We start from the raw sequence: 44,267 nt of genomic DNA, 5'->3' as shown, positions 1-44,267 counted from the left end.
GCTGGGTGCGGTGAAAGTCGCACGCCCAGATCTAACCGAGAGGGGCGGGGAATAATATCCCCCCTCGACTCAACCTAACTTATTTTAAAAATATTCATTAACTCTGCTTTTTTTACTCCTTGCGAAGCTAATATGAGGCAATGTGCACGCGTGACGTACCTGATGATGTCGGCTTTGGCGATGAATTCGCTGTAGCAATTTAGACGAAAGAGGATTTATTTCCCTGATCAACATCATATGAAATTCTAATTAACTCATAATTTTGCCTGGAATACCATTCTACTATGTATTTGTGTAATTAATTCTGTCTAACTACTTACAAGAGTTATTTGGTACTTCCATTACCAATTTGCCACCATCCACGAGCAATTGCATGGCATTGCGGAGTGCAAGTAAAGGATCTCTGGTATGTTCGAGTACGTGGTTCATCACAATTATGTCGTACTGTCTAGACTTGACTTCCGGGGGCAAAGATTCAGCAGTACCATAAAATACATCAAGACCTCGCTGTTGGGCCAAAACCAAAGCTTGTCGATCGGGTTCTACACCCCAGACTTTGTGATCATCTGCTTGCAATTCTTGCAGCAGGTGCCCGTTGGCGCAACCGATTTCTAATATCGAGCAGGAAGCAGTCCCGAACTGTTGCTTCCACCATTTACTTGTGACATCTACTCCGCGATCAAAACGCCAAGCTAGATGGGTACGCAATTTATCGAAGAAGGAAATAGAAGAGGCAGATACGAAGCCTGTAAAGTCTATATGATGAGTATAATACTCATCGATGTCGTAGAAGCTGGCAATTTTGTTGAAATCGGGTAGAGGATGAATGCCTCCAAGTTGTGACTTTTCGCACCAATACAATTGAAATGACTCTTTGTTTGCAGGTCTGCGCCAATCACCGGGTATGAATAGCCACGGTTTCATACTCTCTCCCGATATCGGGCAGACGACGGTAGGGCTTAAGGACGTTTGACTTTGCATTGGAGTTTTCATTATTTAGGTACTTGACGTACTCATAACCACTCGTGTTGGATGTCAAATCCAGAAATCAATTATGTGCCATTAAGAATTGCAGAATCCGAAATACAGCAGATGACTGCCCAAAAAATATTAGGTTTCGGAAACACGATTGCTGCGGCGTGGTTTTCAGCTTACATCGAATTTAAGCTAACGCATTTAACTTGCTTTGTCACTTTGCATAAAAAAACTTCACATTCTGCGATCGGGATGTGAGTAAGTTTTCATATATTTACGAATTCAGCAATACTACAAGTATAAATTAAGTTATAAAACTGGGGAGCGATGTAGGCTGCGAGCGAGACCCATAAAAGCTTTGTTGCATTTGTACCTCAATAATATTGCTGAAATCTTTTGCGAAAGCGAAGTATGAAATTTGCCATTTCATATATCGGTGGGCGCAAATGTTGCGCCCGCTACTGTTCCCTGATCTGAAAATTTAGCTCCCAATTGAGTTGGGAAGCCAAACTTTTCTTGAATCTTCAGCACAAGAGCTGATTGACAAACGTGCATTTTTATGTATTTGTAGCGAATGCCTCCTATCGATCGGCGTAAGCCCCCATCCGTTCTTTGATAAACCGGATATAAAAATGCCTGAAAGTAGACTTAATCACGCGGGGCATACCAAAGTCTATCGGCATCATGTTTTCCGGCAACTTCCAATCCAAAACCTTGAGATTTTCCGGCTGCAACAGCGGAAAATCAAGATCCTCTAAATTCGAGCACAGTCCTAATCTCATCGCCGCAGCTACAGTGGGAACCGCCGCCGGATCAGCATTAATAATTTCAACTAAAGTTCTGTCCAAAGCAAACACATCATCAGATGCGGCTAAAATTCCCAAAAACTTAGGTTCACCGCCACTTGGCCCGTTACCTTCGTGGCCGATAATGCCATCCAAAATCGTCAAATTTGGGTTAATTGCCCGGGCAGTTTCTACCAGCATTTCACCGAATCTGGCGCTATCTTTGCCAGCTTCCATGTGCCACCAAGCCTTCATTTTGCCGGGGACGCAGCCGAACAAGTTTTTCACGCCCATTGTCACGGTTAATTGAACGTGAGATTTGAGTTTGGGCAAATTAATCACTACATCCGCTTCCATTGCTTCTTTGCAAATTCGCAGATGATTGAAATCTTCGCTGACAGTTTCGTAGCGTTTTCCTTGAAACTCAACTACTGGCAAATTCAGTTCTTCCAAAAGTGGCAAATAACCGTTTGCTTTGGCTACACCCATAGCGCTACCAAAAGCTGGACTATCGCCTAAAAATGGTTTTCCTCGCGCTTCAATGACCATTTTAGCGACGCAGTAAACCAATTCTGGGCGGGTGACGCATTCTTTTGTAGGGCGAGAACCGGTGAGGAGATTGGGTTTGAGTAAAACCCGATCGCCCGCTTTGACAAAAGCCGAGATTCCGCCCAAGGGTTCCAGCAAACTTTCTAAAGATGCTTGCAAGATTTGGCGATCGTATGAATTGGCACGAATTAAACTAACAGCAGACATAATTATGAATTAATGTGTAATTGGTTATCGATGGGGAATAATCTCAATGTAACGCACGCACGGATCACCCTAAGCAGGGTGATCCGCGCGCACCTTACCAAGAATAATCTCAATACAAATGAGTCCTAAGTATCCATCGCCAATCTACCAGCAGCAGCCCGCTGCATGGTACTAACTCGCAACGAGTTAGAGAATACTCCTTGACCTTGCAGTTCAGGGATAGCAGGTTTAACTTCAACTTTCACCAACCGGGCAGTGCAGATAAAAACCGTTTGATCGGCTAAATGGAAAGTCAACCAAGGTTGATTTAACAAAGTCAGCACTTCCTCTTGGAATTCTTGTGCAGGCATCGGAATAGTGAAAGTTTCAGCATGACCTTCCACATAATGAAATGTCACTTGAGTTGTGTTCTCTTTATCTTGAGTTAATTTGGCAAAAGAACCTGCGCGCATAAATTTTGCTCCCCAACTTTAGACTATAAAAAAATCAGAATTAAATCTAAAAAAAATTAACTCTGAATTGTTTAACTTTAACCGGTGACAGCGATCGGGCAGAACTCAGAAGGCAGAAGGCAGAATTAAATCGAGTTCAGCCTTCTAGTTTCTAGCTGATTCCTGCGATCGCCTATACGTTAGCAGAAGATGTTGGCATCGCACTCATTTTCTTTAAATCTAGAACTTTTGCCAAGTCTTCTGCACTCATTAAACCCTGTTCTAACACAATTTGCCGCAGAGATTTGCCAGTTTCTAGGGATGCTTTGGCGACGGCGGCGGCGTTGAGATAGCCGATGTGAGTGTTGAGGGCGGTAACGAGGGCGAGACTACCTTCAGCATAAGCGAGACACCGATCGCCCTTAGCTTCAATTTTTTCGAGGCATTGTGTAGTCAGCGCGCTGATGGTATTGCCTAAAATTTCGATGCTGTGAATGAGATTGTAGGCAATCAGGGGCATCATCACGTTCAATTCTAATTGTCCCGCTTGGGCTGCCAGGGCGATCGCGCTATCGTAACCCATAACTTGAAAACAAACCATCGATGTCATTTCTGCCATCACAGGATTGTATTTTCCCGGCATAATGGACGAACCAGGTTGCACAGGAGGCAGTTGAATTTCTTTCAAACCCGTTTTCGGCCCGGAGTCCATCAAACGCAAGTCATGGGAGATTTTAACGCAATCCTGAGCGAGATTTCGCAGTGCACCAGACACATTTACAAACGGTGCCATACTCTGCATAGCAGCCATTAAATGCTTTGCTGGTTTCAGGGGGTGGTCAATTAATTCGGAGAGAATTTCAGCAACTTTTTGACAATATTCAGGGTGAGTATTTAACCCTGTTCCGGCCGCACTTCCCCCCAATCCCAGAGATGTCAAATCATCGGATGCCCTGTCAATTCTCAATGTATGTTCTCTGAGAATTTGCGCCCAAGCGCCGAAGGTATCGCCGAGTCGAACCGGTACGGCATCTTGCATATGAGTGCGGCCGGATTTAACAATATCTTTGAATTCTTCGGCTTTGTTTTCTAGGGCGACTACGGCATCCGATAATGCTGGAAAAAGAGTTTTTTCTAACGCCAACAATCCGCCGACCCGAATCGCCGTCGGAATCACATCATTTGTCGATTGACCGTAGTTTACATGATCGTTAGGACTGATGCGCTTGTAATTGCCTTTTTCCTCGCCCATAATTTCCAAAGCGCGATTTGAAAGAACTTCATTAACATTCATGTGGTGAGAAGTTCCGGCGCCGGCTTGGTAGACATCAACTACAAATTGATCGCGCAATTTGCCAGCTAGGATTTCATCTGCTGCTTGGACAATTGCTTGACTGATGTCTTGGGGAATGCAGCCGAGTTCGCCATTGGCGATCGCCGTTGCTTTTTTAATTAAAACACAAGCCTCAACGTATGTTGATAAAGGCTTAATGCCGCTAATCGGGAAATTTTCAACTGCGCGCAGGGTTTGGATGCCGTAGTAGACATTAGATGGGATTTGTTTGTCTCCCATCGAGTCGCTTTCGGTGCGGTAGCTGATGGTTTGGTGTTCGCTCATATCGCCTTGTTTGTGATAATTGGGAATTGGGATTTTTTTTAAACGCTGCTGACTGTCACTGCTGTTTTACCGCGTCGGCGGACTCAGTAAAATACAAGTCACGATTGTAAATAATTATCTCACACTCTGAGTTCAATCTCAAAACTCAAATTTTAAATTAAGATTTTTCCCTAAATCTGTGAAGAGTAGTTGTGTAATTAGGAGTTTTTTATTCTGCCTATTTTTGTACTTTATTAGATAAGATTAGGCTGTTTAACAATAAATATTAAACCAGGCTTCTGATTTTTGTAACAAAAATTCAAATTACAAATCGGGGAAAATTGTTATATTTGGTAGCACAAACAATTTTGCAGCAGGCGAATTGCCAAAAATTATGCCGCGTTACCAAACCCTAGATGATGTTACTACCCTCCAAGAGGCACTCGAAGGAATAATTGTTGAAGATTTAAAAAAGCTGAATGCACTGTTGTCGGGCGATCGCAAATTAACCCGCAAAGCTGACCTGGTTGCTGGGATTAAACAGCAAATGCAGGGAGAAAAACTTAAGCAAGTTTGGGCGCAATTAGACGATTTGCAAAAAGCGGCCGTAGCGGAAGTTATACATGGGTCAGGTGGTGGCTATGATGCCGATGTATTTGTGGCGAAATACAGACAACAACCAAACTGGGGAACAAGCGATCGCTATGGATACAACCGAGAACCATCCCTACTATGCTTGTTCTTCTACGGCACTGCGATACCCTACGATCTTGAACAAAAATTGCTGAAGTTTGTGCCAAAACCTCAAGCAACTCCCTTAAATCTGGTTGGCGATGTACTGCCAGATAATTTTATTGTTCGTGTAGAAAAACAGAACTTTCGTACATCTCAAAGAGAGGTATCCGAGTACGAAGTTCCTTTGACAATTTTTGAAATGGAACGGTCAGCCCCAAAGGATTTGGAAGCAGTTTTGCGTCTGATTCAGTCGGGCAAAGTGGCCGTTAGTGAGAAAACCGCATTACCTGGTGCCGCAACTCTGAAAGCGATCGCCGCTGTATTGCAAGGGGGTGATTTTTATAACGACGAACAGCGCCAAGCTACCTTGGAAAAGGGCGATATATTCTACGAGGTTGGTAACATCAAATCCTTTGCTTGGGCCACGATCGCCCAAGCGAGCAAATTCGCCGAACTATCGGGCAAAAAGCTAGTTTTGACGAAAGCGGGACAGAAAGCCTTGCAAGAATCACCTGCCAAAGGATTGCAGACAGCATGGAAGCGCTGGTTAAAAACAAACTCTTTTGATGAATTTCGCCGCATTGATGCGATTAAAGGACAAACCGGCAAGGGGGCGCGCGGCATGACAGCGGTGGCGGGGCGGAGAGAGGCGATCGCCTCAATTCTAGCAGAATGTCCTGTCGGTAAATGGGTTCTGTTTAGCGAATTTAGCAGATATATGTTGGCAACGGGCAATCGGTTTGAAGTAACGCGCGATCCTGACAATCTCTATATTTCTGAATTTGGGTATGGTAACTTAGGATATTCGGGCAGTCACGATTGGCATATTCTGCAAGAAAGATATATGCGCTGCCTGTTGTTTGAGTATGTTGCTACCCTGGGAATAATTGATGTTGCCTATGCCGATCCGTCCCTCCTACCCAGCGATTTTGACGATCTTTGGGGTACGGACGATTTGAGATTTCTCAGCCGCTACGACGGCTTAATATCTTTTCGCATGACAGCTTTGGGGGCTTACTGTTTGGGATTGACTCAGAATTACACTCCGCCAGCAATTGAGTTCCGTCAAACACTCCGCGTACTGCCCAACTTAGATATTGTTGTAGCAGGAGAAGGCATCGCGACATCAGATGCGATCGTTCTCGATCTCTATGCTAAAAAAGTTTCAGATGTCGTCTGGCAACTCGATCGACAAAAGCTATTTACCGCCATTGAAGCCGGATACCCGCTAGCAGAATTTAAAGAAGTTTTAGAGACAAGAAGTATCGAACCGCTACCCGAAACCGTACAGCGATTTCTGACGGATGTTACAGAACGAGCGAATAGTTTGCAAGATATAGGAACTGTCAAGTTAATCGAATGCACAAACGCCCATTTAGCAGTGTTGATTGCCAATGATTCCCGTACCAAAAAATTCTGTCAGCTAGCGGGCGATCGCACTTTGACGGTTCCATTATCCCAGGAAACTAAATTTCGCAACGCCCTGCGGCAAGTCGGCTACGTCTTACCCCAGCGGGATAAATAGTACACCTGATACTATTAGTGTCAAAAATCACCCAAAAACCTTTTTATTGTTCGTTTATAGCTGAGTCCAGATCCCCCTAAATCACCCTTAAAAAGGGGGACTTTGAGTATTTGTAGGGTGCATCGCTGGCGATAAATCCTAAAAAAAGATCGACAATCTCAATCGCGACGCACCTTATAACATGGACTGGAGCAAATCAACCAAACTTTTCTGTTCTAACAAACTTATTCCTTCTTCCGTCTTCCTTCTTCCGTCTTCCTTCTTCCTTCTTCCTTCTTCCTATGAATTATGTTCCCGAAAATGCTTTAATCGTACAAAGCGATCGATCGATCTTACTAGAAGTTCACGCTCCCACAGCACAACAGGCGCGAGAAGCGATCGCCCCCTTTGCCGAATTAATCAAAAGTCCCGAACACATCCACACCTATCGCATCACGCCCCTCAGCGTGTGGAATGCGCGGGCGGCGGGAATGTTAGTTAAATTGATGATCGCAGCTTTGCGAAAGTATGCTAAATATGACATTCCTGAGTCGGTAGCGCAGGAAATCGAACTGCTTGGTACGCGCTACGGATTGACGGTAATTGAAAGGATTGATGCGGAAAATTCCGATTTACAACTGCGGATTGCCGATCGCCCGCTGACGGAGTTGCTAGTGCGGGACGAGCGCGTAAAACCGCTGTTAGGTAAGCGGATTTCGGATCTTTGCTTTCAAGTCGATGCGGGGAATCGCGGTGTACTCAAACAAGCTTTGCTAGCCGTGGGTTATCCGGCGGAAGATTTGGCTGGATATGTCGAGGGTGCCGAGTTAGCAATTGCATTGCGCGATCGCACTTTAGGAAGCGATTTACCCTTTAATTTGCGTGCCTATCAAAAAGAAGCAGTAGAAGCATTCTATCAGAGCGGAGAGGTAAAAGGTGGCAGCGGTACGATCGTCCTACCGTGCGGCGCTGGTAAGACGATTGTGGGGATGATTGCGATGAGTTTGGTGCAGCAAAAAACATTGATTCTCACCAGCAGTTTGACTTCGGTACACCAGTGGCGCAGGGAAATATTAGACAAGACGAGTTTAACTGAAGATGCGATCGCCGAGTACAGCAGCAACAGCAAAAAAACGGCTTCTGTAACTCTCTCGACTTACCAAATGCTCAGTTATCGATCGAATAAAGATGATGAATTCCCGCATTTCGAGTTGTTTAACGCCCAATCGTGGGGACTGATTATTTATGATGAAGTCCATCTATTACCTGCACCGATATTTCGGATCACTGCTGAATTACAAGCACGACGCAGGTTAGGTTTAACTGCGACATTAATTCGCGAAGACGGGAAAGAAGGCGATGTATTCACGTTGATTGGGCCCAAGCGCTATGACGTACCTTGGCGCGAATTGGAAGGACAGGGATTTATTGCCACTGCGAATTGTACGGAAATCCGCGTCGCGCAAAATGAGGCGGAAAAAATGGAATATGCCCTAGCGCCCCGCCGCAGCCAGTTTCGGATTGCTGCGGAAAATCCGGGTAAGTTGGATGTGGTACAAAGTTTATTGCAAAAGGAGGCGGGACACCGTATTTTAATTATTGGTGAGTATCTCGAACAGTTGGATGCGATCGCCAAAATTACCGAATTGCCTCTGATTACGGGGAAGACAAAACAGGCTGAGCGCGATCGGTTATACGAAGCATTCCGTCATAAAGAAATTCCCGGATTAATTCTATCTCGCGTGGGCAATTTTGCCGTCGATTTACCTGATGCCGATGTGTTGATTCAAGTATCGGGAAAGTATGGTTCTCGCCAAGAAGAAGCGCAGCGCCTCGGACGAATTCTCCGCCCCAAACCCGACGGACACAATGCCAGCTTTTATACATTAGTCTCGCTACAAACTTGCGAGGAAGATTTTGCCCGACACCGCCAACTATTCCTCACCGAACAGGGCTACAACTATCGCATAGAAGTTCAAGGCGATGGTTAGTCAGCGATCGATAAACTCTTGGTAAAACTGCTCATGCGAACCTGAGAAATTATCCATCCCCTCCTTTGTCAGACACCCTCTCTTACCAGTGTGCGGGTTTTCTACGTAGCTATCAATTACTTTTGAAACATTAGGATTCTCGCTCCACCTAATGTTGAACGCTGCATACTTTGGGAAAAAGGTCATTTCTGCATAAGCATCTATGTGGTCATGTATCCACCATGCCAATGCTGTCCAATCGTGAGTGCGTTCATAGTAAGGGATGAAGGATGTAACAATAATACATACTGTTGCTCCCATATACCCACCTGAATCTTTTACGTCCCAGATATGTTGTGCATAGTTGGACTCATTACTGGCACAACTGTACTGATTGTTATTCTCTGCTCCTTTGGCGTTCACCGCACAAGAACGATAGGCTGAACGGATACTAATCCGACCAAGCGCATCTTGAATTGGTTCAAGTACCCTCTCACACAAATTCTTTCCGGCTGCGATCGCCAAATCTGGGTCACTAGGAATGTTAGGGATACCTTCAATTTGAGAGATTTCTGAATAAAGAAACTCGCGCATGAAAAAACTCTTAGAGAGTTGAACCCGTCCTAGCTTTTCCAAAGCTTTAACAGTTTGTGGTTGTCTCATAGAATGAACTACAGCAATTAGAGGTGAATACCTTAATGTTAAATACTGGCAGATAATTTAGAAGCATTGTTGCAGCCAAAAGCGAAGCCAGCTAACTGATAATTGTACCGTATATTCGGTACTTTACATGATAAAGCCTAAAAATATTGTTATGCAGTATGTCGTAAAAAACCTGGTTTCTGCGTCCAGGAGTATCAATGATGAAATTAAATCTAAAAATCAACAAGTGCAGAATATCTGGCAACCATCCGAATTATACCTCCTAACATCCTGCTACACTATTAATAACCGCATCCTCACCCAGATTTATGCTTCCAACAATTATCGCCGCTATCGCTCCCTACATATCGGGAGTGCTCTCACCCATCGCCAGAAATATCGGCCACAAACTAGGAGAAGCCTTCGGCAATAACTCTCAAAAGTACCGAGATTTTCTGATTCCCGCTCCCAATAACTCATCTGATTCGACTGAGATAGAGCGAGCAAAACAGCGTTATTCTCAAGAAATGCTGGAATACGCGAAGGCGAAAGATACCAGAGATCGGGAATTGTTAAAGCTAACAGTAGCACAAACAGCGCGTCGCATTGAGTTGCAGGAACAGGAACAGCGAGACAGACTGAAGCTGGCCGCCTTGCAGCGGGATTTGATGCGGGAATTGCAAGCAAAGGATATTCAGGTCAAGCTGGCTGAAATTCAAACAATTTGGGATAAAGATACTTGGTTTTCTAAGTTAAATCGAGAGGAAACTAAACAGATTTTACTTCAGCAGCAACATCGCCTCTTAATCTTACTATCACCGCCCAAAATTAGCAAGCAATGCCCGGAAACCTTCTGTGAAGATTTGCCAATTGAGATGAGAAGTGTGGGAGATTTTCTCAGACAGCATTATCCTCAACAGGATGTCTTACGCCCCGTTAAGTTTTATAGCGATTATTTCACTGAGTCGATTGGTGATATTGATGTGGAACGCTTGCAGCGAATTTTATCTCCGGTTCCTACTACAATTTTATATAGCGACATCAGCGATTATGCGGTAACTTTTCGCGTCGGCTTTTGGGGATTCCTGAATAATCAGGAAGTCTCCCTGTTTTCTACAAAAGTTTTTGAGTGGGAAGAGGCAAAAGATGCACTTTTAGCATCGGGAGTAAGTGAGAAAAAAGCCCTCCGCATGATTCGGCAGTTGATTGTGGCGATTCACAAGTTACTGGCGGGATTTTTAGCCGATTTGTATTATCTCAATATTGACCCTGGCTATGAACCTTTGTTATTTAATTTAAAGGATGAATTGGCTGAGTATGGATTAGCAGAAGAGTTGGTGAAACCTTATTTTGATATTCTTCAGGATATTCAGCGGCGACAGCGAGAAGTGTATGAAAAGGAGTTAAAAAAGCTGGCTGATGCTGAACTAAAAGCTTTAGAAGAATTCAGGCAGCGAGAAGTGTATAAACAAGAGTTGAAAAAGTTGGCTGAAGCAGAAGCAGCAAAGGTATTCAGGATTAAAGAGCCGAAATGGAGATGTGTACGCACTCTCAAGGGACATTTAGGTTGCGTTACTTCTGTTGCCATCAGCTCGAATGGAGAAACTATTGCAAGTGGCAGTTATGACCGAAAAATAAAACTATGGAATCTGCAAAAGGGATGGGAAATTTTTACTTTTACTGGGCATTCAGACTACGTTACTTCTGTTATTTTTAGCCCTAATGGAGAAACTATTGCAAGCGGTAGTGATGATGAAAAAATTAAACTGTGGAATCTGAAAAATGGACGGGAAATTCTTACTTTTAATGGGCATTCAAAGGGCGTCAACTCTGTGGTTTTCAGCCCGGATGGAGAAACTATTGCAAGTGGCAGTGAAGATGAAAAAATTAAACTGTGGAATCTGAAAAATGGACGGGAAATTCTTACTTTTAATGGGCATTCAAAGGGTGTAAACTCTGTGGCTTTCAGCCGGGATGGAGAAACTATTGCGAGTGGTAGTGAGGACGATATCAAACTGTGGAACATAAAAAATGGACGGGAAGTTTGCACTCTCACTGGGCATTCAGATTGCATTACTTCTGTTGCTTTCAGCCCGAATGGAGAAACCATTGTGAGTGGCAGTGATGACGGAAAAATAAAACTGTGGAATCTAAAAAATGGACGAGAAATTATTACTTTTACTGGTCATTCAAAGTGTGTTAATTCTGTGGCTTTTAGCCCGGATGGAGAAACTATTGCAAGTGGCAGCATGGATAATACAATCAAATTGTGGAATCTGAAAACAGGACAGGAAATTTGTACTCTTGCTCGACATGGACACTGGGTTATTTCTGTCACCTTTAGCCCAGATGGAAACACTCTAGTTAGTGGCAGTTGTGATGAGACTATCAAGATTTGGCGGTGTGATGGGTGAAGTAAGAGGGCAAGATGAAAATTATGGCGGGATTGGCAAACAGGGAACTACAAAACTTGACGGCGTGAGAAATAAACCGACAAACACTTAGGGAAGGTAATTGAGATGTCAGAAACAATTAATTTTGAGCAAGCAGTGTTAGAGAATCTGCGACAGTTGCCAACAGAAAAACAACAAGAAGTGCTCGAATTTGCAGAATTCCTCGTGCAAAAAGCGGAACAGAAAAAGCAGTTACCCAGCGAAAGTTCTGAGTCTAATAGTTCGTCAACAACCGAACCTAGTCTCAAGCTATCACTTAGAGAAATTGCTAGCCTGCCAATAGCAGAACGCCATAAAATACTAGCACCATTTATACCTGCTACAGCCGAAGATTTTTTGATATATCCTGAATTAACCGAGTTTTCGGTACTCGATGGCGAAGACTGGGAGACTGAGTATGACTACTAACCCAAAACGAGGAGAGGTTTGGCTGGTACAACTCGATCCAACGCGAGGGCAAGAAATTCAGAAAACACGTCCTGCGGTTGTGATTAGTTCGGAAATGTTTAGTTCTATCCCCATGCGGATTATAATTCCTGTGACTACATGGCAACCTAAATTTCAAAATCGCCCCTTCATGATTCTCATTCAGCGAACTGAAGAAAACTGTTTAGACGCAGACTCAGCAGGCAATGTTTTGCAAGTTCGGAGTGTAACTACTGAGCGATTTGTCAGGTGTATCGGAAAAGTTTCTGAAACGGTTGTGCAAGAATTAGTAATAGGCTTAATTATCTGTGTTGATTATAGTCCATAAAATCAGGAATGTCGATCGCCCGAATTAGCTTTCTGAACCTAAAACACACGAGAGGGTAGTCAGTAGCTTGGCTTGCACTGGATTCAGGCCAACAGTCGCAAACCCTCATCTAGTGGCGTTTCCTCCCTCAACCCAAACCTACCAAACTTACCCAACTATCAGCCCACTTCCAGCTTCAAAATTTACTATCCCGCAGGATGTTGATTTATTGCCACGGATCGGATTTCTTTGTGACACAATAGATTCTAGTATCGATCTATGTGAGGATTGTTCATGGCTCGTTTTAATCAAATCCTTGTCCTTAGCGCCATCAGCCTTATAGCTTTGGCTGGTTGCGACAGCGCTAAAGAAGCTTCCACTCCCCCAACTTCACCCGCCCCGGTTCCTGCTGCTACTGCTGTAAAAACTGATAAACCAGCATCGCAGGGAAACTATGCAGAATTGAGTGGTGTGGTTTCCAGTACCACAGCAGCAGTTCAGGCTGGAAACTTTGCCAAAGCGAAAACCGAATTTGACAAATTTGAGAATGCCTGGAAAAAAGTAGAAGACGGTATCAAAGCTAAAGCTCCTAAAAGCTACGATGCAGTTGAGGATACCACAGAAAAAGTGATGACTTCGCTCAAAAAGTCTCAGCCAAGTAAAGACCAAGTGCTGACTCAATTGCAGTCGCTAGAAAAGACGATCAGTAGCATTCCTAAGTCCTAAATTTCAGTGGTGAGTGCTTGATTCTAAAGTCTCAGACGCAGAAACCGAGTTTTTTAACTCCGGTAATTGGTTCAAACCTTGAATAAAAGTTAAAATACCCGGTTTCTGTGCGTCGGACTGCGTAAGTCCTGTGAGAGTTATGCGATCGCAGTTACTCAGAAACAAGCACTCAACACTCCCTCCTTATATAACCTCAGTATTCCCAAACTTTCAACCACTATGAAGAAAGCATTTCGCAAATACCACCGCATTCTAGGCCTTATTGTTGCTTTGCCGATCGCGCTGACTGTCTTGACTGGAATGTTCATAACCATTCTCCGAGAGTGGCCGCTGGGTATAGAAATTTCATCGAGATTTTTATTGAAAATTCATACAGGTGAAATCTTTCACCTGCAAGCCATTTACCCGATTTTGAACGGATTGGGAATGCTCGGCTTGCTCGTGACAGGTTTAAGTATGTCTGGTTTGTTTGGAAGAAGAAAGCAGCCAACTTCCAAAGATTTACACTAAAAAAGTAGTGAGTCCCGCTAACAAAGCTGAAGGGAAAAAATAATGATACAAAGCATGAATATCAACTAAACCCTATTAGAAAATCTGCGGCTGCTTCCGACTGAGCAACAACAGGAAGTGGTCAATTTCGTGCAATTTGTCTTGTACAAAGCCCAACAGACAAAGCAGTTACCGAAGGCAAGTTATGAGTAGAATATTTCGCCAACAGTAGTTATGAGTCAAACATTGAATTTTTCAAAATAGCCTAACTCGGTACTTTTTTCCGTTCCATTGTATTGAGTAGTTGCGAGATATTCTGGTTGAGAATCGCATACCCCTGTGCGTTCAAGTGTAGTTCATCTGCTCTATATTTCGGCAATATCATGCCCTGACTATCGCCAAGAATAGGGAATGTATCAAACACTATAATTTTATCTCCAGCTAAGGTCGCAATGTAGGCATTGACTTCTTTAATTGCCCGACTGATGTCATCAGACCAAAAAGGCTTGCGCTGTAGTGGCACTTCTCCTACTGGGAAAATAGTAGTCACGATTACTACTGCACCCAGATTCCTAGATTCTTCGACAATTCGCTTAATATTTGCTTGACAATTGGCAACGATCGCATTTCTGCGTTCAGGAAACAAGGGAATGGTTTTCAGATCGTTAACACCAACTTGGATGATGACTATATTGGGTTTTAATGAACTCACATGATAGGCAAATCTCTCGATAGCCTGAACTGAGGTTTGAGAACTAATTCCCCGGTTGATGAACTCATATTCACTGATATTAGGCGATGTCCAACTAGCTGCTCTAGAGTCACCAAAGAAAACCACACGAGTTGGATTGGTATTAGTAAGTTGCTTGAGATTTGTAGGATAGTTGTTTAATCCCAGAGGATCTAAACGAGTTTGATTAAGCTCTAAATAAAACTGTTTAGCTCGACGGAAAAGAAGAATATTTACAAAAATTGAACTTCCCAGCACTACTAATAGAAGAGCGGTTAACAAAATACTATGTTTGCTCAATGTCATATTTTATTTATTTTTGTGGTTTGGGCCTAAGTTTTGCCGATCGCCTCGTAAACTGCGATCCTGCCTCATCAATGCTTTGCTGTAAATTTATTATACCGATCGCCCTTCACCCTCCCCAGCCCATGCCCAACCACAATACTTAATAAAAACTTTACAAAACTTACCCGATCGCCCAACATGAGTTAGAGTTATCCTATAAAATCCAGCAATCCTGCAAAGCGTCAACCTTCTCGTCACTTATCCAGTGGTTCGATGACTCAAACCCAAAGCACTAAAACCGCCACCGCACCAGCAATTTATTCCTTGACAATTGCTCCCGCCTGTGTATTGCGGGGTCGATCGGCGATCGCACAAGCCGGAGATGCGATCGCCCGTTTCGGAAAGCGGCCGCTAATCGTCGGCGGCAGCAACTCCCTCGCCGCCGTCCAACCCTACCTGCAACCAATCCTCGAACAGCAGCAGTTAAAATCCGCCGAAACAGCATACGGCAAGGATTGCAGCGAAACCAGCCTCGAAACCCTCCGCGAAGCAGCCCAAACCCATCAAGCCGACTTCATCATCGGTGTCGGCGGCGGCAAAGCCTTAGACGCAGCCAAACTCGTCGCCTATCAATCCAAAATCCCGATCGTCACAATACCCACATCAGCAGCCACCTGTGCCGCTTGGACAGCCCTTTCTAACATTTATTCAGAACAAGGTGCATTCCAATACGATGTCACATTAGCCAGATGTCCCGACTTATTAATACTCGACTACGGCTTAATTCAAACCGCACCACAGCGGACATTAGTAGCAGGAATTGGAGATGCGATCGCCAAATGGTACGAAGCATCAGTCAGCAGCGGACACTCCGAACAAACCCTGATAATTTCCGCCGTTCAACAAGCTAGAATACTGCGCGATATATTATTCCAAAAATCAGCCGCCGCCCTCAAAGAACCCGGTAGCGAAACCTGGCAAGAAGTCACAGATGCAGCCGTATTGCTAGCAGGAGTAATCGGCGGAATTGGCGGCGCCCAATGCCGCACCGTCGCCGCCCACGCCGTCCACAACGGCCTAACTCATCTATTAGCAAGTCACGGCACATTGCACGGCGAAAAAGTTGCCTACGGCATTTTAGTACAACTGCGACTAGAAGAAATGCTGCAAAACAATCAACTTGCCGCTAGCGCCAGACAGCAATTGCTAAAATTCTATAGCGAGATTGGATTACCCCAAACTTTAGACAACCTCGGACTCGGAGACATTACCATAGCAGAATTGCAGCGCGCCGCCGACATAGCCTGCAATCCCAATTCCGACATTCACCGACTGCCTTTTAAAGTTGTTCCCCAACAATTAATGGCAGCGATGGTTTCTACCACCGCACCTGTGGGAGAATTAAAGATTAAGAATTAAAACAGTTTGTAGTAAGGACTTTAGTCCTGAAAAGGCTGTGCTAGCAAGGACGGGAGTCCTTACTACAAACCAGGAAAACTGACAACAGACAAAAAATAAATGACCTTGGATTGGATTAGCCCTGCTGACAGGTTGCAAAAACTACCGCCCTACGTATTTGCCCGTCTCGACGAACTCAAAGCCCGCGCCCGCGAACAAGGACTCGATTTAATAGACTTAGGAATGGGAAACCCCGACGGTGCCACTCCTCAACCAGTAGTAGAAGCCGCCGTCGCAGCCATCCAAAATTCTGCAAATCACGGCTATCCACCTTTTGAAGGAACTGCCAGTTTCCGCCGTACTATTACTAAATGGTACAGCCGCCGCTACAACGTTGAACTCGATCCAGAAAGCGAAGCATTGCCTTTGTTGGGTTCTAAAGAAGGTTTAGCACATTTTGCGATCGCCTATATCAATCCAGGGGACGTAATATTAGTACCAAGTCCTGCTTATCCCGTATTATTTCGCGGGCCAATCATCGCTGGTGCAAAAGTTCACAACATCATCCTCAAACCAGAAAACGACTGGGTAATTGACTTAGCCGACATTCCCGACAGCGTAGCCGAACAAGCCAAAATACTTTATTTCAATTATCCCAGTAATCCGACTGGAGCAACTGCACCCCGGGAATTTTACAAAGATATTGTTGCTTTTGCACACAAACATCAAATCTTGCTGGTTCACGATTTGTGTTATGCGGAATTAGCCTTTGACGGCTATCAACCGACAAGTTTATTAGAAATTCCCGGCGGTAAAGAAATCGGTGTCGAATTTCACACCATGTCCAAAACCTACAATATGGCCGGCTGGCGCGTCGGTTTTGTAGTAGGAAATAGCAAGATTATTCAAGGTTTGCGGACATTAAAAACTAACCTAGATTACGGTATATTTTCCGCATTGCAAACAGCAGCAGAAACAGCACTGCAATTGCCGGACAGTTACTTGCACGAAGTGCAGAATCGTTACAGGACTCGCCGTGATTTCATGGTGGAAGGATTGGCAGAATTAGGGTGGAATATTCCTAAACCTCTGGCTGCAATGTATCTTTGGGTTCCCTGCACTCCGGGCATGAGTTCGACTGATTTTGCCCTGAATGTTTTGCAGCAAACGGGTGTTGTGGTGACTCCTGGCAATGCTTTTGGGCCGGGCGGCGAAGGATATGTGAGAATTAGTTTAATTGCAGATTGCGATCGACTGGGAGAAGCCCTGCGGCGCTTAAAACAAGCAAACATTCGCTATCAATAGTCATTGGTTATTGGTTATTGGCGATCGGTCGCTCACTCTGCATCAGCTCATTATTATGTTGAAGGTGACACCCATTATCCCCTAAACATAATAATGAGATTAACAAGCTCAGGCGCATATAAATTGTACAGTCAAGTTTGATGAAATTATTGTGGGGTGTCCCGCCCGCCCGAAAAATACAACGCAAGATGTGGCACAGCTTAGTGCGTAGGGTGCGCCGAAGCAGAAAAACCTGTTGAAATCGAAATAATCAATCTCCGAGGCACTCTACAAGTTGATTTAAGAGTGACTCTTTATTTTGTGGGAAGGTTTAAAACATCCGTGGATGTACGAGTTGCGATGCCGTGTCTCGTTAGTTATACTTAACAAAGATCATTAAGGAAGCATTTTTGCCATGCCTGTAATTGAATCTAAGTTAAACAACACGCGCAACCTTTTACAAGAATTAGGCAACTCAGTCTCTAGCTTAGTCAAATCGTCCCCGGATGTTTTTGCTGATCCGGGGATTCAATCTTGCCTACAGGATTTTTTAACTGTTTATCAAGAAGCCGTCCAACGCCTAGAAAATCCTAGTTTTCGGATTGCTACTCTGGGCACAACTTCCTCTGGAAAGTCAACGATTGTTAACGCGCTGATTGGTCGAAAAATCGCACCGATTGAAGCCGGAGAAATGAGTGGGGGTGTATTAAGCATCAAACATTCTCAAGAACCGAGATTAATGATTGCAGAAACGGAAGATGCTGCTTGGGATGCTGGTGAATGGACGGGATTAAGCGATGAGGATTTATACCAGCGAATTAGCGCCGTGATGCACTCCTATCACGCGGCGCGGAAAAAGCGTGAGTATGTTGCGCCACAAATAACCGCTCATGTTCCTCTTTTACCTGCTTGTGATGCTTCTTTACTGGGTTTACCCAACGGAATCGGAGTTGAATTGATTGATTTACCGGGATTGAAATCAGTTCAAGACCGGGCTAACTTAGCAACTATCCAAAAGCAAGTTAATAAAGCTTTTAGTTTAGTGGCTTTGGACTATATGCAGGTAGATGATGAGCACAGAAAACGCTTATTAGAAGAATTAAAGAAAGTTGTCGAATATCTACAAGGTCGCACAGATTCGATGATTTTTATCTTAAATCGGGTCGATCAGCGAGGAACCGATGATTTACCCCTATCAGTGCGGATTGATAAGTTAAGAGAGGAAATTAAAGAGGTCTTATCGCTTCCAGAACTTCCTGATGTTCTGCCTTTCAATGCTCGTCTTTTATATTATGCTCAGTGTGCTTGGGGTTCAGGAGCTTTTAACGAACCGTCAACAGTTGATCAGGCGACAAGATCAAAATTCATAAAAGCACTTTTTGAAGACTGTTTTGGTACAATTTTTCAGTGTATTGGAAATAATCTGGAGTTAGCACAATGGTTTTTTAACCTCAAACTGCAAATCATGTCAGGTCAAAATGTTGATGATGAAATTATGCGAAAAATTCTCCACTATTCTTTAGAATGGAGTGGCGGTAAAGAACTGTGGGATTGCTTCCGTAGACGGGTTCAAAAATCATTTGCTGAACTGGTAATACTTCCTGCGTTGTTGGAAGTATTCAATAACTATGAGTCTTTGTCAGATAATCTAGATATTCTGATTAAAACACGAAAGATTAATAATCAAGAACAGGTTGAACAAGAAAGAGAAAAGATTGCTCAAATTCGTCAAGACTTACAAAAAAACATCAAAAAACTTGGGAAAGAATTTAAGATCGAGATTGAGCAATTAAGAGAAGGATTGAAAAACGACGATCCTAAAAGTCGGATTAAGATTAGACAAGATGTTGACAAAGAAGGACGTAAGGGGTTTTCTATAATTTTGGATGCTGTCGCGGAGGTGGAAGGAGACTTAACCAAAGTTCTAATTGTTCCAGTTCGCGATTCTCTTAAGAAGAACCAAGGAGCTTTTGAACTGAGAGATCAACTACGAGAAGTCACATTACCTTCATTAGCGGATAAGATTTCAAAAGCTTATGATAATGTTAGTCGAAGACTCAGCAAATTTTCTCAACAGTCAGAATATTTAGTTAAGCGTGTAAGAGCTGATGATGATAAAGGGAAAAAAGAACTTGAACATGATGAGCGTTATGTTCGTCTCCTGTATCACAATATGAGAGAAGCTATCACCAAAAGAGCAGAGTTTGTTTTACAAGGAAAAGCTCAACAATTTGAACAAGCTTTAGAATCATTAGTTGATGAGCAAGTTAAGAGATTAAAAGTTTGTTTGTCAGATGAAAATTTTTCTTCGATTAACATTGAAAAAGCTGCCCTCAGTAATTTACGCAAAAAGTTAGCTCAAAACTTGCCAACTTTACCGGAGGAGTTTTTTGAAGTTCCAGACGCTATTAAGCAAAATCGCTCCCAACAAAGAGAAGTAGTTGGTACGAAAACAGAATATGAAACTCGCACAAAAACAGTAAATGAGAACTATACAGAATATTATGAAGATGGTTCTTGTTTCTCTAGCACGAAAACGAGAACAAAAACACGACCTGTAACCCGTGAATACCAAGAAGCGGTAACTCGGAATATTTACGAAGATATCGAGTATGTTGAACTTTTTCTTCCTTCTCCAGACTTAATGGCAAAACAATGGTCAAGTGGAATTGCGAAAAAAAAAGCAAGTTTATGGGATATTTTATGTGACTGGATTCTCAAACGGTTAGATTATGTTAGCAGTATCTTTGAAGAATCAGTTGATGAGATTACCAATCTAGCTGAACGTGCTTTGCAGCAACAATTAAGTTTTATTGAGGATAACTTTGAACAGGAAAAACAGTTGTGGCGCGATTTTGAAGTGCAAAAAGATAATGCAACAGCAATTTGTCAAATGTTAGCAGAAGATTGTCGTCAATAAAATACGTTTTAAACAGAGTAAAATTCAGGAGTTAAAAAATGGAGCCTAGTGATTTTGTAGAAGGAGCAGTAGTAGCAGCACTAGCAGGAGCAGTAGTAGCAGCAGTAGCAGGAGCAGTAGTAGGAGGAACAGCAGGAGCAGTAGTAGGAGCAACAGCAGGAGCAGTAGTAGGAGGATCAACAGTATATAATAATTTCAAAAAGCAACAAGAGGAACAATCACTACTGACAAATGGTAGCGAAGAATCTAGAGAATATAACCCCGATCATCCTTCATATTCTACAGTTCAAGAGCGCACATTACAAAGACAACAACAGACACAGACTCCGAGAGAAGAACTTAGACAGCCTTATCCTAATCCTCCATCTCCTACAGTTCAAGCTCCTCCAACTCAAAGAATTACTAAACAGTATTTAGTTTTAGTAGTTTCTGCGTCACAAGCAGATTTACTTGAATCACTCCAAACAAAAAGACGAATTGATATTACTGATGGAGAAGCACTGTACGAAATCACGAAATATTTATGGCTAGGTTCTGAAACTGATTTCAATCAAAGAATAGCTAGTATCGATCAGTATTCAGTATCAAAAGGAGAAGAATCAGAATATGATATTTACTTAGTCTATATTGAACTAAATCAAGCTGACGAAAGATTTAAGTCAAATGTAGATCAAGTCGATAGATATGACGCTTTTCGTAACTTAGCTGATGCTGATTTAGAAGTTAAGTTTGAAAGATCGCTTAGATTGCAAATGGAAGCCTACGGAAACTTTGACGTTTATAATCGCTAAACATAGTAATTCAAATGTTAATTGATACCACTCTTTTAGTTAACAATCCCGAAATCATCCAAGGTTTGTTAAATGGCTCAATGCAACGCTACGGAAGCGTTATTAGATGGGCTGCGGGTACAGAAAATGCTGGTCAAATTGTCCGCCATTTAGCCGAAACGCCCGGACTGACTAGCAAGCTGATGACAGTTCCATTTTCTCCCATCTTGGGAGGAGTTGATGTTATTGGTCATGGGCTTAGCTATCATAAATTAATGGGTATTGAAAAAACCCTGTCCTCAGTGATGGGGTTAACTCAAATTACTGCCGCCGCAAGTGTTTTAAACCTTGGTGTTAGTATTGCTGGCTTTGCCTATATGGGCTATAAACTGCACCAAATACAAGAAAATTTAGGTCACATTCAACAGTCAATGGAAGAAGGATTTAACCGAGTTGAAGCGGGCTTAAATCGGATTGAAAATAACTTAATAGCAGGTTTTAATCATATTGATAATCGCTTAAATCGTGTTGACGAGGGCTTAGATATTATTTCTGGACAATTGGCATATCTGTATTTATTGGTAGAAGATAGCCGCCAAAAGCAAAAAAGCCTTGCTAAAGCTATTTCCCATGTTCATCAAGCCATGCTAATTAAAGAAATTGCAGCTTTAAAAGCTGAAATTGACGAGCGCTCTCGTTTTCCTGATGAATCACCGAGATCGGCCATTAAAACAGCTTCCCGTGTGGGATTATTTCTCAGTAATCAAGCAATGCAAGCTACCCCAGAATTAGATGCTGAAATTATGCTTAATGCTGATGTTTCTATTCAAGGTTGGGCTGTAGCCGTAGCAACAGAAGCCAATCTTCTCTTAGAAATAGGGAAACATCAAGAAGCTAAAGAATTACTGGCCTTACAAATCCCCCAATTTAAACAAGTCGCGGAAAGATGGGGTAAGGCACTAATCAATGATGAAAACCCTTATCTATCTACTGCTTATCGCTTTACTAATTCTCGGTTTAAAAACCATATTACCTCAGAACGAGTAGAACGAATTACGGAAATATCACCAAGCGATCGCACTTTATCTCCTGACCAAATCCGAGGCAAAAAAAATTATGTTGATGTAGAGTTTGAAATGTCCTATAGTTCTGCTAAATTTGATCAAACATGGACACATCGCCAAATTGCTGTAGCTGAATATTTGGATGGGTTGAGTGAACTTTTAGCAAGATTAGAGGGTTTAGAATCGTTTGCAAATCTGTGCGAAAGTAAAGGTGTTAAAAGCAGCCGTGAAATTCTGCCTGGGCCAGACACTGAACCGGGCATATACATACTACCCAGCACATAGGGTAGGGTGCGTCAGAAGCCCAAACCCTTATTTTATCAATCTATAACTTGCTCTGACGCACCCTACAAATGACTGATAACTATAACGTTTTAATTTTCTCAATCACCCAATCAAAAGTTTGCATAACTTGCTGGAGGGCAGATTCGTCTTGCAAAGTAAACAAAGCCAGACTCGGTGACCTTCTCTCACCCGGTTCTATAGGCAGCGACAGACCTATCGAACTCAGCTTACTTCTCAATTCCAGCCAATTTTGTTCCGCATTAAAAGGCGGCTGGGAACCATAATTATCAGCAGAAATCTCCATTCTGCCAGCAATATCTACAGTGAATAACTGATAGGGTTTTCTTCCCTTTTGAGGCAATTGAGCGGCGAAACCGCCGTAGGCGTCCCCCGTTCCCCAGTGGATTTGAACTTCGGGTTCTTGACTTTTTGCCCACAAGTAAATTGCTTTTGCCATTTGCGCCTCGTCCGCGCCTCGTCTAGCTTTGATTTCCGCAAAAAATGAAGATTCATCCCAGCGCCTTCTTTCGCGCGTTGCGCTGGATTTTTTCTGCTGTGCTTCCGCTGTCTGACCGATCACTCTGGGAACCAGCGTTTTCAAACCGTCTTCACTTACATACTGCTTAATTTCCAGGGCCAAAACTTCAACCGGGTCCATTTGTTCGTTGAGAAATTCCACAACTCGGCGCATTTCAGCGGAAATCTCGTCAGCTACAAACACTAAGCGAACTTTACCCGCTTGCAAATTAGTTTTAACCTTCTGCCAAAATCTTTCTTCATTACCATTTGCACCGAGAAACTCTTCAAAAATCTGTTCGGGATCGCGACCCCGATCGCGACAATTAGCTTCAAACAGAGCAATAATTGAATCGACAGGCCAGTAAACCAACGCATTAGCAGCATAGTCGATCGACTGACCCAAAACTTTTTGCCGCAGTTCGGCATTAGGAGTTCGCCTGACATCCACCAAAGTAGGAACTGCATTTTGGTCGAGAAACAAATGATCCAGCGACCACTGCACCGCTGTTTCCTCATCGCTGGGTGCAGCTTCCCGCGAAATTAACAGCCACCTCCGCGCCGTCGCCCGATCGATTTGGTCTCCCGCGATCAAATTGGGATAAGTTACTAGCAAGTCTTGTAACTGGTCTTCCGAGTCGTAGGGCTGTTCCATCATTTCTACCAGCCTGTCGTCGTCCTGAATCAGATAAATACCTCCAGCCATGCAAGCCCACCTACTTAATTTTAGATTTTAGATTTTAGATTTTAGATTTTAGATTTCAGGCTTAGTTATTAGTCTTCAGTCTTCAGTCCGCAGCCAATGACTTCTGAAGGCGGAAGGTATTGGTCAGACTTCAATAAAAGTTTTGAATTCAATAATTTTTATTGTTTGTTGATTCAACAAAAAATCCCTTCTGACTAATGACTGATGACTAATAACTAATGACTAATGACTAATGACTAATACAACCAGTAAATACTCGCTGTGCCGGCCCGGTCATGTAAATTCGCCCAGAAACTTCTGCCCATTCGATTTCCAAAACGCCGCCGGGGAGTTCAACTGCAGTTGCCCGATCGCACTTCCCTACCAATACCCCAGCTACCACAGCAGCACAAGCACCAGTCCCACAAGCTAGAGTAACACCCGCGCCTCTTTCCCACACCCGCATTTTTACATAGTCCGAACGTACCACTTGAATAAATTCCGTATTTGTACGCTGCGGGAATGCTTTGTTGTGCTCGAATTGAGGCCCGACAGTTTCTAAAGCAACAGCCACAACATCCTCTACAAAAGTAATGCAGTGAGGATTGCCCATGCTGACGCAGGTAACAGACCAAGATTTATCAGCAACTTCGATCGGCACATCTATAACTTTGGCATCCGGTGCAGCCAAAGTTGTTGGAATTTCCGCCGCCAGCAGCCGGGGCACTCCCATATCCACCTTCACCTGACCGTCCGATCGCAATTCCGGGGTAATCACACCAGCCAGAGTGTGGATTCGGTACTGAGTTTTCGCCTCTGACCCTTCCAAATCGGCGATAAACTTAGCCAAACAGCGAATTCCGTTGCCGCACATTTCCGGTTCCGAACCGTCGGAGTTAAAAATCCGCATCGTATAGTCAGTGTCGTTTTGACCCGGAAGAGCAAATATCACACCGTCTGCGCCAATCCCGAAATGTCGATCGCACAAATCCACAGCTTGTTCTGGCGTGATCACCGGTTCTGACGAGTGGCGGTTGTCAATCAGAATAAAATCATTTCCCAGTCCCTGATACTTCGCAAACTCGATCGGCATAAAAACAAACCTCTTTTGGTTAAAACTGATTAGACAATTTGATTACCAAATTACCCAGTTCCCAGTATTATAAAACTTTATGCAATTTATAGTCCTTTCTACTGAAATATAAACAAATATAATTTTTCTAAATCTACAGAGATATCTAATTAATGCTGATGTCAATGGCTCAATTAAGATCGGTATAAAACTAGCTGCCAAGCGGTTTCTCTCTCATCGTGTAGACGCGCTTGTAGTTGGGGGACTAAGGGTTAAACGGTATAAACAGAAGAATATGGTTTAAGGTAATATTTGACTATATTTTTCTGAACTATGTCTGAATTTGAAACCGGATTGCCCAGCGTTCGCTTAATACAAAGCTACATCAAAGACAAACAACAGGTGGAGATCAAACTCCTGACCGGCGACTTACTAGCGGGCAGAATTTTTTGGCAGGATAATAGCTGCATTTGCGTCCTCGATCCCTCAGAAACACAAATTCTGATCTCGCGGCCAGCAATTGCTTATCTCAAACCCAACGGCTGAGGAGGCGGGGAGAGTGGGAGAGTGGGAGAGTGGGAGAGGGGAAAAATCTTCCCTCTTCCCTCGAACCTCTTCCCTCGAACCTCTTCCAAATTCGGTCTTCCTGACCTCCGTTACATCCGTTACAGAATCCGTTGCCGAACTTCCCTAATCGCTAAACAGCTTTTCGCTGACTTGGGCCTTGACCAAAGGCAGCTTTAAAGCAGGTTGCGGCACAGGCGGTGAGGCCGTCCGCTGCATCAAGCCGAGCTCGTAGAAGCCGCCGCACAGCAGCAAACGATCGCCTTCTTGCAAATTGCTAGTTCCGTCGGGCCAGCGAGTAAATTTCCCTTCCCGGCGGATCGCCCGCACCTGCACCCCGTACTGGGTCAGCCAATCTACCTCTGACAGTTTTTTGCCCGCCCAAGGGCTCTTTGCTGGTAGCCTCAGCCACTGGCAAGAACTGTCGCCCTGCGGTACTGCAACTTCCCCCTTCGCCAGCAACTCAAAACTGATGAGTTCTTCCGGTTCTCCTACTACAAAAAGTCGATCGCCCGGCTGCAAAGCTGTCTTCCCGTTGGGATAATCAATTTCCTCGCCATTCTCGCGGACGATCGCCATTACGCTGACGCCTGTCAACTGCCGCAAGTTAGTTTCTTCCAGAGTCATGCTGGCAATGGGAGAACCTGACGGCAAGCTGTACCACTCGCTGTTCATATCTCGAACCGCCACTTTCAAATCCCGCGAAACCGCCAAAGGTTCGCGCGGTGGCCGCAATTCCAGATAGCGGCTGCTGCGAATTTGCTGCACATCCCGCGCGATCGCCATTGCCGAGAGTCCCATGCCAGCCAGCAAGTGGGAAGACAGTTCTAAACTGGCTTCAAACTCCGGCTGCACGACTTCCCAGGCCCCCAGTTGGTAAAGCAGTTCGATGTCTTTATCTTGGTTCGCGCACACCACAATATCCAAATCCGGGACTAATTCTAAAGCCCGCTTCAGACATAAGCGAGTGCTCATGGGATCGGGAAGGGCGATCGCCATTGCTTTTGCCCGTTCCACCCGCGCGGCTTCCAATACGTGCAAGCTGGCAGCATTTCCGTAAATGTAAGGAATTCCTTGCATTCTGCAATCTTGAATTCTACTTTCTGACTCATCGATTACCACCACTGAACAGTTGCGGCTTTGCAGCATTTTGACTAAAATTCTGCCAACTCGCCCATAGCCGCAAACCACAACATAATTTTGTTCCGGCAAAGTTTCAGCTATTGCCACAGGTTGAGATGTTTCGTCAAAATAGCGCTGCAAAGGCCCGAATTTTTCCGCCCATTTCAATAACTGCGGCACGCTTCTCAACACAAACGGAGTCAGCACGAGGGTGACGGCTGTCGTTCCTAAAATTAACAGGTAAACGTTCCGCGAAACCAGCCCCATAGCTTGGCCGGAACTAGCGAGTACAAAGGAGAATTCTCCTATTTGAGCTAAGCCCAAACCTGCGATTAATGCTGTTTTTAGCGGATACCCAAATAGTCGGACGATCGGCGTTATAATCAAGAATTTGCCGACAAATACTATAAATACCAGTCCCAGAATTACTTCTAGATGGTTCCACAGAAACATCGGGTCAATTAACATTCCGATGGTGACAAAAAATAAGGATGCAAAAATATCTCGCAAAGGCTCGACATAAGTTAGAGTTTGGTCGGCATATTCCACCTCCGAAATCATTAAGCCCGCCACAAATGCGCCCATCTCGATCGAAAAACCCAAATATTCTGTCAGTAGCGCAATCCCTAAAGCCAAAACCACAACTCCCAGCAAAAACAGTTCCCGGCTTTCTGTTTGCGCGAGGTATCGCAGCAACTGCGGTACCATCCAAATGCCGGCGACTACAGCACCTATAGCAAATAACCCGATCCGCAGCAGGGCCCACGCTACCGTCATGCCGATCTCTTCTGCTGGCTGATTGAGGGCCGGCAAAACTGCTAGCATTAGCCCCAAAGCCAAATCTTGAACTACTAATATTCCCAGCATGACTTGACCGTGCGAAGTACCGGATTCATTGCGCTCCATCAAGCACTTGAGTACAACTGCAGTCGAAGAAAGCGACAGAATCGCTCCTAAAAACACGCCTTGGGCGGGCGATTCTACCCAGCCTACAGCCAAGGAAATTGCAGTAGTAATGGCGATCGTCAGCACAATTTGCAAGCTCCCTCCGCCCAAACTAATGGCTTTTACTTTCTGGAGTTCGGCGAAAGAAAATTCCACTCCCAAGGCAAACAACAGAAAGGCAACCCCAAATTCAGCCAGGGTGTCTACCTGAATTAATTCTTTAATCAGCCCCAAACCGGCAGGCCCAACTACGATCCCTCCCAGCAGGTAGCCGAGAATTACCGGCTGTCGCAAGAGCGATGCAAAGAGTCCTCCTGCTGCGGCAGCAGCGAGAACTAGAACTAAGTCAACGATCAGTCGGAAGTCTTCTTGCACAAGTTTATGAAAAAAGTATAAAGTTATATTATAGTGTCTAATGTGTTGACTCTGTTTAGTGGGTTGACTGTAGTTGGGGAGCTAGGACAACTGCAACTATAGAACCAGGTATTTTCTGATACCAAAGAGTTTCACTGCTCAAAAAAACCTTAACCTCTTGCAATTTGAGCGAGAGATTGCGCCTTTATTGGGGGTAATGTTTCACCTCAACGAGAGGAGCGCGGTGAGATTAAATCAAGTTACTTTTTTTAATCTATTTCTGACGGGGTGGAGTGATTTTAATTACCTTTTTGTAGTGAGTGGTTTTCTCAGGGTGTACGTTCACAGATCGGCGATCGGTAAAAAGGATTAGTTAAAATCGTTTTTATTTATTCAAGCCCTGCTTGCGGATTTACTCGATATACTGCATAATTACTCAGGCACTTTGGTGTTTTTTTCTAGTAATCCCCCGTTTTGCTAACAATAAAAATTTAGGTTTTAGACAAGTAATTTTGTCGTGGCTCTTGATACCTCAAAATGACAAGCCCATTCGAGATGTAGGTTGGACAAAGCTGCTGTCGCACCTGTAAAGACTGCGCTAGAGGCGATCGACTCCCTAACTGTAGGACACCCGTATTTGCTCGGTCACGAACTGAGCATTGTCGATTTCTACCTAATTCCAGTCTTCACCTACCTATCCCAGACCGCAGAGTACGAAGCAACGATCACGCCAACTTCAAAGCTGCGGACTTGGTGGAATAAAGTCAGTCAACTTCCCAGTGTGAAGGAAGTCTGTGCTTGACATCTGTACACTTTATAAATCAGGGCTTTACAACCATGTCGCATTTATTTGAGCCATTGGATCAACGTGGCGTTAGCTTCCGAAATCGCATTGCAGTTTCTCCCATGTGTCAATATTCAAGCGTTGATGGGTTCGCGAATGATTGGCATCTGGTTCATCTCGTCAGTCGAGCCGTAGGAGGGGCAGGGCTGGTTATGACTGAAGCAGCGGCAGTCGAGCCTGAAGGACGAATTACGCCGCAAGATTTGGGAATCTGGCAAGATGCTCACATTGAAATGTTGGCGCGAATCGTCGAGTTAATTCACCGCAATGGTGCGGTTGCTGGAATTCAACTTGCTCATGCAGGTCGAAAAGCCAGTACAGCAGCTCCGTGGGATGGCGGCGATGTGCTATCGGAATCTCAAGGAGGATGGACTTCGATCGCCCCTAGCGCCATTCCATTTGAACCCGGTACCCCCGCCCCGATCGCTCTGAGTATCGAAGACATTCAGAAGCAGACGACACTCTTTGTCAGCGCAGCCCAACGCGCCCTCGAAGCCGGATTTGATCTAATAGAAATTCATGCGGCTCACGGCTACCTACTGCATGAATTTATGTCTCCCTTGAGCAATCAACGGACAGATGACTATGGTGGCAGTTTTGAGAATCGCATCCGGTTTTTATGTGAAGTCGTAGAAGCGGTGCGAAATGTTTTGCCCGATCGAACACCGCTTTGGGTTCGTATCTCTGCAACCGATTGGCTTCCAAATGGTTGGGACATTGAACAAAGTATTGTACTCAGCTATAAATTAAAGTCACTGGGCGTTGATTTAATCGATTGTTCCTCAGGCGCAATTGTACCGGGTGAAAAAATTCCGACGGGTGCAGGTTATCAAACTACCTTTGCCGATCGCATTCGACGCTCCGCCAACATCGCCACCGGAGCCGTTGGTATGATTACTGCACCCGCGCAGGCTGACCACATCATCCGTACAGGTCAAGCAGATATGGTATTACTTGCCAGAGAAATGCTGCGCGATCCTTATTGGCCGATGCGGGCTGCGAAGCAACTACGTCAATCCGTGCCTGCTCCCGTTCAATACGCTCGCGCTTGGTAATTAAGCGGATTTGCGATCGGTTTTACACAGATCCACTAGGAGTCCCTTTTTTAGTGTTTCTGTAAACCAGTCGCTCAATAAAGGCTTGTTTGATTCTGCGATCGTCTCCTGTACAAGGCACGTTCTCATCGCCGTGACATCAGCCGATTTAATCAACTAACAGGAGTGAATATGTCTGAGATTCAAAACAAGGTTGTCATCATTACTGGAGCAAGTAGCGGTTTAGGTGAAGCCACCGCTCATCGTCTAGCTGCCAGCGGAGCCAAACTGATGCTTGCTGCCCGTCGCGAAGATAGACTCAAGGACTTGGTGGCTGCAATCGAAAAAACAGGTGGCACCGTTGCCTATCGAGTCACCGATGTTGCCGATCGCTCCCAGGTGCAAGCATTGGCGGACGCAACGCTGGAAACCTATGGACGCATTGATGTGCTGGTTAACAATGCGGGTTTAATGCCACTGTCTCCCCTTGACCAAATTAAGGTGGAGGAGTGGGATCAAATGATTGATGTCAACATTAAAGGCGTACTTTACGGCATCGCAGCAGTGCTGCCGACTATGCGCCAACAGAAGTCTGGGCACGTAATCAACTTGTCGTCTGTTGCAGGACATAAAGTATTTCCGGCGGGGGCAGTTTACTGTGCTACCAAGTATGCAGTGCGAGCCATTTCCGAAGGGCTGCGGCTGGAGTCAAACGGTGAAATTCGTTCTACCAACATTTCACCCGGTGCAGTTGCGACTGAGTTGACCAGTACCATCACCCATGGTGATACGGCATCAGGGGTGAATCAGTTGTATTCAGTCGCCATTGATGCCGATGCGATCGCCCGGGCGATTGCCTATGCCATTGAGCAGCCCGGTGATGTGGATGTCAACGAAATGATCATCCGTCCGACTCGTCAGGAGTTGTGAAGTGGGGCGCATGAAAGTCGATCGACTCAACTGAATTTAACCCAATGGCTCAACGGGAGAGCGAATGGCTGGTGAAATGCACTACATTCGAGGTTGCACAGGTAAGCCGTTGCTGCTAATTCATAGTTGGGTCCGAAGCTGGCGATCGGGGTATCCCATCCTCAACGATCTTCCGACTAAACGCGATCAGCTTGCTTACGAATAACTCAGCAAGGTGCGTCGGTGGGTTCGATCGCACATCCCCTCGCGATCGGTTGGCACTCCCAATTCGTTCCTCTGAGTGCATCGTGGTGTCGATCGCACCTTCCCCCCTCCAATCCAACAATCTAATCAATCTAGCAACCATAATATCGGATAATTGTAAAGCAATTCACCAAGCCAACAGCATGAGTATTGACCAATTAAACACAGACTACGGCATTGCCGGGAACCTCACCTTCGCCACGGGAAACGGTGGTTTCCCGATGATTCACATCGACAACGGTCAAGCCAAAGCCTTAATTTCTGTGTATTCCGGTCAAGTGCTCTCCTTTCAACCAGCCACCGAAACCACAGACTTGATGTTCCTCAGCGACAAAGCCTACTATGCCGAAGGGAAAGCCATCAAAGGCGGTATACCCATCTGTTGGCCTTGGTTTGGCCCAGATCCCGAAGCCTTGGGGCGTCCGAGTCATGGGTTTGTGCGGAATCGCCTCTGGAATGTGCTAGAAACCGCCACAACCCCAGACGGCGCAACCAAAGTCACTATCGGGCTCAAGGATAACGATGAAACTAGAGCAATTTGGCCCCAAGCTTTTGAACTGGCGATCGAGATTACGATCGGCACCAGCCTCACTGTAGAATTAATCACCCGTAATCTAGGCGACAAAGCATTTCCCCTCACCCAAGCTTTCCACACCTATTTTCAAGTGGGCGATATCAACCGCGTGCAGGTTTTAGGCTTAGAAAATAGCCAGTATCTTGATAAGGCTGATGGTGGTGTCGAAAAAACTCAAGTGGGTGCAGTGGTAGTAACAGGTGAAGTCGATCGCATTTATCTTGATGTCACCAATGAATTAGTCATTGACGATAGCGCCCTCAATCGTCGGATTCGCATTAAATCATCGGGTAGTAAATCCGTCGTAGTGTGGAATCCTTGGGTGACAATTTCTGCAAATATGGCCGATCTTGATGATGCAGATTATCAGCGTTTACTGTGCGTAGAAACGACCAATGCAGCTACAGATATTGTGGAAGTTCCCCCTCATGGTGAGTTCCGCTTGCAGGCAATTTACAGCGTTGAACGCGACTAAGGAATTAGAGCTTAATTTTAGCGGTGATGGGGCAAAATTTATCAGTAAGCTGTTCAACATTTCAATTGGATATTTTGGGCGTTGCTCAAATCCCACCCACAAGACTGGGATTGTTTCTTTAAATACAACTTAAATGCCGATTAGCTGATTGAATTGAAAAACTCTGTCACCCTAATGACTAATAATACCAAATTCAAAATTTCTCCCCTGTTCATTTCTTAGTCCGCCCAGGAAGTTCGGCTAATCTGACTCGAACCGTCTAGCCGCAGACCAAAGTTTGTAAGATCGGTTTCAACCGCCGACTCCGATATTTTTACTTACCATCAATTATTATGCAAAACTTCAACTGGACAAAACTTCAAAATGGATCAGACATTCGCGGTGTCGCCCTCGATGGCGTTCCCAATGAAAAAGTCAACCTAACGCCCGAAATTGCGACAATTTTAGGTAAATCATTTGTCAGTTGGCTGGTGCAAAAAGTCAATAAGCCAGCGGCCGAATTAACGATCGCGATCGGGCGTGACAGTCGCCTATCAGGACCAACCTTAATGCAAGCAGTCATGGAGGGAATCGCCTCAGTTGGTGCAACTGTGTACGACTTTGATATGGCATCAACCCCCGCCATGTTTATGAGTACCATTACCCCTGGTTTTGATTGCGACGGCGCGATTATGCTCACTGCTAGCCATTTGCCATTTAATCGAAACGGCTTAAAGTTTTTTACCGCCAAAGGTGGGTTACAAAAACCGGATATTACAGACATCTTAACACTAGCCAAAAGCGATAGCTTTCAGCCAGCCGCATCGCCAGGTAACATTACAAAGCATGATTTCATCTCTGTTTATGCTAACCAATTTGTCACAAAAATTCGGGAAGCAGTCAATCACCCCGATAACTTTGAGAAGCCGCTGACAGGATTAAAAATTGTTGTGGATGCGGGCAATGGTGCTGGCGGTTTTTATGTTGATAAAGTCTTAAAACCTTTAGGTGCAGACACCACGGGTAGCCAGTTTTTAGAACCCGATGGCACTTTCCCCAATCATGTGCCAAATCCCGAAGATAAACAGGCAATGCAGTCAATTTGTCAAGCGGTAATTGAACATCAAGCTGATTTTGGGATTATTTTTGATACGGATGTCGATCGCAGTGCTGCCGTCGATCAAGTTGGCAAAGAACTCAATCGCAATCGCTTAATTGCCTTGATTTCTGCGATCGTATTACAAGAACACCCAGGCTCTACCATTGTCACCGATTCTATTACCTCCGATGGCTTGACACAATTCATCGAAAAAGATTTAAAAGGGATTCACCATCGCTTTAAACGCGGCTACAAAAATGTGATTGACGAGTCGATACGCCTCAATGAAGCCGGACAGGAATCATGGCTGGCGATTGAAACCTCTGGACATGGAGCTTTGAAAGAAAATTATTTTCTGGATGATGGCGCTTATTTGGTCAGCAAATTATTGATTGAATTGGCTAAATCAAAGCTAGCAAATCAATCTTTGCCAGATTTAATTGCGAATTTAAAAGAGCCTGAAGAAAGTGCCGAGTTTCGGATTAAAATGGGTGTGGATGATTTTAAGGCTCACGGCGATCTGGTTATTGAGCAACTGCAACAATTTGTCTCAATGCAAGCAGACTGGAAAATAGTTCCCAATAACTACGAAGGCCTGCGAATTTCCTGCAAGTCCGCTAGCGAATCCGGCTGGTTTCTGTTACGCTTATCACTCCACGATCCGGTGATGCCTTTGAATGTGGAGTCTAATGTTAAGGGCGGTGTTGCTCACATAGTGGCTCGGCTTTTAGCTTTTTTCCAAACCACAGAATCCCTTGATTTTTCGGCATTATCGACCTAAGTGTTACTCGTGTCAGACTATTAGTCAACCAAACCCAAGGAGGAATTTAATCATGTGGCTTTTAATCATAAAATGTTCTGCTGCAAGCTGGGATACCCATTCCAAAGCTTTCAAAGCGATCGCTGATAAATATCCGGCTACGCCTCTTTCTTCCAAAAAGATGAAAGGCGATGGTCAACGGATTATGGAATATCAGCTTGAGAATGTCAATGATGTAGAGGAATTTATGGAAGAATGCTTAACTTTAGATGGTTTCACCGCTACCTTTGAATCCCTATAATTCTAGGTGATCAGATTATAGCAAGTCTCAATTTTTATCTCATACCATTTTAGAGGTGAGATTTTAAAATTGGGAATCAATACTATTTTTTTGCCAAAAACAGGCTAAAATAACTAGAGAGTTTGAAGAAGGTTATCGAAAAGTAAACCGCAAAGAAAGAATTGATTTCACTGCTCTTGAGTTAAAAATAATTCTGTTGTAGCGGCATGAACTATAACTAATACTAATTGTTAAAAGTTATGTAATAGTACCTAGGACTGATAAAATATAATCATCCAGTTATAGATGAAGAGTGTTTCTGTTGAAACCTGGGTTCTCTTATATTTGTAATGGAAACTGTAGTGTGAGAGTCTGGCTGAAGCGGGCTTTGCTCCCCGCACTAAAGGAATTTTTATTGCGGATTGCTAGAGTTAGTCTAGATAGTTAAAAATATATCAGCGAGAGAAAGGTTAAGGACTGCTAGTGATGGTAATGACTGTGAATCGAGACAACTGCGGGCTAAGTACGGAAATAATCACAGGTCGGATTTTGCGGTGGGGGCAGTTGAAAGCAAACAAGCTAACCGCTAGTTCGATCGGGGGAATTGTTGCTGGCTTTCTAAGTTTTGCGCTGCCGGTGCAAGCTTTGCAGGTAGTTGTGACGCCGACAAATCCCGAACTGGGAGATACGCTGTCAGTAATGATTCAGGTTGACGGTAACGGCGGGGAAAGTCCCAAAGTTTCTCTACAACAAAAAAACTACCCCGCGTTTCCCATCGGCAACGGCCGCTTTCGGGCCTTGCTGCCGACGACGCCGGTAGAGAAACCCGGTGCCCGCCAAATCCAAGTCACAGGTGATGGACAAGTGCAGAAGTTGAGCGTACAAGTGCGCGCTCGAGATTTTCCGACTCAATCCATCTGGCTACCGCCTGGGAAAGACGAGGAAGGTACAGATGCTGAATTCGATCGCGTAGACGCATTTAAAGCACTGGTGACACCCGAAAAATTTTGGGACGGCAAATTGTTGCGCCCCAACTCCGGCGAAATTACCACGATTTACGGGGTGCGACGTTACTATAATGGGGTATTTGCTCAAGATTATTACCACCGCGGCGTTGATTACGCGGGTGCTTACGGTTCCGCTGTAGTCGCACCAGCAGCAGGTCGGGTGTCTCTAGTGGGACGCGAATCCCAAGGGTTCAAAATCCACGGGAATGTCGTTGGTCTTGACCACGGTCAGGGGGTAGCAAGTATTTTGATGCACCTCAGCCGGATTGATGTCAAGGAAGGCGATGTGGTGAAAGCTGGTCAAGTAATTGGTGCTTTGGGGTCAACGGGGGCTTCCACAGGCCCTCACCTGCATTGGGGACTTTACGTACATGGCCAGTCCGTCGATCCTGTACCTTGGCGGCTTCAGGGAGTTGAGTAGGAGTTTTTACAGGTTTTGACGGATTTATAGTCAATTATGGGGTAAGTTTGTGGCTAGGGTGTGCAGATAACTGTGATGGGTTATCAGTATTGAGTTAGGATTTGTATAAAATTTCTCAACTCAACTCTCAAAACTCGAATCTCAAGACGCTAACAATCGCGTCTTCACAAAACTTTATTGATGATGCCGTTGAGCGGGGACGCATATATGAGTATTGAAAAAATTGTTGAACAGGCTTTGCAGGATGGCTATTTAACGCCGTCTATGGAAGCTGAGGTGGGACGGATCTGCAATACGGCTTCGGAATTGTCGATCGAAGAGTACATGGCTCTCGATCGTCTGATGGGTTCTTTGTTGACTGGCGAAGTTGTAGTTCTGCCACGCAAACAGTTCATCAACGTGATGGAAGAGTTGGTACTCAGCGATGCGATCGCTAGGGTGGCAGAAATTGAGGCGACGAGCGACCTGAGTCTGGATGTGGGAGATATTGCAGCTTATGCTTTAAATAGGCTGCCACCTCTGTACGCTACGACGGAAGAGGGCGCTCACTTTCAAAGGGCTAGGGCTAAAGAGCAACTTCACGATTTGATTTCCAAAGAAGTCAACGCAGCGATCGCCCGTAACTTGGACAGACCCGACACCCCAAACCCGACAGCTTTGGGCAAGTCTTCTGGCAACGAGGTTCTTTCACAGCTAAGCACTTGGCTGCAAGCTAACGCCACTAATTTTGAACCCCAGCCTTAGTACCACCCCAACAGCTATATTGTGATTAAGTCGATCCCGCTCAATTCAGAAAGCGGGATTTTTAGTTTCTGAGCAACTAACATCTGAAGGCACAAGGCCGAAGCCAGAATTCAAGAAAAAAAATTAAAAATTTAAGAGTTTTTATTTGATGTAAAAAATAAAAAACTCCCTCTTTCTTCTTCCTTGTTCCTGACATCCGTTACATCCGTTAGAGAATCCGTTGCCGAACTTCCTTCTTCCTTCAAACGATTAATTGCTGCTGTCAGAAGACTCAGCGGAGGGGCCAGCGGTAACTTTTGTTTCTCGCTTTTCGCGTTTTTTCCGTTCCGCTTGGATGACATCTTGAAGCACTATTCGCGCTTGGGCCATTTTTTCCAAATTGCTGCGGTACAAATCTAAATCTTTGCTAACTTTGTCTTCTGGCAGGTGCAAGGCTACACAGACTTTGGCGATCGCGTTGTTTCGCGTTTCTTGGTCTTTTACCAAGTTAGGGTCAGCTTTTTCTAATAGCGAGAACAAACCGATCGCGAACAAGCGGCTGTACTTAAATTGAGGGTTGTTGGCGATCGCCCCTAAAGACGCTTGCAAATCCGCTGTATCTTCAAAGCTGGTCGAGCGATCGAGCCACGAGAGCAACTCTTGCCCGGAAAGTCTATCTGCCAAGCTTTCCAATCGCTGAGCGTCTTGCTTGTAGCGCTCTGGATCGTCTTCTAGGGACTTGCACAAAGCGTTAAAAATGGAAACTCTGTCGGCTTCTGGGGCGTACCCAAGCATGAATCTATCAAAAGCTGTCACTACACCCAAAGCATAAATCGGGTCGTATTGAAAATCGGCATTCGCCGAAAGCAAGTGCATTTCTACCATCAACTCTTCCACCACTCGACGGTAAATTGAGTTGATCGGTCGAGTGTGAATCGTATAGAAACTTCGCTTAGTATCTGAAACAGTACGGTTATTGTTCACCTGAGTCTTATAGATAAATAATTTTGCCGTAGCGGGCGTGCCAGCGCGGCGTGAGTAAAGTCGGGGGAGTCAATTCTGCGATCGGGCTGACAAAAAGTGCCAGTTTTTTTAAGCGTTGCCGCCGGATTGCGAGACAAAATTTTATCAAAAATATTTTACGCGCGATCGGTAGCAACAATTAATATGTCGCAATAGGAGGGAAAAACCCCAGTATCTTTACAATCATAGCTTAGCTGGGATCGCTCATAAATCTAATCTTCTGACTTGCCCAGCCTTGACAGGGTCTTAACTATCACAATAACTTTTCCTTGTCAACCCTAATCGTGAAAAATCAAACAAACATGACAATTTCTCCTGAATTAATAGCTTTAGCCCAGTACATGGCTGGCGAATTTGACAACCGGGAACAAGCGCTAGCAGACCCAGCTTGGTACGTCCACCTTCGTTTGTGGCAAAGACCACTACCGATTCCTTTATTTCCCGAACCCAGCATTGCCCTGTTTGCCGAACAAGCCAACATTCTGGAATTAGACAAGCCATACCGCCCCCGCATCGTGCAACTGAGGCACTCACAGACAGCGCCGGGACTTATCGAAGCTCAGTATTATATGTTCAACGACATTGCAGCCGTCAAAGGAGCCGGTTGCAACCCCGACTTGCTTGGAAAGCTAACGAAGGAGCAAATCCAACTCCTCCCCGGCTGCACCCTGTCGGTTGCAGTGCAAAATTTAGCCTCAAACAGCTATCGCTTTCGGGCATCTTTGCCGGAGGGCACTCGCTGCGGCTTTGCCTACGGGGGGCAAAATTACCAAGTAGACTTGGGATTTGAAGCCGCAGGCGAGGAATTTCTCAGCTACGACAAAGGAATAAGCCCCACGACAGGCAAGGCTATCTGGGGAGCTTTAATGGGCCCTTTTAGATTTGTCAAGCGTCAGGATTTTGCTGCTGAGATATTGGTTTGAAGCAAGAAGCAACAAGAAACAAGGAAGAAAGATTTAGCTATCTAGGATAGAAGGCAAGACTTTACCTTGACCTATTCTTCTACTTTAGTGTTTTGGTGAACCTCTCAACCTCTCAAGAAAGGAAGAAAGCATAAGGAAGCTGGCAATAATTTACCTGCTTCCTGTTCTTGTGCAGGGTTCCGGCGCTTTTTGTGAGCCTCAAGCTTAAATAGCGCTTACACCGCAACCGATGCAAGCGGGAGTGGTCAACTTGCGCGCGGCACCCCCTCTAGAGCTTCTTCTTCCGTTTCAAAGATTTCAAACACAGAATCCATCATGGTGACTTCAAACACCAGTTTGGCTTCGGGATGAACATTGCAAATGCGGAAACTTCCCTTAACTTTATCCGCATCCCGCATACCTGCTACAAGTGAGGTCAGGCCAGAGCTATCGATAAAGTTAACCTGACCAAGATTCACTACAACATGGCGGCTAAGTTTGGAAATACACTCTTGCAACTTGAGGCGGAATTGCCAAGCTGTAGTGATGTCCAACCGTCCTGTCGGTGCTAAGACGATAACTGTTGTACCGTCTTGAAGCGTGTGGGTTTTTTGATCAATATGAATCACTGACCCTTCCCTCAAATTTATTATCTATCGCGGTGGTTACTGTCCCAGTAGTTTAACTCAGGTCGGTGACTGCTGAGGCATCCAATTCGCCCAATCTTGCGGTTTTAAGAACTTGGAGTAGAGTTCGGCTTCGGGAGAGTTGGGTTCTGGCTCGTAAGAGTATTCCCAGCGTACCAAAGGTGGCAGGGACATGAGAATCGATTCGGTGCGTCCGTTGGTCTGCAAGCCAAAGGTCGTGCCTCGATCGTACACCAAGTTAAATTCAACGTAACGGCCGCGGCGGTAAAGTTGGAAATTACGCTCGCGCTCGCCGTATTCTTTCGATCGGTGCTTTTCAATAATAGGGGTGTAAGCCGGCAAAAAGGCCCGGCCGCAATCCTGTACGAAGCCGAACAGCGACTCCCAAGTTCTAGGTTCAGGCACGCCGATGTTGTTGCTGCACTCAGCGGCTTTGCCTTTGACATGATGGTCGCGGTAAAGCGCGCCTTGAGCGCTTTGGTAGTCAAAAAACAGGCCGCCCACGCCCCGGGTTTCTTGGCGGTGAGGGAGGTAGAAATATTCGTCGCACCAAAGTTTAAATGTCGGGTAATATCCGGGATGGTGGCGATCGCAAGCCGCTTTCAGAGTTTGGTGAAAATGAGCTGCATCCTCAGCCAACGGGTAATAAGGAGTCAAATCCACACCGCCGCCAAACCACCAAATCGGGCCGGCCTCAAAATAGCGGTAATTCAAGTGAACCGTAGGCAAGTAGGGATTGCGAGGGTGCAGCACCATCGAAGTGCCAGTTGCATAGAAATCGTGACCTGCGGCTTCTGGGTGCTTTGCCAGAATCAAAGCCGGCAAACTTTCGCCCCAGACTTGGGAAAAATTGACTCCCCCTTGTTCAAAAACATTGCCTTCCCGCATGACGCGAGAACGTCCGCCGCCACCTTCGGAGCGTTCCCAAGAGTCTTCCTTAAATTTGCCAACGCCATCGAGCTGTTCGAGGGATTGACAAATTTCGTCTTGTAGGGTTTTCATAAATTGGCTGACTCTAGCTCTAGAGTCAGCGGGTGGCAAAAACGGGGAAGTGGCGGTTTTAAGTGTTGTAGAAACTGTCATCCGATTTAAGATTTTAGATTTTAGATTTTAGATTGAAGAATCGCGACCACGGCTCAATTCGCGTATTGTGACTAAATTGCTTTCGGTCGTAGAAATTCTTGCCGAGCGCATTTGAGTTTGAGATTGACCGTGAGTCCCAAATCCTGTCGTCATGTAATTATGCCACCGCAGGTCTGCAAATGATCGCTATGAAGTTACATTAAAAAATAGCAATAAAAATATACTTAAACCTGCGATCGAAAATTCGCTAACCCAATTGCAGAGCTATGGTGGAGAACACAATGCCCAATACACTCGATGTTAGTTCAGTCTTAGAAATCCTGCGACCCGTGCAAGACCCCGAACTGCAAAAGAGTTTGGTGGAATTGAACATGATTCGTAACATAAAAATTGACGGCGGTGTCGTCAGTTTCACCTTGGTGCTGACAACACCTGCTTGCCCGCTGCGAGAATTTATTGTCGAAGATTGCCAAAAAGCGGTCAAACAGTTGCCAGGAGTCGAAAAAGTGGCGGTGGAGGTGACAGCCGAGACGCCGCAGCAGAAGGGAGTGGTCGATCGCCAAGGCATTGAAGGCGTTAAAAATATTATTGCAATTTCCAGTGGCAAAGGCGGCGTCGGCAAAAGCACGGTGGCGGTAAATGTGGCAGTAGCGCTGGCGCAAACCGGCGCTAAGGTGGGTTTGCTGGATGCAGATATCTATGGGCCCAATGACCCGACAATGTTGGGTCTGGGGGACGCGAAAGTGATGGTTAGGGACGGAAAAAGCGGTGAAAGCCTGGAACCCGCTTTCAACTACGGCGTCAAATTGGTGTCGATGGCGTTTTTAATTGACAAAGACCAGCCCGTGATTTGGCGCGGCCCGATGTTAAACGGGATCATTCGGCAGTTCCTCTATCAGGTGAATTGGGGCGATTTAGACTATTTGATTGTCGATATGCCTCCGGGTACTGGAGACGCGCAGTTGACAATGGCGCAAGCGGTGCCGATGGCTGGTGTCGTGATCGTGACCACGCCGCAGACAGTGGCTTTGTTGGACTCTCGCAAGGGTTTAAAGATGTTCCAGAAGTTGGGAGTGTCGGTATTGGGAATTGTGGAAAATATGAGCTATTTTGTGCCGCCGGATATGCCCGACAAGCAATACGATATTTTCGGTTCCGGTGGCGGGGAAAAGACTGCTGCTGAGTTGGGAGTGCCGCTGTTAGGCCGCATTCCGCTGGAAATTCCGTTGCGGGAAGGTGGCGATTCGGGGGTGCCGATCGTCGTGGGGCAACCGGGTTCTGCTTCAGCTAGAGAGTTGCGGGCGATCGCGGGCCGCATTGCCGGTAAAGTTTCCGTAGCAGCCTTAGCCTAACAAATTCTCGTTCCGAGGCTTTACCTCGCGTCTTCCTGTACACGAAGATTTGCCTAGTTCTCAGGCTCTGCTTGGGAACTAGAAACGAGAAAAGGTAAACTATAACCAGCAAACTTAACATTCAAAGAATTATGATTTTTCCAGGTTCGGCAGTTCGAGTTAAAGATAAGGGTGAGATTTACTACGCCTTTCAAGGACAAGTCCAGCGAGTTAGTGACGGGAAAGTCGCGGTACTGTTTGAAGGCGGCAATTGGGACAAGCTGATCACGTTCCGCTTGTCGCAGTTGGAACTTGTCGATGCTACGGCTGGTCGCGCGAAATAGTCAGCGGTCATTAGTCATTGGTAATGGGTAATGGGTAATTTGTAATTGCTAAAGTACCCAATACCAGGCTACTAACTGAAGACCCTTGAAACTAGCAAAAAACCAATGACTAATGACTAATGACTAATCACTAAAACTATGCGTTTACCTTTACCCCAATTTGCTACAAAAGAGCGCCATCCCGATCGCATAGCTGAGGTGATCGAGACGGCAACTTCGGAGTTTTTGGCTCAATGTTTGGAACCGGAAGACTTAAGCTTTCCCGTGATGCCGCCTTTTGGGAGTTGGGTGAAGGCCGAGGATGAAGAGTCGAAAAATCAAATTTACGGCGTGGTTTATTATGCCACGACTAGCCCGATCGACTCCGTGCACAGAGCTCGCGCTTTGGGTTTGTCGCTGGAAGAGTTGCGGGAAGAACAACCGCAGATTTTTGCAATGCTTAAAACCGAGTTTCGAGTGGCGATTGTGGGGTATGAGGCTGCGCCGGAAAGGTTGAACGGTCACGGCCCATCTAGAGGTAAAATTTATCAGTATTTGCCACCACGCCCGCCACAAATTCACCAAGCGGTTTATCGCTGCGAACCCGATGAGGTGATTGATTTTACCGTGCAGTTGGATTTTTTGAGGACGCTGCTGGGGGTGGCTAATGCGCCGGTGGAGGCGCTGACGGCGGCGGCGATTCGGGAGATTTATCAGTTGCGGATGCGCGATCGATCTTGGTTGGTGGAAGCGGGGAGGAGTTTGAGTGTTTTGTTGAAGGATGATTATGACAGATTGAGGGTGATTTTGAGTCAGATTCATCCGTAGGGAAAAGCTGAATAGTATGTTTGAGGCCGATCGTCAAATATTGAGGCGATCGCACCAGCAAAACTCTAATATTTGATGAGCCTTACAATTAAATTGAGAAGGAAGAAACGATCGCACTTAATTTAAAATGCGATCGCCCCCTTCAATTTTGCAGAACACTGCGTCTGATGTAAAAGAGCATTTTTGCCCAATTTAATCTAAAGAAACATAGCGGATTAAACTCCGCATGAGCTTGCTGATAGTCGGGGCAGGTAAAATCTGCGACCATTCTTGAACTGCTGCAAAACGACGCAAGTAGAGTGCGCTAACAATTTTATCGATTCCCTTGTGCGAGCCAATCACTAGGATCAGCACAGGTTCTCGGTTTGGTTCAGCAGGCACAGGATTTGGGTGCAAAGTCGGCGATGTCTGAATTTCGTTGATATCTGTGGAAACAAAAAGCTGTGTTTGAGTCATTGCGGTCGATCTCCTCGATCTCATTGGTGCTAATTGTCAACTAATCGCAGTGTAGCGCATTAGATGACAATCAGCAACGTTTACAGGAGCATGACTCTCTGACACAATCGGGAGCATGGGAAGAGCAGGTAAAGCCCTCAAAAAAATATTAGAGGCATACGATATCAGTCAATACCAATTGGCGGCAAAGATGGAAATCGATCGCTCAAACGTTAGCCGTTGGGTGAGCGAAGAACGAGACCCATCTGCCGAGGCGGTATTTGCGATTAAGCAAGCGTTGCAGACTTTCAATCGGGAGGCGGCTAATGAATTCGTCAGGTTGTACCTGGGAAATGGCGAGGAAAACGATTAGGTTATCAGGTGTGGATGAGACCTCACCGATCGGTCTTGCTGCATTCAAGGGCGATCGCCTATTAGTTTGCAATCATTTATTTAAAGCGAGAAAGATTATATGTGGGTAGAGATAACAGGGGTCAATCAAGTTCCCGAATGGGGTGTGTTGAAGGTAAAAGTTGAGGGGACTTCGCTGATTTTGAATCGTCAAGGGGTGAATGTCACTTGTTACCGCAATGCTTGCACTCATTTAGAATATCCGATCGACATGGGTAAGGTAAGCAGCGGTATCATTACTTGTCCGTTTCATAAGTATCAGTACAAATTAGATACTGGTAAATGTTTGAATGCACCCAGCGATGCCCTGGAATCTTATCCGGTAAAGATTGAGGGCGATCGCGTTTTTGTCGAGATAGATGAGTGATGATTCATGGATCAAATCCCCACTAGGCATGGAAAAACTAGAGATTGGAACAAAAAAGACTATGAAAAAATTAGGTTTGCGTTTTTCTGTGATGATGATGGTTGGCTTGGGAACAGTGACGATGGCGAGAAGTCAGCAAACACCACCACCGAGCAATAGCTATACTCAAACCGTGAAGCGGGAAGTCTTAGCGAGTGGTTATCCCAATGAGGCAGAAGGTCGAATTTTAGAATTAGTACGTTATACCATTCCTACTGGGGCAAAACTGCCACCTCATATTCATCCAGGGATGCAAATTGAAAAAGTTGAATTGGGGACGCTCACCTATAATGTTGTCAAGGGAACCGCGAAAATTAAACGCGCCAATGGTAAAGAAGAAACCCTAGACGCGGGCCAAACTACTCGTCTGACGGTGGGAGATTCTTTAGTTGAGCCAGGGGGCATGGTGCATTACGGTCAAAATGAAACAGAGGATCTGGTGATACTGATTTCCGCTTCTCTGTTTGATTCTCAGAAACCGAAAGCAATTTTGATCGAGCCTTAATCGACTTTACTGGTGCTTGGTGGTGGCGGCTTAAAGTTTTGAATGGGCATCGGGGGTTCATCTGGTTTCCGAGTAATTAACCACAATCAGATTTGATCGAGGGTGCGGACTGAAGTCCAAACGATCGAACCGTTGTTGTTAAGTAGTTAGACAGAATTAATTACACAAATACATAGTAGAATGATATTCCAGGCAAAATTATGAGTTAATTAGA

At 45.1% G+C, this 44,267-nt stretch carries 43 protein-coding genes; 29 read left to right on the top strand and 14 right to left on the bottom strand.

The window, feature by feature from the left end; genetic code table 11:
• Positions 1–312 precede the first annotated feature (312 nt).
• Entirely contained in the window at positions 313–924 is a 612-nt protein-coding gene (locus QUA24_RS19210) for a class I SAM-dependent methyltransferase (RefSeq protein ID WP_333231323.1), read from the bottom strand.
• A gap of 132 nt (positions 925–1,056) precedes the next feature.
• Between QUA24_RS19210 and QUA24_RS19205 the strand changes: the two genes are divergently transcribed.
• Positions 1,057–1,233 carry a hypothetical protein gene (locus QUA24_RS19205; RefSeq protein WP_333231321.1) on the top strand — a complete coding sequence of 59 codons (177 nt, stop codon included), beginning with the start codon at positions 1,057–1,059 and terminating at the stop codon, positions 1,231–1,233.
• A gap of 323 nt (positions 1,234–1,556) precedes the next feature.
• Here the strand turns inward: QUA24_RS19205 and QUA24_RS19200 are convergent, their stop codons facing one another.
• The 3 genes from QUA24_RS19200 to QUA24_RS19190 form a co-directional block, all read right to left on the bottom strand.
• The gene (locus tag QUA24_RS19200; RefSeq protein ID WP_333231319.1) at positions 1,557–2,516 is read right to left on the bottom strand and encodes a DUF362 domain-containing protein; all 960 of its coding nucleotides are present in this window, start codon (positions 2,514–2,516) and stop codon (positions 1,557–1,559) included.
• Positions 2,517–2,641: 125 nt separating this feature from the next.
• On the bottom strand, positions 2,642–2,968 hold the full coding sequence (locus QUA24_RS19195; RefSeq protein WP_333231317.1) for a hypothetical protein: 327 nt from the start codon (positions 2,966–2,968) through the stop codon (positions 2,642–2,644).
• A 172-nt stretch (positions 2,969–3,140) separates the two neighbouring features.
• Positions 3,141–4,565 carry an aspartate ammonia-lyase gene (locus tag QUA24_RS19190; protein ID WP_333231315.1) on the bottom strand — a complete coding sequence of 475 codons (1,425 nt, stop codon included), beginning with the start codon at positions 4,563–4,565 and terminating at the stop codon, positions 3,141–3,143.
• Positions 4,566–4,938: 373 nt separating this feature from the next.
• On the opposite strand from QUA24_RS19190, the gene QUA24_RS19185 reads away from it, so the two are divergent.
• On the top strand, positions 4,939–6,804 hold the full coding sequence (locus tag QUA24_RS19185; RefSeq protein ID WP_333231313.1) for a hypothetical protein: 1,866 nt from the start codon (positions 4,939–4,941) through the stop codon (positions 6,802–6,804).
• A gap of 281 nt (positions 6,805–7,085) precedes the next feature.
• On the top strand, positions 7,086–8,774 hold the full coding sequence (locus QUA24_RS19180; RefSeq protein WP_333231311.1) for a DNA repair helicase XPB: 1,689 nt from the start codon (positions 7,086–7,088) through the stop codon (positions 8,772–8,774).
• Here QUA24_RS19180 and QUA24_RS19175 read toward each other — a convergent pair whose 3' ends face one another.
• On the bottom strand, positions 8,775–9,416 hold the full coding sequence (locus QUA24_RS19175; RefSeq protein WP_333231309.1) for a peptidase M15: 642 nt from the start codon (positions 9,414–9,416) through the stop codon (positions 8,775–8,777).
• Between the two features lie 308 nt (positions 9,417–9,724).
• On the opposite strand from QUA24_RS19175, the gene QUA24_RS19170 reads away from it, so the two are divergent.
• From QUA24_RS19170 to QUA24_RS19150, 5 genes are all read left to right on the top strand, one after another.
• The gene (locus QUA24_RS19170; protein WP_333231307.1) at positions 9,725–11,809 is read left to right on the top strand and encodes a WD40 repeat domain-containing protein; all 2,085 of its coding nucleotides are present in this window, start codon (positions 9,725–9,727) and stop codon (positions 11,807–11,809) included.
• Positions 11,810–11,914: 105 nt separating this feature from the next.
• Entirely contained in the window at positions 11,915–12,256 is a 342-nt protein-coding gene (locus QUA24_RS19165; protein WP_333231305.1) for a DUF2281 domain-containing protein, read from the top strand.
• A complete protein-coding gene (locus tag QUA24_RS19160) occupies positions 12,246–12,602 on the top strand; it encodes a type II toxin-antitoxin system PemK/MazF family toxin (protein WP_333231303.1) in 357 nt (118 codons plus the stop codon). The genes QUA24_RS19165 and QUA24_RS19160 overlap by 11 nt, the downstream gene beginning before the upstream one ends.
• 273 nt (positions 12,603–12,875) lie before the next feature.
• A complete protein-coding gene (locus QUA24_RS19155) occupies positions 12,876–13,307 on the top strand; it encodes a hypothetical protein (protein ID WP_333231301.1) in 432 nt (143 codons plus the stop codon).
• 219 nt (positions 13,308–13,526) lie between these two features.
• Positions 13,527–13,817, top strand: coding sequence for a peptidase (locus tag QUA24_RS19150; RefSeq protein ID WP_333231299.1), 291 nt, complete (start codon positions 13,527–13,529; stop codon positions 13,815–13,817).
• A gap of 244 nt (positions 13,818–14,061) precedes the next feature.
• On the opposite strand, the gene QUA24_RS19145 is transcribed toward QUA24_RS19150, so the two are convergent.
• Positions 14,062–14,832 carry an SGNH/GDSL hydrolase family protein gene (locus tag QUA24_RS19145; RefSeq protein ID WP_333231296.1) on the bottom strand — a complete coding sequence of 257 codons (771 nt, stop codon included), beginning with the start codon at positions 14,830–14,832 and terminating at the stop codon, positions 14,062–14,064.
• Between the two features lie 252 nt (positions 14,833–15,084).
• Between QUA24_RS19145 and QUA24_RS19140 the strand changes: the two genes are divergently transcribed.
• From QUA24_RS19140 to QUA24_RS19120, 5 genes are all read left to right on the top strand, one after another.
• The gene (locus QUA24_RS19140; RefSeq protein ID WP_333231295.1) at positions 15,085–16,230 is read left to right on the top strand and encodes an iron-containing alcohol dehydrogenase family protein; all 1,146 of its coding nucleotides are present in this window, start codon (positions 15,085–15,087) and stop codon (positions 16,228–16,230) included.
• 99 nt (positions 16,231–16,329) lie between these two features.
• Positions 16,330–17,514, top strand: a complete 1,185-nt coding sequence (locus QUA24_RS19135) for an aspartate aminotransferase (protein WP_333081755.1) — start codon at positions 16,330–16,332, stop codon at positions 17,512–17,514.
• Positions 17,515–17,908: 394 nt separating this feature from the next.
• On the top strand, positions 17,909–20,413 hold the full coding sequence (locus QUA24_RS19130) for a dynamin family protein (RefSeq protein WP_333231293.1): 2,505 nt from the start codon (positions 17,909–17,911) through the stop codon (positions 20,411–20,413).
• A 38-nt stretch (positions 20,414–20,451) separates the two neighbouring features.
• On the top strand, positions 20,452–21,204 hold the full coding sequence (locus QUA24_RS19125) for a hypothetical protein (protein ID WP_333231291.1): 753 nt from the start codon (positions 20,452–20,454) through the stop codon (positions 21,202–21,204).
• A gap of 14 nt (positions 21,205–21,218) precedes the next feature.
• Positions 21,219–22,532, top strand: coding sequence for a hypothetical protein (locus QUA24_RS19120; protein WP_333231289.1), 1,314 nt, complete (start codon positions 21,219–21,221; stop codon positions 22,530–22,532).
• 79 nt (positions 22,533–22,611) lie between these two features.
• Here the strand turns inward: QUA24_RS19120 and QUA24_RS19115 are convergent, their stop codons facing one another.
• Positions 22,612–23,754: a hypothetical protein gene (locus tag QUA24_RS19115; RefSeq protein WP_333231287.1), complete on the bottom strand. Its 1,143-nt coding sequence runs from the start codon at positions 23,752–23,754 to the stop codon at positions 22,612–22,614.
• A 229-nt stretch (positions 23,755–23,983) separates the two neighbouring features.
• The gene (gene dapF / locus QUA24_RS19110) at positions 23,984–24,826 is read right to left on the bottom strand and encodes a diaminopimelate epimerase (protein WP_333231285.1); all 843 of its coding nucleotides are present in this window, start codon (positions 24,824–24,826) and stop codon (positions 23,984–23,986) included.
• 312 nt (positions 24,827–25,138) lie between these two features.
• On the opposite strand from dapF, the gene QUA24_RS19105 reads away from it, so the two are divergent.
• On the top strand, positions 25,139–25,351 hold the full coding sequence (locus tag QUA24_RS19105) for an Hfq-related RNA-binding protein (RefSeq protein ID WP_333231283.1): 213 nt from the start codon (positions 25,139–25,141) through the stop codon (positions 25,349–25,351).
• A 144-nt stretch (positions 25,352–25,495) separates the two neighbouring features.
• On the opposite strand, the gene QUA24_RS19100 is transcribed toward QUA24_RS19105, so the two are convergent.
• Complete coding sequence (locus QUA24_RS19100; protein ID WP_333231281.1) at positions 25,496–27,811, bottom strand: cation:proton antiporter domain-containing protein; 2,316 nt, start codon at positions 27,809–27,811, stop codon at positions 25,496–25,498.
• Positions 27,812–28,352: 541 nt separating this feature from the next.
• Here QUA24_RS19100 and QUA24_RS19095 point away from each other — a divergent pair.
• From QUA24_RS19095 to QUA24_RS19060, 8 genes are all read left to right on the top strand, one after another.
• On the top strand, positions 28,353–28,592 hold the full coding sequence (locus QUA24_RS19095; protein WP_333231280.1) for a glutathione S-transferase domain-containing protein: 240 nt from the start codon (positions 28,353–28,355) through the stop codon (positions 28,590–28,592).
• 35 nt (positions 28,593–28,627) lie between these two features.
• The gene (locus tag QUA24_RS19090; protein ID WP_333231278.1) at positions 28,628–29,689 is read left to right on the top strand and encodes an NADH:flavin oxidoreductase/NADH oxidase; all 1,062 of its coding nucleotides are present in this window, start codon (positions 28,628–28,630) and stop codon (positions 29,687–29,689) included.
• 171 nt (positions 29,690–29,860) lie between these two features.
• Positions 29,861–30,598, top strand: a complete 738-nt coding sequence (locus tag QUA24_RS19085) for an SDR family oxidoreductase (protein WP_333231277.1) — start codon at positions 29,861–29,863, stop codon at positions 30,596–30,598.
• 191 nt (positions 30,599–30,789) lie between these two features.
• A complete protein-coding gene (locus QUA24_RS19080) occupies positions 30,790–31,890 on the top strand; it encodes a D-hexose-6-phosphate mutarotase (protein ID WP_333231275.1) in 1,101 nt (366 codons plus the stop codon).
• A 332-nt stretch (positions 31,891–32,222) separates the two neighbouring features.
• The gene (locus tag QUA24_RS19075; protein WP_333231273.1) at positions 32,223–33,749 is read left to right on the top strand and encodes a phosphomannomutase/phosphoglucomutase; all 1,527 of its coding nucleotides are present in this window, start codon (positions 32,223–32,225) and stop codon (positions 33,747–33,749) included.
• Between the two features lie 52 nt (positions 33,750–33,801).
• The gene (locus QUA24_RS19070; RefSeq protein ID WP_333231271.1) at positions 33,802–34,029 is read left to right on the top strand and encodes a hypothetical protein; all 228 of its coding nucleotides are present in this window, start codon (positions 33,802–33,804) and stop codon (positions 34,027–34,029) included.
• A 465-nt stretch (positions 34,030–34,494) separates the two neighbouring features.
• Positions 34,495–35,436: a M23 family metallopeptidase gene (locus QUA24_RS19065; protein WP_333231327.1), complete on the top strand. Its 942-nt coding sequence runs from the start codon at positions 34,495–34,497 to the stop codon at positions 35,434–35,436.
• A gap of 207 nt (positions 35,437–35,643) precedes the next feature.
• Entirely contained in the window at positions 35,644–36,180 is a 537-nt protein-coding gene (locus tag QUA24_RS19060) for a late competence development ComFB family protein (protein WP_006631395.1), read from the top strand.
• Between the two features lie 249 nt (positions 36,181–36,429).
• Here the strand turns inward: QUA24_RS19060 and psb29 are convergent, their stop codons facing one another.
• Positions 36,430–37,143 (bottom strand): photosystem II biogenesis protein Psp29, encoded by a 714-nt coding sequence (gene psb29 / locus QUA24_RS19055; protein WP_333231270.1) that lies wholly within the window; start codon positions 37,141–37,143, stop codon positions 36,430–36,432.
• Positions 37,144–37,150: 7 nt separating this feature from the next.
• Positions 37,151–37,291 (bottom strand): hypothetical protein, encoded by a 141-nt coding sequence (locus QUA24_RS19050; protein ID WP_333231268.1) that lies wholly within the window; start codon positions 37,289–37,291, stop codon positions 37,151–37,153.
• 193 nt (positions 37,292–37,484) lie between these two features.
• Between QUA24_RS19050 and QUA24_RS19045 the strand changes: the two genes are divergently transcribed.
• Entirely contained in the window at positions 37,485–38,105 is a 621-nt protein-coding gene (locus QUA24_RS19045) for a chromophore lyase CpcT/CpeT (protein WP_333231325.1), read from the top strand.
• 245 nt (positions 38,106–38,350) lie between these two features.
• Here the strand turns inward: QUA24_RS19045 and QUA24_RS19040 are convergent, their stop codons facing one another.
• Positions 38,351–38,713: an STAS domain-containing protein gene (locus tag QUA24_RS19040; protein ID WP_006631392.1), complete on the bottom strand. Its 363-nt coding sequence runs from the start codon at positions 38,711–38,713 to the stop codon at positions 38,351–38,353.
• A 57-nt stretch (positions 38,714–38,770) separates the two neighbouring features.
• A complete protein-coding gene (hemF, locus tag QUA24_RS19035; protein ID WP_333231266.1) occupies positions 38,771–39,814 on the bottom strand; it encodes an oxygen-dependent coproporphyrinogen oxidase in 1,044 nt (347 codons plus the stop codon).
• A gap of 281 nt (positions 39,815–40,095) precedes the next feature.
• Between hemF and QUA24_RS19030 the strand changes: the two genes are divergently transcribed.
• The 3 genes from QUA24_RS19030 to QUA24_RS19020 all read left to right on the top strand — a co-directional run bounded on the left by QUA24_RS19030 (position 40,096) and on the right by QUA24_RS19020 (position 42,296).
• A complete protein-coding gene (locus QUA24_RS19030; RefSeq protein WP_333231264.1) occupies positions 40,096–41,166 on the top strand; it encodes an Mrp/NBP35 family ATP-binding protein in 1,071 nt (356 codons plus the stop codon).
• Between the two features lie 131 nt (positions 41,167–41,297).
• A complete protein-coding gene (locus tag QUA24_RS19025) occupies positions 41,298–41,489 on the top strand; it encodes an NAD(P)H dehydrogenase subunit NdhS (protein WP_015175937.1) in 192 nt (63 codons plus the stop codon).
• A gap of 138 nt (positions 41,490–41,627) precedes the next feature.
• Positions 41,628–42,296, top strand: coding sequence for an HAS-barrel domain-containing protein (locus tag QUA24_RS19020; RefSeq protein WP_333061313.1), 669 nt, complete (start codon positions 41,628–41,630; stop codon positions 42,294–42,296).
• A 192-nt stretch (positions 42,297–42,488) separates the two neighbouring features.
• Here the strand turns inward: QUA24_RS19020 and QUA24_RS19015 are convergent, their stop codons facing one another.
• A complete protein-coding gene (locus tag QUA24_RS19015) occupies positions 42,489–42,752 on the bottom strand; it encodes a peptide ABC transporter substrate-binding protein (protein WP_333231263.1) in 264 nt (87 codons plus the stop codon).
• Positions 42,753–42,867: 115 nt separating this feature from the next.
• Here QUA24_RS19015 and QUA24_RS19010 point away from each other — a divergent pair, with 115 nt between their 5' ends.
• From QUA24_RS19010 to QUA24_RS19000, 3 genes are all read left to right on the top strand, one after another.
• Positions 42,868–43,104: a helix-turn-helix transcriptional regulator gene (locus QUA24_RS19010; RefSeq protein ID WP_333173917.1), complete on the top strand. Its 237-nt coding sequence runs from the start codon at positions 42,868–42,870 to the stop codon at positions 43,102–43,104.
• 99 nt (positions 43,105–43,203) lie between these two features.
• Positions 43,204–43,509, top strand: a complete 306-nt coding sequence (locus QUA24_RS19005) for a Rieske (2Fe-2S) protein (RefSeq protein WP_333231261.1) — start codon at positions 43,204–43,206, stop codon at positions 43,507–43,509.
• Positions 43,510–43,570: 61 nt separating this feature from the next.
• The gene (locus QUA24_RS19000; RefSeq protein ID WP_333231259.1) at positions 43,571–44,053 is read left to right on the top strand and encodes a cupin domain-containing protein; all 483 of its coding nucleotides are present in this window, start codon (positions 43,571–43,573) and stop codon (positions 44,051–44,053) included.
• Positions 44,054–44,267 lie beyond the last annotated feature (214 nt).

Source organism: Microcoleus sp. Pol12B5, from assembly GCF_036701335.1.
Classification (GTDB): Bacteria; Cyanobacteriota; Cyanobacteriia; order Cyanobacteriales; family Microcoleaceae; genus Microcoleus.
The sequence above is the reverse complement of the archived record's forward strand: the minus strand, read 5'-3'. Positions and strand labels throughout refer to the sequence as shown.

Coding starts and splice junctions, on each gene's coding strand:
- QUA24_RS19210 (WP_333231323.1), bottom strand. CDS start 924: ATGAAACCGTGGCTATTCATACCCGGTGATTGGCGCAGACCTGCAAAC.
- QUA24_RS19200 (WP_333231319.1), bottom strand. CDS start 2,516: ATGTCTGCTGTTAGTTTAATTCGTGCCAATTCATACGATCGCCAAATC.
- QUA24_RS19195 (WP_333231317.1), bottom strand. CDS start 2,968: ATGCGCGCAGGTTCTTTTGCCAAATTAACTCAAGATAAAGAGAACACA.
- QUA24_RS19190 (WP_333231315.1), bottom strand. CDS start 4,565: ATGAGCGAACACCAAACCATCAGCTACCGCACCGAAAGCGACTCGATG.
- QUA24_RS19185 (WP_333231313.1), top strand. CDS start 4,939: ATGCCGCGTTACCAAACCCTAGATGATGTTACTACCCTCCAAGAGGCA.
- QUA24_RS19180 (WP_333231311.1), top strand. CDS start 7,086: ATGAATTATGTTCCCGAAAATGCTTTAATCGTACAAAGCGATCGATCG.
- QUA24_RS19175 (WP_333231309.1), bottom strand. CDS start 9,416: ATGAGACAACCACAAACTGTTAAAGCTTTGGAAAAGCTAGGACGGGTT.
- QUA24_RS19170 (WP_333231307.1), top strand. CDS start 9,725: ATGCTTCCAACAATTATCGCCGCTATCGCTCCCTACATATCGGGAGTG.
- QUA24_RS19165 (WP_333231305.1), top strand. CDS start 11,915: ATGTCAGAAACAATTAATTTTGAGCAAGCAGTGTTAGAGAATCTGCGA.
- QUA24_RS19160 (WP_333231303.1), top strand. CDS start 12,246: ATGACTACTAACCCAAAACGAGGAGAGGTTTGGCTGGTACAACTCGAT.
- QUA24_RS19155 (WP_333231301.1), top strand. CDS start 12,876: ATGGCTCGTTTTAATCAAATCCTTGTCCTTAGCGCCATCAGCCTTATA.
- QUA24_RS19150 (WP_333231299.1), top strand. CDS start 13,527: ATGAAGAAAGCATTTCGCAAATACCACCGCATTCTAGGCCTTATTGTT.
- QUA24_RS19145 (WP_333231296.1), bottom strand. CDS start 14,832: ATGACATTGAGCAAACATAGTATTTTGTTAACCGCTCTTCTATTAGTA.
- QUA24_RS19140 (WP_333231295.1), top strand. CDS start 15,085: ATGACTCAAACCCAAAGCACTAAAACCGCCACCGCACCAGCAATTTAT.
- QUA24_RS19135 (WP_333081755.1), top strand. CDS start 16,330: ATGACCTTGGATTGGATTAGCCCTGCTGACAGGTTGCAAAAACTACCG.
- QUA24_RS19130 (WP_333231293.1), top strand. CDS start 17,909: ATGCCTGTAATTGAATCTAAGTTAAACAACACGCGCAACCTTTTACAA.
- QUA24_RS19125 (WP_333231291.1), top strand. CDS start 20,452: ATGGAGCCTAGTGATTTTGTAGAAGGAGCAGTAGTAGCAGCACTAGCA.
- QUA24_RS19120 (WP_333231289.1), top strand. CDS start 21,219: ATGTTAATTGATACCACTCTTTTAGTTAACAATCCCGAAATCATCCAA.
- QUA24_RS19115 (WP_333231287.1), bottom strand. CDS start 23,754: ATGGCTGGAGGTATTTATCTGATTCAGGACGACGACAGGCTGGTAGAA.
- dapF (WP_333231285.1), bottom strand. CDS start 24,826: ATGCCGATCGAGTTTGCGAAGTATCAGGGACTGGGAAATGATTTTATT.
- QUA24_RS19105 (WP_333231283.1), top strand. CDS start 25,139: ATGTCTGAATTTGAAACCGGATTGCCCAGCGTTCGCTTAATACAAAGC.
- QUA24_RS19090 (WP_333231278.1), top strand. CDS start 28,628: ATGTCGCATTTATTTGAGCCATTGGATCAACGTGGCGTTAGCTTCCGA.
- QUA24_RS19085 (WP_333231277.1), top strand. CDS start 29,861: ATGTCTGAGATTCAAAACAAGGTTGTCATCATTACTGGAGCAAGTAGC.
- QUA24_RS19075 (WP_333231273.1), top strand. CDS start 32,223: ATGCAAAACTTCAACTGGACAAAACTTCAAAATGGATCAGACATTCGC.
- QUA24_RS19070 (WP_333231271.1), top strand. CDS start 33,802: ATGTGGCTTTTAATCATAAAATGTTCTGCTGCAAGCTGGGATACCCAT.
- QUA24_RS19065 (WP_333231327.1), top strand. CDS start 34,495: ATGGTAATGACTGTGAATCGAGACAACTGCGGGCTAAGTACGGAAATA.
- QUA24_RS19060 (WP_006631395.1), top strand. CDS start 35,644: ATGAGTATTGAAAAAATTGTTGAACAGGCTTTGCAGGATGGCTATTTA.
- QUA24_RS19045 (WP_333231325.1), top strand. CDS start 37,485: ATGACAATTTCTCCTGAATTAATAGCTTTAGCCCAGTACATGGCTGGC.
- hemF (WP_333231266.1), bottom strand. CDS start 39,814: ATGACAGTTTCTACAACACTTAAAACCGCCACTTCCCCGTTTTTGCCA.
- QUA24_RS19030 (WP_333231264.1), top strand. CDS start 40,096: ATGCCCAATACACTCGATGTTAGTTCAGTCTTAGAAATCCTGCGACCC.
- QUA24_RS19025 (WP_015175937.1), top strand. CDS start 41,298: ATGATTTTTCCAGGTTCGGCAGTTCGAGTTAAAGATAAGGGTGAGATT.
- QUA24_RS19020 (WP_333061313.1), top strand. CDS start 41,628: ATGCGTTTACCTTTACCCCAATTTGCTACAAAAGAGCGCCATCCCGAT.
- QUA24_RS19015 (WP_333231263.1), bottom strand. CDS start 42,752: ATGACTCAAACACAGCTTTTTGTTTCCACAGATATCAACGAAATTCAG.
- QUA24_RS19010 (WP_333173917.1), top strand. CDS start 42,868: ATGGGAAGAGCAGGTAAAGCCCTCAAAAAAATATTAGAGGCATACGAT.
- QUA24_RS19005 (WP_333231261.1), top strand. CDS start 43,204: ATGTGGGTAGAGATAACAGGGGTCAATCAAGTTCCCGAATGGGGTGTG.
- QUA24_RS19000 (WP_333231259.1), top strand. CDS start 43,571: ATGAAAAAATTAGGTTTGCGTTTTTCTGTGATGATGATGGTTGGCTTG.